The following is a 55,002-nucleotide window of genomic DNA, read 5'->3' as shown; positions in this document are numbered from 1 at the left end:
CGGCGGCGGCGATGATCCTGGAGGTCTTCATTTTTAGTTCCTTTTCAGTGCTTTGGATGGTTCGGGTACGGAGTCTGCCGCGGGAAACTAGGTGGAAACCCGAAGAAATCGAATCACGGTGTTCACAGGCTGGAAACAATGAGGCGGAACTTTTGGGGAGTGGGGCTCCGTGCTTCTTCATATCCGGCGGTAGGCGGCGGCGAGTTCGGGGACGAAGTCCTCGAAGCGGGTGGGCGTCGTGTTCGCCGGCGTGCGGCCTTCACGGGAGCCGACGCGCTTCTCGTTGAAGGCGCGTGTCATCTCGACATAGAGCGCCACGAAGCTGGGCGACAGGCCGGCGCCGACGAGTGCTTCGCCCATGTCCGCCTCGGTCAACTGCACATAGGGCAGCGCCGGCTGGCCGATGGCTTCGCCGATCAGGCGGGCGACTTCGCGATGGCTGATGTCGCGCTCGCCCAGCAGCTCGCGTACCGCGACGCCGGTCCCCTCGCGTGCCAGCAGGGCCTCGGCAGCGACCGCGGCGATGTCGTCGGTCGCGATCATGGGCACGGCAAGGTCGGGAGCGACGGTGTCGGCCAGCATGCCCGCTTCCTTGATCGTGCCGAGTGCGTCGTGCAAGTTCTCGAAGAATGAAGCGGGGCGCAGCAGCAGCAGGTCGATGCCGGCGATCTTCCGCAGGCGCTGCTCCTGGCGGTGCAGGCCGGCAATCACGCCGGTGCCCTCGGGCACGTCCGCGCCCAGGCTGCTGAGGGCGACGACGTGGCGCACGCCGCAGGCGCGCAGTGCGGCGGCGATCGCCTCGCCTTCCGCGTCCTGCCGGGCTGCGTAGTCGGGCGCCTGGCGGTCAGTCGCCAACAGGGTGTAAGCCGCATCCGCGCCGCGGAAGGCCTGCGCGAGGAAGGCCGGGTCGCGGCTGTCACCGGCCAGCACCTCGGCGCCGGCGCTGGCCAGTGCGGCCAGCTTGTCCGGATTGCGGCCGATGGCGCGGACCCGGGCGCCGGCGCCCAGCAGGCGCCGAACGATCTTGCTGCCGGTGTGGCCGGTGGCGCCCATGACGGTGAGAAGAGGGGTGGTGCTCATGATCGGCATTCCTGGGGTGGGTGGGACATGGCGTCTACTATCGTTGGCACGCAGGGGCCTATCAATGTTCGAAAGGCGCTGATTCATGCTCATTCGTCCAGTCCACCTGGACGATGGGTAGGGCGGTGCCCATACTCCCCCGATGCAGATCGCCGACGCCTTCACCCCCGTGGACCCGCTGGGCGAAGCCCTGCATTTCCTGCGCATGAACGGCGTCTTCTACTGCCGCTCCGAGTTCAGCGCGCCCTGGGGGGTGGCGCTGCCGCCGCTGGAGGGCTGCCTGATGTTCCATGTGGTGACGGCCGGCCCCTGCTGGCTGGAGGTCGAGGGCCTCGAGCCGCAGCGGCTCGCGCCGGGCGAGTTCGCGCTGGTGCCGCACGGCGCCGGTCATCGGCTGGTGGGCGAGCCGGGTGCGGAGGCAGCCGGGCTCTTCGACCTGCCGCGCGAGCAGCTCAGCGAACGCTACGAAGTGCTGCGCCATGGGGGCGGCGGTACGGCCACCGGCCTGGTGTGCGGGGCGGTGCGCTTCGACCATCCGGCGGCGCAGCGGCTGGTCCGGCTGCTGCCGGCCGTGATCCGCATGGACGCCGAGCGCTCGCCCGACGCCGAATGGCTGGGCAGCACCCTGCGCTTCATGGCGGCCGAGGCCAAAGCCCTGCGGCCGGGCGGCGAGACCGTGATCACCCGGCTGGCCGACATCCTCGTGATCCAGGCCATCCGCTCGTGGATGGCGCGCGATCCGGCCGCGCGCGTCGGCTGGCTCGGCGCGCTGCAGGACCGTCAGATCGGCCGCGCCATTTCGCTCATCCACCGGGAGCCGGCACGCCCGTGGACGGTGGCCTCGCTGGCGGCCGAGGCCGCGATGTCGCGCTCTGCCTTCGCGGCCCGGTTCACGGCTTTGGTCGGCGAGCCGGCGATGCAGTACGTGGCGCGCTGGCGCATGCACATCGCGCTCACGCTGTTGCAGGAGAAGAATGCGCGGCCGGTGGAGCTGGCGAGCCGGCTGGGGTATCGGTCGGAGGCGGCGTTCAGCCGGTCGTTCAAGCGTTATGTGGGCATTTCGCCCGGGGCGGCGCGGCGCGGGCAGCTTGCCGTGCCGCGCGAACTCTGAAGCCTACGAGGACTTCCAGAAGCGACGTGCCTGCGCGATCTTCTCCAGCGCCGCGCGGCATTCGCGTGCGCTCTGCGGCTGCCGCGCCGAGAGCCAGCCGACGGCGAACCAGGCGCTGCCGTCCCGGCTTGCCGCCTCGCGGTAGGCGTCGATCGCCACGGCCGCGTCGTTGTGCTCGCCCAGGGCATCCTGCGCCGGCTTCAGTTCCTTCAGGTAGCGCTCGGCGCGGCCCTCTCCGAAGATGGGCGCGACGAACTCGGCCAGGTAGCGCAGCCGCTTGAGCCGCTTGCGGACCCGGTGCTGCACCGCGGGCTCCAAGGCTTCGAAGTGCCGGCCCTCGCGCACCACCTGCCGATGCAGTTTCGCGAGGCGCGCGCGCAGCGGCTTGCGGGCCGGCTTCGCTTTTTGCTGCTCCGGCAGTGGCACGTCGGGGGCCGGCTCGGCCGGCGGCAGCGAGGCGGCGATGAGGCTCATCAGCACCAGCTGAAAGGCCTGGTCGCGCACCACGGCGGCCGGTGCCGGCTCCGGTTCGGCCGGCTCGGGCCACGCCACCGCCGGGCCGCCGGCGGCTTCGATCTGCGGCTGCACGGCCTTCTGCAGGTGCTCGCGGTCGCGCTGGCGGCCCAGCGCGCGGAAGGCGTCGACCAGGGCCGGCTCCCAGGCGGGATCGATGGCCGGGGCGAACTCGGCCATCTCGCGCAGCGCCGTGCGCAGGCGGCGAATGCCGACGCGCAACTGGTGCACGTGCTCGGGGTCGGAACTGCCGGCGGCCACTTCGCTGGCATTGGGCAGCATCTGTGCCAGGCAGGCGCCGATCACGGCGCGGAAGACCTGCGGTCCATCCATGTCCTCGTCCACCCGTGGCGGCTCGGCCTTGACCGCGTCGCCGTACTCGATGCCCTTGGCCAGGCGTTCGCCGCGCGCTGCCTTCGACACGGTGTCCAGCGAGAGCCCATAGCGCATGCGCCAGCGCCGCGCCAGCTCGAGCAGGGACTGCGGGCTGCCGCTCTTGAGCTCGATCTCGAGCTCGCACAGGGGATGGGAGCGATCGCCCGCGCGCACCTCGCCGCGATCGAAGGCGAGCTCGACCCGCGCATCGCCGGTGCGCATCTCGCGGGTGGTGCGGCGGACGTCGGTGGCGTAGGTCGGCGTGAGCAGGACCTCGGCCGGCGCCTGGCCGGCGGCGCGCAACGCCTTGTCGATCAGCGCGCCGACGGGGGTGCCGGCGTGGCGCTCCAGCTGCGGCAGCGGCACGTCGCTGGCCTTGGCGGTCTCGATCTCGACGTTGTGCTCATGGCGCTCCAGCGCGTGACCGCCCGGCGCCTTGGCGGTCTGAATCCAGCGCCGGCCTTCCTTGCGGATGCGCAGGACGATGCGCTGCGCCGCGAGGGCGCCCTCCGAGGTGTCGTAGTAACGGGCCTGGAGGCGTTCCCGCCGCGAGCTGCCGCCGCGCGCCACCGCGCTCTCGACGGCAGCCCGGTGCCGCGGTTCGACCTGGAACTTGAGCTCGAATTCGGTCACGTCTTCTGACGATGCCCCGGATGCCCGGGATGCGACGGGCGTTCAGCCCGGCAGCTCGCTGACCTGCAGCGACAAGTCGAACAGCTTGGACTTGCTTGCGTAGTAGCGGTCGAGACGCCATTCCTTCAGGATGTCCATCGCCAGCTGAAAGCTCTTGTAGTCGAGTGAATAGAGCGTGACCAGTTCGAAGCTCCTCTCGGACTCGAGGGCGAGGACCAGGCGGGCGAGGATCTGGGCCGATTCATTGGCCGGGTCCGTCTCGATGAATCGGCGGGCGACCTTGATGGCGTTCATGGGCTGGGTTCCTCCTAATGGACCCGGAACTATAGCCATCCCTACTTACCCTTTTGTGACAGTCGTGTGACAGCGTAGGTCTTTGGTTTTCGCTTGATGTGTTGGGTCACTGGACCTGCGCCGGCACGGGTATCGGCGTCACGGTCTCGCGGATCAGGCCGCCGCCCAGCACGCTGCCCTCGACCGAGGTCATGCCGGTGCCGCGCATCCGGGCCTCGCAGGCAGCGCGTTCGGTGGGTGGCTGCAGCGAGCAGCGGGCGAGCGCGTTCTGTTCGTAGGTGGTCGGCGCCGCGCTGGTCAGGCCGCCGCGGTTGGCTTCGTAGCGCGCGGCGCCGGCTTCGCGCAGGCAGGCGTTGCGGTCCTGCAGGCCGCTGTCGCAGGCGGCGCGTTCGCGCAGGTAGGTGGGATCTGTTCCTTGGGCGCTGGTCAAGGCCGGTGCCGCGAGGCCGCCGGCAGCAAGCACGAGCGCGAGGGTCGAACGAATGGTCCTGTTCATGAAGGCACTCCTTTCGGGGCGGCGCAGCGTGCGCCGCACGGTGGGGCAGTGTCTGCCGCCCCCAAGGCCCGAGGCTGTGGGACAGTGCGGCCCGCCGCCCGGCACCGGGGCCGCAGCTTCATGTCGGACAGGTCTGGCAGGGCGGGGCCGGAGCGAGCCGGCCTGCGCCCTTCAGCCTTCGGCGATGCGCTTGGCCAGGTGAGCGAGCGCTTCCTCGACCTGGTCGACCAGGATCAGCGACAGGTCGCCCGGCTGCAGCCGCGCGAGCGCGGTGTCGATGGCGATGAACTCGCCGCGGATCTCGTCGATGCCGCGGGTGCGGGTCGCGCCTTCGAGGCCCTGGCGCAGCAGGGCCATGACCTCGCCGTCGGCACGGCCGCGCTGGGCGGCATCCTGGTAGAGGATCACGTCGTCGAAAGCCTGGCCCAGGATGGCGGTCTGGTCGCGGATGTCGCAGTCGCGGCGGTCGCCGGCCCCGCTGATCACGACCGAGCGCTTCTTCGCGGGCATGGTGTCGACCGCGGCCACCAGGGCGCGCATGGCGTCGGTGTTGTGGCCGTAGTCGGCGATCACGGTGGCGCCTCGGTAGTCCATCACGTTGAAGCGGCCCGGCACGCCGGCCGCGTCGTTCTTGAAGCTGGCGAGGCCGCGGCGGATGCTGTCCCAATCCAGGCCCACGGCCCAGGCGGCGGCCACGGCGGCCATCACGTTGTCGACCTGGAAGCCGATGGTGCCGTTGCGCGTGATCTGCACGTCGCGCAGCGCGATGCGCTCGCGCCACGAGCCCTCGGCCGCGACCAGCGTGTCCTGGTCGACGTAGACGGTGCGCTTGCCCTGTGCGCGGTGGGTGGCCATCACCGGGTGTTGCCGGTCCTGGGCGAAGAAGATCACGCTGCCGGGGCAACTGGTGGCCATGGCCGCGACGTTGGGGTCGGCGGCATTGAGGACCGCATGGCCGTCCGGCGCCACGTTGCGCACGATCACGCGCTTGAGCACGGCGAGGTCTTCCACCGTCGTGATGTAGTTGAGGCCCAGGTGGTCGCCGCTGCCGATGTTGGTGACCACCGCCACCTGGCAGCGGTCGAAGCCCAGGCCCTCGCGCAGCACGCCGCCGCGCGCCACCTCGAACACGGCGGCATCGACGTCGGGATGCAGCAGCACGTTGCGCGCGCTCTTGGGCCCGCTGCAGTCGCCGCTGTCGGTCTGGCGGCCATCGACGTACACGCCGTCGGTGTTGGTCATGCCGGTGCGCAGGCCGCTGCCGGCGAGCAAATGGTTGATCAGCCGCGCGGTGGTGGTCTTGCCGTTGGTGCCGGTCACCGCCACCAACGGGATGCGGCCGTCGTCGCCGGGCGCGAAGAGGGTGTCCATCACCGCCTCGCCGACCGCGCGGCCGCGGCCGAAGGAAGGCGAGATGTGCATGCGCAGGCCCGGCGCGGCGTTGACCTCGACCACGCCGCCGTGCTGCTCCTCCAGCGGGCGCAGCACGTTCTCGCAGACCATGTCGACGCCGCAGATGTGCAGGCCGACCATCTGGGCCGCGTCGACGGCGCGCGCCGCCACCTCGGGGTGTACGGTGTCGGTCACGTCGGTGGCGGTGCCGCCGGTCGAGAGGTTGGCGTTGTTGCGCAGCACCACGCGCTGGCCCAGCGCGGGCACGCTGTCGGGCGCGAGGCCCTGTGCCTCGAGGCGGCCGATGGCGATGTCGTCCAGCCGGATCTTGGTCAGCGAGGTCGCATGGCCTTCGCCGCGGCGCGGGTCCTGGTTGACCAGGTCGACCAGCTGGCGCACGGTCTGCTTGCCGTCGCCGATGACCTGCGGCGGATCGCGGCGCGCGGCCGCGACCAGCCGGTCGCCCACCACCAGCAGGCGGAAGTCGAAGCCCGGCAGGAATTTCTCGACCATCACCTCGCCGTAGGCCGCGGCCGAATCGTAGGCGGCGCTCAGCTGCTCGCGCGTGCCGATGTTGACGGTGACGCCCTTGCCTTGGTTGCCGTCCTGCGGCTTCACCACCACCGGCAGGCCGATTTCCTGCGCCGCGGCCCAGCCGTCGTCCACGCTCGTGACGGGGCGGCCCAGCGGCACCGGCACGCCGGCCGCGTTGAGCAGCTGCTTGGTGAGCTCCTTGTCCTGCGCGATCGACTCGGCGACGCCGCTGGTGCTGTCGACTTCCGCGGCCTGGATGCGGCGCTGCTTCGAGCCCCAGCCGAACTGCACCAGGCTGCCGCTGGTGAGGCGGCGGTACGGGATGCCGCGCGCCACGGCGGCATCGACGATCGAGCCGGTGCTCGGGCCGAGGCGCTCGGATTCGTCGAGATCGCGCAGCTCGGTGATGGCCGCGGTTGCGTCGAAGCCCTTGCCGTTCTGCGCGGCGGCGATGAGCTCTTCGGCCAGCTCCAGCGCACGCCGGCCGACGGCTTCCTCGCTGTACTGGAAGGCCACCTGGTAGACGCCTTCCTCGACGGTGCGCGCCGTATGGCCGAAGTTCACCGCGCAGCCGGCCTGGGCCTGCAGCGCAACGGCGGCGTTCTCCAGCACATGGGCCAGCGCCAGTGGCAGGCCGAGCACGATCGGGTGCAGCTCGCCGATGGTGGGGAAGAGGGCGCGCAGGCGGCTTTCGAAACCGGGCAGCCGCCCGACGGCGTTCTCGTCGCCTTTGCAGGTGACGATGGCCTCGATGCAGGTGTGGCGGCTCCAGAGATTGGGCCCGCGCAGCGCGCGAATGCGTTTGACGTCCATGGCGTTGAGGCAGAGGGGGCGATACGGGATGACCGGGCGTTGCCGGTCAAGCCAGTTGTTGTTCGGGCGAAAGAAGGGTTTGGGACAGCTGCAGCGAGGCGAGCGCGGCCTGAAGGTCGGCTTCGAAGGCTTCGACGCCGGCGCCGATCAGGCTCAGCGGAATGCCCATCGCCCAGGCGGCGGCGACCGCGGCCAGCAGGCTCTCGAGGCCCACGCCCGCGTGGGTGGCGCGCCAGATGGTCAGGCGGCCCAGGCCGGGCAGGAAGGATTCGCTGCTGCCGTTGGCCAGCACCACGCGGTCCTGCCGCACGAGGACGGCCTTGCCGCCCGCCTGCTGGTGCTTGGACAAGGCCTCGGCCTGCGGGTCGGCCGAATAGAGGATCACATCGCCGTCGCACAGCGGCGCCAGGCCGGCGACGCGCGGATCGGCGGCGTTGAGCACGGCCGTGCCCTCGGGCAGCACCACGTCGACCTGGGTGCGCAGCACCTTGACCATCTGGTCGCTCTCGGTGATGTCGAACTCGGCCAGGTGCTCGGCGCCTTCGAGATCGGTCACGATGCCGACCTCGCAGCGGTCGTAGGCCAGGCCGTCGCGCAGGATGGTTTCGGCGCCGTTCTCGATCACCACGGCCTGCACGGCGCGGTTCATCAGCAGGCGGCGGCCGGCGTCCCAGTTGGCGCTGTCGCGCGCATCGACGCGGCGGCGCTCGAGGAACAGGCCGTCGCGGCAGGCCAGGCCGGTGTGGCGGCCGCCCAGACCGATGAGCCAGGCGACCAGGCGCGCCAGCACGGCGGTGCCGCGCGAGCCCGACACGCCCACCACGGGGATGCGGCCGGGGGCGTCGTCGGGGAACAGGTGGTCGCAGATGGCGCGGCCGACCGGGCGGGGCGAGCCCACGGCAGGCTTCAGGTGCATCAGCAGGCCGGGGCCGGCGTTCACCTCGACGATGGCGCCGCCCTGCGCCGCCAGCGGGCGGGCGATGTCCTGTGCCACCAGGTCGACGCCGGCGATGTCCAGGCCGACCACGCGCGCGGCCAGCACGGCGGCATGCGCAACCTCGGGGTGGACCTGGTCGGTGCAGTCGATGGCCATGTTGCCGTTCCGCTGGATGGTGATGACGCGGCCGGCCTCGGGCACGGCCGCGGCGTCCAGGCCCTGGCGCTTGAGCTCGAGCTGCAGCTTGGCATCGGTCGTGATGTCGAGGAAGTCGAGCGGAAATTCTTCCTCGACGCCGCGCCGCGGGTCGCTGTTGAGCTGGCTGTCGATCAGCTGGGCGACGCTGGCCTGGCCGTCGGCGGTCACGGTGATGATCTCGCCGCGGGCGGCGGCGACCACCTGGCCGCCGACCACCAGCAGGCGGTGCTCGTGCCCGCGGATGAAGCGCTCGACCATCACGTCGCTGCCCTCGGGCTCGGCGACCGCGAAGGCGGCTTCGACTTCCTCGCGGGTGTTCAGCTCGAGCGAGACGCCGCGGCCGTGGTTGGCGTCGGAAGGCTTGACCACCACCGGCAGGCCGATGTCCTCGGCGGCTTCCCAGGCCTCCTGGGCGTTGGCGACCACCTGGCCTTCGGGCACCGGCACGCCGCAGCCGGACAGCAGGGTCTTCGTGAGCTCCTTGTCGCTGGCGATGGATTCGCCGATGGCGCTGGTGTAGTCGGTCTCGGCGGTCCAGATGCGCTGCTGGCTGGCGCCGTAGCCCAGTTGCACCAGGTTGCCGCTGTTCAGGCGCATGTGAGGAATGCCGCGGTCGGTGGCGGCGCCGACGATGCAGGCGGTGCTCGGGCCGAGGTAGCAGTCCTCGACCTTGGCCTTGACCGCATCGACCGCGCGCTGCACGTCGGCGGCGTCGAAGGGCGCGTCGTTGATGGTCGCCATCAGCAGGCGATGGCCCTCGGCCAGCGCGACCCGGGCCACCTGCTCGTCGCGCGCCCGGAACACCATTCGGTAGACCCCGTGCTGCGAGGTGCTGCGGGTCTGGCCGAAGCCGGTGGGCATGCCGGCCAGGTTGAGCAGTTCGATCACCACATGCTCGAGCACATGGCCGGCCCAGGTGCCTTCGTTCAGGCGCTGGATGAAGCCGCCGCGCTCGCCGACGCCGCAGTGGTGCTCGATCAGGGCCGGCAGCAGCGTGGTCAGCCGCTCGGTGAAGCCGGAGATCGTGTTGGAAGGGAAATCCTCCAGGGCGCCGAGGTCGAGCCAGACTTCGAGTACGGGCCGGTAGGTCCAGAGGTTCGGGCCGCGCAGATAGTTGATGCGCAGGAGGCGGATGTCGTCGAAACGGGTCATGCAAACGTTCGTTGTGCTTTGGCCGAGCACTGCGGCGCCTTCAAGGGCGCCCATGGCCATCGGTCAAAATCGGCGCCCGGCAAGCGCCACGAGGCAGCCCGCAACGGGCCAGAGACACAGAAACACAATGCAACATCACGATCCAGTCGAGGCCCCGGGGGGCGAGGAAGAGGAGGCTTCGGTTGCCCTGAAAAGCCGGCTCGGAACTGCCGAGAACGTGCTGGCGACGGTCCCGGTTGACCTCGATGGAGAACTTCGGTTTAGCACCGGCCTGCTTGCGCTGACCGATCGGCGCCTGCTCGCCAGGGACGCCGAGGGGAGATGGGCCGAATGGCCGCTGGCCCATCCGGGACTCGACCTGCACCTGGCCGACCACGCCGGCGTCGGCACCCTGGACCTGCAGGACGACCGCGGCCGGCTCGCGCGCTGGCGCTACACCCTTTCGCACCAGGCCGCGGTGCTGCGGCTGCAAAAGCTCTTCGGCCAACGGGCCGCCGGTGTCGCGGCCGCGACAGACGCCGACGCCGATGACGGCCCCCCGGCCGAACCCGAGCTGCAGACCCCGCCCTCGACCTGGGTGCTGCTGCGCCTGGGCCGCTTCGCCCGCCCCTACCGCAAGCAGCTGATCGCCGGCTTCCTGCTGACCCTGGCCTCGACCGCGGCCACGCTGGTGCCGCCCTACCTGACGATCCCGCTGATGGACGACATCCTGATCCCGTTCCAGAACGGGCAGCAGATCGCGGTCGAGAAGGTGGCGCTCTTTCTGGGCCTGCTGCTGCTCGCGGCGCTCGCGGGCTGGGCGCTGGGCTGGGCCCGCACCTACCTGCTGGCGCTGGTTTCGGAGCGCATCGGCGCCGACCTTCGCACCACCACCTACGAGCACCTGCTGACCTTGCCGCTCGACTACTTCGGCGGCAAGCGCACCGGCGACCTGATGGCCCGCATCGGCTCGGAGACCGACCGCATCAACGTGTTCCTGTCGCTGCACGCCCTGGACTTCCTGACCGACGTGCTGATGATCGCGATGACGGCCGTCATCCTGGTCTCCATCAACCCGCTGCTGGCGGTGGTCACGCTGGTGCCGCTGCCCTTCATCGCCTGGATGATCCACGTCGTGCGCGACCGGCTGCGCACCGGCTTCGAGAAGATCGACCGCGTCTGGAGCGAGGTGACCAACGTGCTGGCGGACACCATCCCCGGCATCCGCGTGGTCAAGGCCTTCGCGCAGGAGAAGCGCGAGGCCGGCCGCTTCCATGCTGCCAACCTATACAACCTGCAGGTCAACGACAAGCTCAACAAGACCTGGTCGCTGTTCACGCCCAGCGTGTCGCTCCTGACCGAGATCGGCCTGCTGGTGGTCTGGGCCTTCGGCATCTGGCAGGTGGCGCGCCACAACATCACGGTGGGCGTGCTGACCGCCTTCATCGCCTACATCGGGCGCTTCTACACGCGGCTGGATTCGATGAGCCGCATCGTCTCGGTCACGCAGAAGGCGGCGGCCGGGGCCAAGCGCATCTTCGACATCCTCGACCACGTGAGCAACGTGCCCGAGCCGGCCGACCCGGTGAAGATCGAGCGCGTGCGCGGCCGCATCCAGATGCGCGACGTGGGTTTCCGCTATGGCAGCCGCGCCGTGATTCGCGACCTGGACCTCGTGATCGAGCCGGGCGAGATGATCGGCCTGGTGGGCCACAGCGGCTCGGGCAAGAGCACGCTGGTCAACCTGATCTGCCGCTTCTACGACGTGACCGACGGCGCCATCCTGGTCGACGGCACCGACATCCGGCGCTTTGCGGTGGCGGACTACCGGCGCCATGTGGGGCTGGTGCTGCAGGAACCTTTTCTCTTCTTCGGCACCATCGCCCAGAACATCGCCTACGGAAAGCCCCAGGCGACGCGCGAGGAGATCGTGGCTGCGGCACGTGCCGCCCACGCGCACGACTTCATCCTGCGCCTGCCGCATGGCTACGACTCGCTGGTGGGCGAGCGCGGGCAAGGGCTCTCGGGCGGCGAGCGCCAGCGCATCAGCATCGCGCGGGCGCTGCTGATCGACCCGCGCATCCTGATCCTGGACGAGGCAACTTCCGCCGTGGACACCGAGACCGAAAAGGAAATCCAGAAGGCGCTGGACAACCTGGTGAAGGGCCGCACCACCATCGCCATCGCGCACCGGCTCTCGACCTTGCGCAAGGCCGACCGGCTGGTGGTGATGGACCGCGGCGAAGTCGTCGAGGTCGGGCCGCACGATGCGCTGATGGAGAAGCAGGGCGCCTACTGGCGGCTCTACCAGGCGCAGTTGCGCCAGGCCGACGACGAGAGCCCCGGCGCCGTGGACGAGCGGGCCGGTGCCGCGCTGGCGTTCGCCGGGCATGCGGCGCATCCCGCGGGAGAGGCATGATGAGCGCCAGTTTCAAGCTGGAACGCGATGCCTTCGGTCACCTGGTCCTGATCGAGGCCGAAGGCGTCCGACACGTCGGCGTGGTGCCGGTGCGTGCCTTCCCGCTCAGTGCCCCCGACGAAGGCTTGTCGCTGGTCGGCAGCGAAGGCCGCGAGCTGCTGTGGATCGACCGCGTGGCCGACCTGCCCGAGCCGACGCGCGCGCTGCTTGCCGAAGAGCTGGCCGCGCGCGACTTCGCGCCCACGCTCCTGAGGCTGCACAAGGTCTCCAGCTTCGGCGTGCCCAGCACCTGGACCGTGAGCACCGACCGGGGCGATACCCGGTTCGTGCTGAAGGCCGAGGAGGACATCCGCCGGCTCGAAGGCGGCGCGCTGCTGATCGCGAGCGCGCATGGCGTGCAGTTCCGCATTCCGGATGCGAAGGTGCTGGACCGGTCCTCGCGCAAGCTGCTGGAACGGTTCCTGTAGCCTCACGGAATCCACGTCCGGTGGATGCATCAACGGCGATAAACTGCATCAAATCACAGAAGCGGCATCAAATATGCGAACCACCATCACTTTGGAGGACGACGCTTTTGCCGCGGCGCAGGCTTATGCACAGGCACGTGCGTTGAAACTCGGACAAGCCATTTCGGAGTTGATCCGGCGAGGCAGCGGCGAGCGCCTGCCGGTACGGATTTCGGAATCGAGGCGGTGCTGGGCTTATGCACCGGGGGGCTGCGCGGTCACCGCCAGATCACCGATGCCTGGTTGCTGACGCTGGCGATGCGCAACCAATCCAAGCTTGTGAGCTTCGACGGAGGCATTGCACAGGTGCTGGCGACCGTTCAAGAGCGCGAGCGCTATTTGCACCTGCCCGCCTAGCCAAGCCCGGCACGCCGCTCACACCATGCACACCACCGCACTCGTCCTCTTCTCCGGCGGCCAGGACTCCACCACCTGCCTGGCCGACGCGCTCGACAAGTACGAGCGCGTCGAGACCGTCGGCTTCGACTACGGCCAGCGGCACATCGTCGAGCTCGAAGCGCGGCGCACCGTGCTGGCGAATCTGCGCGAGCGCTTCCCGCACTGGGCGCAGCGGCTGGGCGAGGACCACCTGATCAACGTCGACGTGCTCGGCCGGATCAGCGACTCTTCCCTGACGCAGGACATCGCCTTCGAGATGCAGGCCAACGGCCTGCCCAACACCTTCGTGCCCGGGCGCAACCTGCTCTTCCTGACGCTGGCCGGCGCGCTGGCCTACCGGCGCGGGCTGGCGGTGATCGTCACCGGCGTCTGCGAGACCGACTTCTCGGGCTATCCCGACTGCCGCGACGACACCATGAAGGCGATGCAGCTCGCGCTCTCGCTGGGCATGGACCGGCGCTTCGTGATCGAGACGCCGCTGATGTGGATCGACAAGGCGGCGACCTGGGCCATGGCGCACCGGCTGGGCGGGCAGCCGCTCGTCGACCTGATCATCGAGGACACCCACACCTGTTATCTGGGCGACCGCGGCCAGCGCCACGCCTGGGGCTACGGCTGCGGCACCTGCCCGGCCTGCGCGCTGCGCGCCGGCGGCTGGGAACGCTACGCGGCTTCGAGCCGGTAGCGCGCGCCCGCGCCTTCGGGCTGCGGCACCAGGGTCCAGCGCTTGTCATGGAACGCGGCGGCCGAGGCGCGGTGGGCGATCGACACCATCGCCCCGCCGGCCGCACGCACGCCCTCGGCCAGGCGCTTGTAGAGCGTCTCCTCGGCCTGGGCATCGAGCGCGCTGGTCGCCTCGTCGGCGAACAGCCAGGCCGGCTTCTTCAGCAGCACGCGCGCGATCGCCAGCCGCTGCTGCTCGCCGCCGGAGAGTTTCTGGCTCCATGAATCGGCGTCGTCCAGACGGTGGGCGAGCCCGGGAAGCAGGGCGTCCTGCAGCGCCTGTTTCAGCTGCGCGTCGGTGTAGTCGCTCGCGGGCTGCGGATAGGCCAGTGCGTCGCGCAGCTTGCCGTCGGGCACATAGGGCCGCTGCGGAATGAACATCGCGTTCTCGGGCATCGAGACCTTGCCGCGCGCGAACGGCCAGATGCCGGCGAAGGAACGGAACAGCGTCGACTTGCCGCTGCCCGAGGGACCTTGCAGCAGAACGTGGTCGCCCGGGTTGACGCTCAGCGCGGTCTTCGCGAGGAGCGGGGTGCCGTTGGGCAGCGCGATGTCGAGGTCGTGGGTCTGGAGCGAGCTTGCGCTGTCGTGCACGAGCGCGCCATCGGGCGTTGCATGGGCACGCATGGCATCGTCGAAGGTGGTGAGGCGGTCGGCGGTGGCGCGCCAGACGGCAACGCGGTCGTAGTTGTCGATGAACCAGCTCAGCTGCGTCTGCACCTTGTCGAAGGCCGTCACGATCTGCATCAGCTGCCCCAGCGGGAAGGCGCCGCCGAAGAAGCGGGGCGCGGCAATGATGAAGGGGAACACGGCAGCCGCCTGGCCGAAGGAGAGCGTGAAGGACACGAGGTTCTTCTGCTGCTTGATCAGCGTCAGGTAGTTCCGCAGCACGGCGCCGAAGCGCTGCTCCAGCTGGGCGTGCTCGACGCGCTCGCCGCGGTCCAGCGCGATCGCCTCGCTGTACTCGCGCACCCGCACGAGGTGGTGGCGGAAGTCGGCCTCGAAGCGCTGCTGCCTGAAGTTGGTGCCGATCAGCGGCCGGCCGATGTAGTGGGTGATGACCGTGCCGACAACGCAGTAAGCCAGCGCCAGCCAAACCATCGAGCCGGCGACCTGGTAGGTGTCGCCGCCGAGCTGGAAGTCGACGACGCCGCTCAGGCCCCACAGGATGCCGATGAAGCTCACCAGCGTGACCACGGCGTTGAGCAGCCCCATCGACAACGTGACCGTGTAGTCGGTGAACATCTGCAGGTCTTCCTGGATGCGCTGGTCGGGGTTGTCGGGCGAGTGGTTGTTGTCACCGGCATAGCGCGCGAGTTCGAGCCGGTAGAAGGTGCGATCGGCGATCCAGCGGGTGAGATAGCTGCGCGTCATCCACGCGCGCCAGCGGATCTGCAGCAATTGCGTCAGATAGAACTTCAGGATGCCGATGGTGATGGCGCCGAAGGCGATCCAGCAGAAAAAGCCCAGCTCGCGCCAGAACACCGCCTGGTCGCGGTTCTCGAGCGCGTTGTAGAAGCGGCCGAACCACTGGTTGTTGAGCACCGCCATGTAGACCGTGCCGAGGTTGAGCGCAATGATCACGAGAAGCAGGCCGCGTGCCTTCCATCGGTCCTCGGAGCGGAAGTACGGCGCGGCAAGCGCCCCGATGCGGCGCAGCGTGGCGAGCATGCTCGCGGAATGGGCGGGATCGTTCATGGACGTGGGGCCTGGATGGGAGCTGGAAGCAGCGCCTTCCATTCCATCGTAGCGCCGGCGCCGGCCGCTTTCTTAGGCGGGTCTGAAACGCCGCTCGTTGCGAAGTTCAGCGCAGATTGCTGATCCCGCTGGCCACATGTCCCGCCGGCACATGCCGCGCGGCTGAATCGACATGGCCGGTCTGATCGTCGAAGAAAAAGTCGGGCTCGAACTCGCGCAGGAATTCGCCCTTGGGCAGTCCTGCGAGGAACATGGCTTCGTCGACGCGAATGTTCCAGTCCATCAGCGTCTGGATCGCGCGCCGATGGGCGGGTGCGCCGCGCGCCGTCACCAGCGCGGTGCGCACGCGCATGCCGGTGCTCGAAGCCTGCTGGAGCCGGTGCAAGGCCACGAGGAAGGGCTTGAAAGGGCCGGCCCCGAGCGGCACGGCGGCCTTGCTGGTCTCGTGCGCCTGGAAGGCGTCCAGGCCTTCCATCTGGAACACCTTCTCCGCCTCGTCGGAGAACAGGACCGCATCGCCGTCGAAGGCGATCCGGACCTCGTCGGGGTGAAGCGCGCTGGCCAGCGCCCCGTCGACCCGCACGTGCGCGGCGGGAAAGCCGGCGGCCAGCGCCTCGCGCACGTCGGATGCGTTGGCCGACAGGAAGATGTCGGCGTTGAGCGGCCGAAGGTAGCGGTAGGGAGGTCGCCCTTGCGTGAAGACGCCGCGCTGCACCCGCAGTTCCGCCGCCGCGCCCGAGTTGAAGATGCGCATGCCGGACACCGGGTCGTTGCGCGAGAGGATCACGACCTCGACGCGCTGGACGCCGTCGTCGTTGAAGCGCAGCAGCTTGCGGATCATCGAGTAGGCGATGCCGGGCGCGGCCGGCACGTCGAGGCGCTCGAGCTGCAGGCGCATGTAGGCGTCGGGGTCGCCGGCATCGAACAGGCGGTTTTCTTCTTCCAGGTTGAACAGGGCGCGGGACGAGATCGCGACCACCAGCTTGTCGTCCAGGGAGACCGGCATGGTTGAGGATTCGATTACTTGACGAACTGGTTCAGCTGGATGATCGGCATCAGCACCGCCAGCACGATCAGCATGACCACCGCGCCCATGGCGACGATCAGCAGGGGCTCGAGGATGGTGGCCAGGTGCATCGCCCGGCGCTGCACCTCGGCGCCCAGCTGGGTGGCGGCGCGCTGCAGCATCAGGGGCAGCGTGCCGGTCTGCTCGCCCAGGCGCGCGAACATCGAGACGATGCCCGGGAATCGCTTCTTCTGCGCCAGCGCCGAGGCCAGCGGGGCGCCCTCGCGCACCAGCACCAGCGCATCGAGCGCATCGGCGCGCATCGCGCGGTTGCCCAGCGTCTCGGAGGCAGCCTGCAAGGCGCGCAGGATCGGCACGCCGGCCGTGGCCAGCATGGCCAGCGTGCTGGCGAAGCGCGCCGCGTTGTAGCCGCGCGAGAGGCGGCCCACCAGCGGCAGCTCGAGCCAGGTGGCATCGAAGCGCTCGCGGAAGGCGGCGCGCGCCAGCGCCATGCGCATGCCGATCGCTGCCAGCACGACGACGCCCAGCATCAGCCAGCCGTAGTTGCGGACGAAGTCGCTCATCTTCAGCATGATCACCGTCAGGATCGGCAGCGCGCGCTTGGTGCCGGCGAAGACGTTGGCCACCTGCGGCACGACATAGCTCACCAGGAAGACCACGATCACGATCGCGACCAGGGTGACGATCGCCGGATAAAGGGCCGCGCCGACCAGCTTTTGCTGCAGGGCCTGGCGCTGCTCCAGGTCGTCGGCCAGGCGCTCGAGCACCAGGCCGAGGTTGCCGCTCTGCTCGCCGGCGCCGATCACCGCGGTGTAGATGGGCGAGAACTCGCGCGGATGCTGCGACAGCGCGCGGCCGAAGGGCGAGCCCGCGTTGACGTCGGCCCGGAGCGAGGCGACCAGATTGCGCTGCTCCTCGGTCTCTGCTTCGTCGGTCAGCGCGGTGAGCGCGCGTTCCAGCGGCAGCCCCGAGGAGACCAGCCCCGCGAGCTGCCGGGTCCAGACCGCCAGGGTGGTGGAGTTGAAGATGCGCCTGCCACCCAGCAAGCGGCGCCAGCCACCCGAGGCGGGTGCGCCGCCTTCGGCGCTGCCGACCACCGTCACCGACAACGGGATCAGGGCCTGCGCCCGCAGCAGGCCGCGCGCGCTGCGCGCGGTGTCGGCTTCGAGCACGCCCTTGCGGGGCTGCCCCTGTTGGTCTATGGCTTCGAACGAATAGGCGGGCATGGGGACTGGCGGCAAAATGCGCGAGTCCGCATTGTCGACGTTTGGCGCCGCCTTTTCGTCACGCGGCCTTCACAACAGCAAACCGAGGAGTCCCCATGCCGCTTCGTCCTTCCGCTCTTGCCGTCGCCGCGCTGCTGGGCGCGATGTCGCTGCCCGCCGCTGCCCAGCCTGCCTACGATGGCTTCCTCTGCTGCAACATGCGCACCGACGGCAGCTGGATCAGCGACAGCAACTACGCAGAGAGCGGCAAGCGGATCATCCCGGTCGGCACGCCGACGCGCGTGACGGGCTATGGCCGGCAGCGCGTCAACGTGCTGATCGACGGCAAGAAGCAGGACATCGGCAACGACTACAGCCGCGACCTGGACCTGGGCGCCTTTGCCAGGCGCTACGTGGTGACGGAGGATCCGTCGGCGCGCATCGCGGGCTTCCCGCCCAAGATCCGCGAGGCGATCAAGTCGGCGCGCGTGACCAAGGGCATGACGCGAGAGCAGGTCGCCATGGCTGTGGGCTACCCCATCAGCAGCGAGAACCCGAACCTCGACGCGCCGATCTGGCGCATGTGGCTGGGCAGCTTCAGCGAGTTTCAGGTGCTGTTCGACAACGCCGGCCGCGTGCGGGCCGTGGAGACCGATCCGCAGACGCGCAATCTGGTCGTGCTGGACTGAGTGCGGGGATGCGGGTTCAGTCCCGCGTCACGCGCAGCAGCTCGGCCCGCGAGGTCATCCCGGACTTGACCAGCCGCTCCCCATCTTCGCGCATGGAGCGCAGGCCGCCGCGCTCGGCCGCCACGAAGAGCTGGCTTTCGGGCGCGCGGTTATGCACCAGCGAGCGAATCGTGTCGTCGGCCACCAGCAGCTCGAAGATGCCGGTGCGGCCCTGGTAGCCGGTCTGGCCGCAGGCCTCGCAGCCCACCGGCGCGGCCTCGTCGCCGGCCGCGGTCGGCACGGCGCACACCGGGCAGAGGCGGCGCACCAGGCGCTGCGCCAGCACGCCCAGCAGCGACGAGCTCAGCAGGAAAGGCTCCACCCCCATGTCGGTCAGCCGCGTCACGGCGCTGACCGAATCGTTGGTATGCAGCGTGGCCAGCACCAGGTGCCCGGTGAGCGAAGCCTGGATCGCGATCTGCGCGGTCTCGAAATCGCGGATTTCGCCGATCATGATCACGTCCGGGTCCTGCCGCAGGATGGCGCGCAGGGCCTTGGCGAAGGTGAGGTCGATCTTGGCGTTGACCTGGGTCTGGCCGACGCCGGGCAGTTCGTACTCGATCGGGTCCTCGACCGTCATGATGTTGCTGTGGGCGCTGTCCAGGCGGCCCAGCGCGGCATAGAGGGTGGTGGTCTTGCCGGAACCGGTCGGGCCGGTGACCAGAATGATGCCGTGCGGCTGGTTGATCAGGTGCAGGAAGCGCGCCAGCGTGTCGCCCTGCATGCCGACCGATTCCAGCGTGAGCTTGCTCTCGGACTTGTCCAGGAGGCGAAGCACGGCGCGCTCGCCATGCGCCGAGGGCAGGGTCGAGACCCGCACGTCGACCGCGCGCGTGCCGATGCGAAGGCTGATGCGCCCGTCCTGCGGCAGCCGCTTCTCGGCGATGTCGAGGTCGGCCATGATCTTCAGGCGCGAGATCAGCGCCGCATGCAAGGCCCGGTTGGGCTGCACCACCTCGCGCAGGGTGCCGTCGATCCGGAAGCGCACCGATGACGTGCGCTCGTAGGGCTCGATGTGGATGTCGCTGGCACCGTCGCGCGCTGCCTGCGTGAGCAGCGCGTTGAGCATGCGGATGATGGGCGCGTCGCCGGCGCTTTCCAGCAGGTCTTCCACCGCCGGCAGCTCCTGCATCATGCGCGACAGGTCGGCGTCGCTCTGCACCTCGCTCACCACCGCGGCGGCGTTCGATTCGCCCTTTGCATAGGCGGCCGAGATGCGCTGGGCCAGTTCGACGGGGGTCAGCGGCTCGAAGGCCTTGACCGGGTACTTGCGCACCACTTCGCTGAGCGCGCTCTTGGGCGGCGTCTGCGGCATCCAGAGGGTGAGGGCGCCGTCGTCCGCTTCTTCCAGCAGCAGCTGCTGGCCGCGCGCGAAGGCATAGGGCAGGGGATAGCGCATGGCTCGGACCTCAGGGAAGTTCGCGCTGCGTGGAGGGGTCGGCGGTAGGCGGCAGCGCGCCCCTGAGCGGACCGCCCGGCAGCGGCACGTGCTGCGGCGGCAGCGGCGGCGGGATCAGCTGGGTGCCCTCCACGCGGCGCGTGGGGTCGCCCTGCCTGACGGCCGGCAGCGGCGGAAGGATTGCCGAATCGCGCACCGAGTTGAGCATCGGGTTGTCGGTCGCCGGCTGCTGCGTGGTCTGCTGCAGCGCGCGCAGGGCGTCGTAGCGGTCGGCGGTGATGGCGTCGCCGGAGAGCTGGTCGCGCACGACCGAGGGACGCAGGAACACCATCAGGTTGGTCTTCCTGCGGCTGCGCACCTCGCTCTTGAACAGGTTGCCGAGCACCGGCACGTCGCCCAGGCCGGGAATCTTCTCCTGGGAGTTCGAGTACTCGTCGGACAGGAGGCCGCCCAGCACGATGATGTTGCCGTCGTCGACCAGCACGTTCGACTCGATCGAGCGCTTGGTCGTGGTCGGGCCGTTTATGTTGTTCACGGTGGAGGCGACCACGCTGGAGACCTCCTGGAAGATCTGCATCTTCACCGTGCCGGTCTCGCTGATCTGCGGGCGCACGCGCAGCGTCAGGCCCACGTCCTTGCGCTCGATGGTCTGGAATGGGTTGACGGTGTTGGTGTTGCTGCCGGTGTTGGTGTACTGGCCGGTGACGAAGGGCACGTTCTGGCCGACCACGATCTTGGCTTCCTCGTTGTCCAGCGTCAGCAGGTTGGGCGTGGACAGCACGTTGCCTTCGCCGTTGCTGGCCAGGAAGCGGGCCAGGAAGCCCAGCACGTACTGGCCGTTGTCGCCGTAGCGGTGGCCGATGCCGAAGTTGAAGCCGCTGGAGGGCCGGGTGGCCGTGTTGCGGGTCGCCAGGCCGACCGCCAGGTCGATGATGTTGGCGCCGCCCAGGCTCGAGTTGGTGCCGATCACGCCGACGTTGCGGTCGCCGGTACTGCCGAGGCCGGCCTGCCACTGGATGCCGAACTCGGCCGCCTTGTCGGCGTTGACCTCGACGATCAGGCTTTCGATCAGCACTTGCGCGCGGCGGCTGTCGAGCCGGTCGATTACCGCACGCAGCTGCCGGTAGAGCGGCTCGGGGGCGCTGATGATCAGCGAGTTGGTCGCCGGATCGGCCTGGATCTGCCCGCCGGTGGAAGGCGGCGGGGTGGTGCTGACCGGCGTTGTGGCGCCGCTCAGCCCGCCTCCCGCGCTGGCCAGCTGGCTGAGCTGCTGCTGTTGTTGCTGCTGCTGTTGCTGCCCCCCGGCTGCGACGGGGGTGGCGCCGGCCGTGCCCTGGGCGCTCAGGGTGCCGGCCTGCGCACTTGCGAGGGCGGCGCGCAGCGTCGTGGCCATGCGCACCGCGTCGGCGTTCTTGAGGTAGACGACGTAGATGTTGCCGGCGGCGCCGTTGCCGGTGTCGACGGGCGGGCGGTCGAGGCGGGCGATCAGCGTGCGGATCAGCTGCGAGCGCGCCGGGTTGGCTGCCCGCAGGATGATCGCGTTGCTGCGCGGTTCGGCCAGCAGGGTGGTGCGGAAGGAGGCATCGGTGGTGCCCGGCGCGGCGGTGGGCTGGCCCGGTCCGGTGGTGGAGCCGCCCTCGGCCAGCCGCGTGAGCACCGGCACGAGGTCGGTCGCGACCGAATACTTGAGGGGAATGACCTCGACCTCGGAGGCATTGGGCACGTCCAGCGCCGCGATGATGCGCGCCAGCCGGCGCATGTTCTCGGCGTAGTCGGTGACGACCAGCGAGTTGTTGCCCGGATTCACGTTGATCGTGTTATTGGGCGCGATCAGGGGGCGCAGAACCGGCAGCAGGTTGTTGGCCGACTCGTAGTTGAGCCTGAAAACCTGGGTGACGATCTGGTTGCCCGAGAGGCTGGCGGTGGCGGACGTCGAGGTGGTCACCGCGTTGCTCTGCAGCTTGGCGTCTGCCTCGGGCACCACCTTGTAGAGCCCCTCGGATTGCACGATCGCGAAGCCCTGCAGGCGCAGTGCGGCAGCGAACTGGTTGAAGGCGGCGTTGGGGGAGATCGGCCGGTCGGTCTGGAGGTTGATCGTGCCCTTGACGCGCGGGTCCACCACCACGTCGCGGCCGGTCACCACGGCCATGGTGCGCGCAACCGATTCGATCTCGGCGTTGGTGAAGTTCAGCGTGATCGGCTCGCCGCGGCGCGGCGGTGGGGCGGCTTCCTGCGCGAAGGCGGCCGGCATGCAGGCGGCGGCCAGCAGATGCACCGCGAGGGCGACGGTGCAGAGGCGCATGGCGCTGTGGGATGGTGATTTCATGGTCAACCCAGAGTGATGATCGAGCGCGCGCCCTCGCGTCTCCCGATGATGTTCAACAAGTTCGACAGCGCGTCCTCGCGCCCCGGCGCGGCGCTGGCTTCGCCGTCGAAGCGCAGGGCGCGGCCGTTCCATCGGCCGCTGCCGTTGAGCTGCAGACTGCCCTCACGCGTGGTCAGCAGCAGGGTGGGCGAGGGCCCGCCTTCGAGGGTGATGCGGTAGCTGCCCATCGGCTTGAGCGTCGACAGGCTGGATGAGATGTCGGTGGCGTCGAGCGTGGCGCGGCCGGCCAGCCGCAGCTGCGGTCCGCTGAATTGCATGGCAAAGCCCTGCATCGATATGTCGAGCACGCCTTCGGGCTTGAGCGTGTTCCAGGGCGCGCCGAAGCCGCCGAGCAGGGCCGCCGGCCAGCGCGAGCGGCCGTCCTCCCAGGACAGCTGGAGGCCGCTCGGGCGCGGACGGGCCCTGAACTGCAGCGGCTTCGGGGCGCAGCAGGGGATATCGAGCGCCGCGGCGACGCCGTCCCAGCGCGGGCGCAGCGTCCAGGCCAGCGTGCCCGGCAGGGAGATCGATTCGACGCCGCCCGCGCCGCTGGCGAACACCACGCCCGCGGTGCCGTTCCAGACCGTCCCGCGCGCGTTGACCAGCTGCAGATGGCCGTCGCTCCAGCTCGCCAGGCCTGCGGCCAGCCAGCGCGCCGGCGCATAGAGCGCGAACGCCAGCAGCGCGCCCAGCAGCACGCCCAGCACGGCAAAGGCACGACCGGTGGCGGCACGGGGGGCGGAGGGGTCGCTTCGCGTGGCCATCAAGAATTGCTCAACGGGCCGGCAGGCCCATGACCAGCGTGCCGTCCCAGCGGACCGCGGGTCGCTCGCCGTTCCTGGCGCGCGCGGCGGCAGCGCCGCCTGCCCCCGGCGCGTCGGGTGCGCCTTGCGCGGTGCGCGCGAGGTGCGCCTCGCGCGGCACGGCGCGCGCGTTGCTGCGGGCCTGCGCCAGCCATTGGGCCAGGGTGTCGGCCGGTACCGTGCGCACGGCGACCGTGACGCCCTCGCCCGACGCAGCGGGTTGCAATTGCGCGTTCGGCCCCAGGCTCTGGCGCACCGAGCTTTCGAGTGCGCGCACGGCGTCGTCGCGGCTGGCGCGCGGCTGGGCCTGCAGCGCCTTGGCCTGCGTCTGCAAGGTGGTCATCTGCTGCAGCTGGGCGTCGAGCTTGGCATGCTCCGCCGGTGCCGCGGACAGCGTGCGCAGGGCCGGGGCCAGCCCCACCCACCACAGCAGCGCCAGCAGCACCAGCGCGGCTGCCGCGCCAATGAGGCGCTGTTCGCGCTGCTCCAGCTCGGGCCACCAGGCCTGCCAGCGCGCTTCGAGCGTTTCGATCCAGTTCATCGCGGTGCCTCCGCCTGGACCAGCAGCAGGTCGCCCTCGCTGCGGGCGCTGTAGCCGCGAGCCGAGAGGGTGGCCGCGACGTTGCCGGCCTCCGAAGGCTGAAGGCCCAGCCCGCGCAGCCGCAGCTGGCCGGCGGTGTAGTCGATGGCGCTGGGGACCCGGCCCGGCGGCAGGCTGGTGGCGACGGCACCGAGCATGGGCTCGAGGTCGATCGCGGACACGCCGCCCGTGGCCTGCTGCAGCGTCGCCACCTCGCGCACCATCTGGGCCGGTGCATCGACCACCAGCTGCACCGAGGGGAAGGTCTGCTTCAGGATGCTGTTCACCGCGGCCCGCTTGCCGTCGAGCGCACTGCGCTCCTTCCAGGCCCAGGCGTTGAGGCCGATGAGCTGCGTGAGCACCAGCACCAGCGCGCCCCAGCGCGCAAGCCGCCATTCGGGGCCGTGCCATGCCGCGCGCCAGATCGCTGCCAGCTTCTTGCTGGCGCGGGCGCGGCCCGTGGAGGCGAGATCGAACTGGGCGAGGTCCCAGGGCGAGCGGCTGGCCTGCAGCCAACGCGAAGCCGGCTTGACGATCGGCACGCGGCGCCCGAGCAGGCTTTCCGCGAGCTCGGCCACGGCCGGCTCTGCCAGCATGGCCGTGCCCTCGGGCACCGTGCCCACCAGCGCGGCACCGGCGGCATCGAGCGGCAGGGGAGTGACGCCTTCGGTGTCGCAGACCACCAGCTGGGCGGTACCGGGCTCGCCGATGGCGAAGATCATCGGCGGCGCGCCCGCCGGCTGCGGCGTGAATTCCGGAACGATGCGGGTGACGCGGCGTCCCGCGCCTTCGAGCGCCTGCACCACGCCGCGCAACCAGAGGCGGTTGCAGGCGGCCACCCAGACGGGAACGCCCGCGCGGGCGTCGGGCTCCAGCGCGAAGTGCAATTGCTCGGGGTCGTCGAGCAGCCGGTCTTCGAGCAGGCCGTTGAGCACCGAGCGCAGGCGCACGTTGCCGCTCATGCTGCCTTGCGGCAGCGTGAGCTGGTGCCAGGACAGCGCGGCCGCCGGCACGCCAAGGGTCAGCTCGTCGCCGCTCGGCAGCAGGGCCGGCGGCGCGCTGCCCTGGGAGCGCAGCTTGCGGCCGTCGCTGGACCACAGCGCCCAGGCGTAGTCGCCGCCGGCAGGCGCAGGGGGAAGAGGGGCGGTGACGAGCAGCAGGGCCATGATCGATAGGGGGTCGCCATTGTAGGAGGATGGTTCACATCTCTCGCTACAAACTTGATAGCGTCTTCAGCACGCGGCGTGGGCGCTTCGACGCATTTAATCCGATAAGCGTGACCAAAGGTTTCCGCCTCAAGACTTCGGCGTCGTGGACGTGGCGCCGGCACCACGTTCGCGCCAGACGATTCGAAGTTCGAGGTTGTCGCGTTGCAGCAGCGAGTGCTCCTCGACCCAGGCATTGTCCAGCCTCAGCCTGCCTTGCACTTCGAAAAAGCGAGTCGCCACGGCGTGCTGGGTGCTGTTGAATTGACCGGAGCCTTGGGCGATGACCTTGTTGGCATCTTCCAGGGTGCGGAAGTAACGCGACGCGCGCTGCGCGACCACGCGCTTGGCCGTCGCCAGGTCGAGCGAGGGCACGCTGGCGGCCATCGCTTCGGCGCTGGCGGTGTTGATGTTGAGCGGCATGCGTTCGGGCAGGATGGTGACGTAGGGCTCCAGCGCGGCGACGGTGGAGGGCGACAGCCCCAGCCAAACCAGTTGGGCGGGGCGCTGCGGCAGCAGCGGGCCGGATGCGGAGCTGTCCGGGGTGGACTGTGTGCCGCCTCCTCCTAAAGTGCCTGTGCCTGTGCCTGTGCCGGTGGTGGTGCCGGTGGTGGTGCCGGTGCCGGTGGTGGTGCCAGTGGTGGTTCCAGAACCCGTGCCCGTGCCCGTGCCCGTGCCCGTGCCCGTGCCCGTGGCAGCAGCCGGGGGCAGGGCACGCCTGAGCTGGGCCGCGAGCACCGGCACCTCCTGCACGGGCAGCCCCAGCAACTCGAACAGCTTGGTGAAGGCGGCGATCTCGGCCGGCACCGGGACGCCGTTCGCCACCAGGTTCATCACGTTCAACTTGGATTGGGCGTCGACGATGCGCCCCTGCAGAAAAGCCTCGGGCAGCCCCTCGAGCGCATCGCTGGCGATGTTCTTGTCGGCCGCGAGAAAGCTCGACAGCTTGGCTTCTTCCAGCGGCACGGCCCAGGGCTCTGCCAGGTGGTCCGCGCCGCCGCCGGCGGCCGTCGTGGCGCGGGCATCCTCGCGCAGGATCAGGCGCGACCAATCCAGCGCGCCGACCAGCACCCAGGCCGATTGCACCCGACCCCGTTCGGCCGCCTCGATTTCGACCGCGCGCCATTGCTGCCAGAGGGCCGCCGCCGCGAAGGTGGCGACCAGCGTGACCGTGAGCATGGCCGTCAGCAACGCCGCGCCGCGGGACCGTCGTGATGCGATACGGGCAGGCTGCTTCATGAGGACTTGGCCGCCGAGGCGGTGGGGCGCACCCAGTCGCGCGTGAGCAGACCGGCGAGCGCCGGGCCGGGCGGCAGGCTCAGCACCAGGCGCACGCCATCGGGCAGGGGCGTGTTGGCGCCGAGTGCGGCGCCACCGACCGCCGGCCCCCACGCGTTGTTGCGAAAGTAGAAGAGCTGCCAGGCTTCCAGCGGCACCAGCCCGATTTCGGTGCCGCGCAGCTCGTTGGTGCTGCCGCCGGCGTCCTGGGCCCAGGCGGCGGCGCGATCCCAGGCCTGCTGCCATTCGGGGCGAGTCGTGAGGGCAGGTGATTGCCAGCGGTACCAGCGTCCCATGCCGGTCGCATCGGCCCGCAGGGTCCAGGCAACGACATAGACCGCAGGCAGGGCCGTGTCGGTGCTGCGCCGCGTGAGGCGCAGCACGCGGCCATCCCAGTCGATGGGGCGCGTCTGCGACAGGGTCACCGTGGCGTCGAGGTCGGCCGTCCATTGGGACAGGGTGGTCTGCAGAGTGAGCACGGCGTCGCTGCGCTCGCGGTTGATGGACTGGGCGCGCGCCATGCCCTCGAGGCCTTGCCAGCTGACCAGCGCAAGCAGCGCCATGACGGCGATCGCCACCAGCAGTTCGATCAGCGTGAAGCCGTGGGTGGCGCGGGTCCTTGCCATCAGAAGCGTCCCACGACGGTGGACAGGCGCAGCACCGGCGCCTCGAAAGCGTCTCGCACCTGCACGTCGACGCGGCGGAAGTTCGGGTTCAGCGTGGGCGTGGTCGAGACGGTGACGGCGAAGTTGGTGTTGGCCTGGGTGCAGACCAGTCCGGCATCGCCGATGGCGGGCATCTGGCGCGCGAGGCGGGCCTTGATCAGCTCGTTCTCGGCACAGAGTTGGGCCAGCAGCAGGTCGGACTGGCGCTGCCCATTGCGCGTGAGCGCGTTCGTGGCCTGGGTGCCCGCCGCCAGCGCGATGGCGATGATGCCGAGCGCGACCAGCACCTCGACCAGGGTGAAACCGCGGCTTGCGCTGCGCTTCATCGCAGAACCTCCGCGCTCTGCGCTGCGGCGCTGTTGGGCTGGGGCGCGGCCGCGCGTCTCATGGCGAAGCCACCGCAAAGGGTCGCAAGCCATCGGTCGCGATGCGCAGAGTGCGCGCAGGCGGGCCCTCCGCCGTGAGCAGTACCTGCTGCGCCGCAATGATCGGATCGGGGCCCAGCTGCAGCGCCGCCACCGGCGAGCCGTCCGCCATCAACGGCTGCGCCGTGATGCCGGCCGAGAGCCATTGGGTGGGCAGGGTGCCGGACGGCAGGCCGTCGAAGCTGAAGTTGGCCGCCTCTTGCGGCGTGACGCGCCAGCGCACCGCCATGCCGCTGGCGCGCGACTGGGCGCGCGCCGCTTCGAGCAGTGCCGAAAGACGCTCGGCTTCGCGGTCCAGGCTTTCCTGGCCGGTATCGCGCAGCGCGAGTCCGACGCCGGCAGTGGCGATCGCGATGATCGCGATCACCACCAGCAGCTCGATCAGGGTGAAGCCGCCGGCGCGACGGCGGCGGGCGCCCTGCCAGCAGTGAGCGACGCGCCTATTGCCAGCTGCCGATGTCGGCATTCTTGCCCTCGCCGCCGGGCTGGCTGTCGGCACCGAGCGAAAAGACGTCGATCTCGCCCTTCAGGCCGGGGTTCATGTATTGGTAGGGGCGGCCCCAGGGGTCGTTGGGCAGCTTTTCGACGTAGGGCTTCCAGTTGGGCGCGGCAGGGCCCGTCGTCGGGCGTGTGAGCAGTGCCTGCAGGCCCTGCTCGGCCGTCGGATAGCGCTGGTTGTCGAGGCGGTAGAGCTTGAGCGCCTGCATCAGGTTGTTGACGTCGGTGCGCGCAGCGGTCACGCGCGCGTCGTCGGCACGCTCGATCACGTTCGGCACGATCAGGGCTGCGAGCACGCCGATGATGACCAGCACGACCATCAATTCGATCAGCGTGAAGCCGCGCTGCACGGCGCGCGCGAGAGGGCGGTGAAGAGAGGGCATGAAGGTGGGAGGAGGGACTGGTAAGAATGCGCGTTGGCGCCTGTGCTGCATGATAATCCGGCCCCATGTCAGCTTCCTATGCCCCCGCCCGCTGGCCTTCGGCCACCGCGACGACTGCGCTTTGGGCGCTGGCCGCCGCAAGTGTCGTGTTCTGGGGGCTGCGGCTGATGTCGCCGTCGGATGCCGTCGCGCCGCCCGCGCTGAGCAGCAACGCCGCGGCGACCGTGGATCCGGTCGCGGTCGCGCAGATGCTGGGAGCGGTGCCGAGCCAGGCCGCTGTCGTGGCCACGCCTGACGCCGCCAGCCGCTTCCAGCTGCTGGGTGTGGTGGCCGACGCCGATCAACAGGGGGCCGCGCTGATCGTCGTGGACGGCAAGCCCCCGCGGCCCTTCCGCGTCGGCGCCAAGGTGGCCGATGGCTACGTGCTGCATTCGGTCAGCGCCCGTGCCGCCTCGCTGGGCGCGAGCGTCGATGCGGCGCCGGCCTTCACGCTGCAACTGCCGACTCGGCCGCTGGCCGTCAATGCACCCCCGCCGCCCGCCGCCGCCGACGCACCCCCACCCGTGGTTGCGCCGCCGTCATCTCCACGAGGCGGCGTCCGGCGCTAAGGCGTTCAGGCCTGCAGGAACAGCCGGTAGACGGGATTGGCGGTTTCCTCGACGAAGGGATAGGCAAGCGTCCGCAGGAATTCCTCGAAGGCCGCGTGATCGACTGCCGGAACCTGCAGTCCGACCAGGATGCGGCCGTAGTCGGCGCCCTGGTTGCGATAGTGGAAGAGGCTGATGTTCCAGGTCGGGCGCATCAGGCTCAGGAACTTGAGCAGCGCGCCGGGCCGCTCGGGAAACACGAAGCGCAGCAGTCGCTCGTCGTGCGCCAGGTTGCTCCGGCCGCCCACCAGGTGGCGGATGTGCTCCTTGGCGAGCTCGTTGTGCGTGAGGTCGATGCACCCGTAGCCGTGGGCGAGGAAGGTTTCCGTGATGGTCTGCGACTCGCCGCGCGTCTGGGTGGTCAGGCCCACGAACACATGCGCTTCCTTGGCGTCGCTGATTCGATAGTTGAACTCGGTCACGCTGCGCGAGGCGCCCGGCAATTGGCCGACCAGCTCGCAGAAGCGCCGGAAGCTGCCGCGCTCCTCGGGGATGGTGACCGCGAACAGCGCTTCGCGCTCCTCGCCCACTTCGGCGCGCTCGGCGACAAAACGCAGCCGGTCGAAGTTCATGTTCGCGCCGCAGAGGATGGCCGCGTAGGTCTGGCCCTTCGTGCCGTGCGCCTCGACGTATTGCTTGATTGCTGCCACTGCCAGCGCGCCGGCGGGCTCGACGATGCTGCGGGTGTCGATGAACACGTCCTTGATGCCGGCGCAGACGGCGTCGGTGTCGACGCTGATGAATTCGTCCACCAGTTCGCGCGAGATCCGGAAAGTCTCCTCGCCGACCAGCTTGACCGCCGTGCCGTCGGAGAACAGGCCGACGTCGGACAGCGTCACCCGTTCGCGCGCTGCGACGGAGCGCATCATCGCGTCGGAGTCGTTCATCTGCACGCCGATCACCTTGATCTCGGGCCGCACGGCCTTGATGTAGTTGGCAACGCCCGAGATCAGTCCGCCGCCGCCGATGGCGACGAAGACCGCATCGAGCGGGCCCTGGTGCTGGCGCAGGATCTCCATTGCGATCGTCCCCTGGCCGGCGATGACATCGGGGTCGTCGAAAGGGTGGACGAAGGTAAGGCCGTGCAGCTTCTGCTGTTCCAGCGCGTAGCCGTAGGCGTCGGAGTAGCTGTCGCCATGTAGCTGCACTTCGCCGCCGAGGCTGCGCACGGCGTCGATCTTGAGCTGCGGCGTGGTCACGGGCATCACCACCACGGCGCGCGTGCCGAGCTTGCGGGCGCTGAGCGCGACACCCTGGGCATGGTTGCCGGCCGATGCGCAGATCACGCCCTTGGAAAGCTGCTCCGGGCTCAGGTGCGCCATCTTGTTGTAGGCCCCGCGCAGCTTGAAGCTGAAGACCTCCTGCTGGTCCTCGCGCTTGAGCAGCACCGTATTGCCGAGCCGCGCGCTCAAGGCTTGCGCCGGCTCGAGCGCGGACTCCACCGCGACGTCATAGACACGGGCGGTGAGGATTTTCTTCAGGTAGTCGGCGGGCGAAAGCGGAACGGACGGTTTGGACATAGGGCCGCGATCATAGGCTTGCCATCCTCGCGCGGCCCGCAGGCGCGGGCAAGAAAAAAGCCCCGGGCCTTGCGGCTCGGGGCTAAATCCACCAATTGGGAGGGTGGAGGAGACAACCGGTGCACACGAATTCGTGTGCGATGAAATAAAGTATACCGACTCATTGTTGCATTGCAACAAGCGAGTGACGCTTTTCCAACACAAATCGACGCCGGCGTGATTTTCCTTGTCCCGCGTCGCGACTTCTGGAGCCTGCAAGGATGGAATGCACAGTGAGCTGGACCGGCAACGCGGGGGCGCGATCGGCCATGGGCTTCGTCGCCGAGACCGGCAGCGGCCATGTCCTGGTGATGGACGGCGCGCCGGACCCGTCGAAACCGGAAAACGGCGGGCAGAACCTCGCGGCCCGGCCCATGGAAACCGTGCTGGCCGGCACCGGCGGGTGCACCGCCTACGACGTGGTCCTGATCCTCAAGCGCGGCCGGCACCAGGTCGAGCGCGTCAGCGTCAAGCTGAGCAGCGAGCGCGCAGAGAAAGATCCGAAGGTCTTCACCAAGATCCACATGCACTTCACCGTCGCAGGCAAAGGCATTCCGGCGGCGGCAGTCGAGCGCGCGATCGCCCTGAGCCACGATACCTACTGCTCGGCCAGTGTCATGCTGGCCAAGACAGCCGAGATCACCACCAGTTTCGATCTGATCGAAGCCTGAGTGCGACCCGGTCGCTCAGATGCGGTGGGCGACGGTGGTCATTACGCGCGAGGCCAAACGCATGAGCGCCTTGGCCGGCGCCGGCAGTTCCTGCGCGCCTGCGCTCCAGGCGTGCGCCGCATGGCGAGCCTCGTCCAGTTTCATCTGATTGACGATCGCCCGCGAGGCCGAATCGCCTGCGGGAAGACGGTCGAGGTGGCCGTCCAGGTGGGCCTCGACCTGCCGCTCGGTCTCCGCCAAGAAACCCAGGCTCAGCGGATCGCCGAGCCGGCCGGCCACAAGACCAAGCCCGAACGCTCCCAGATACCAGAGCGGATTGAGCACCGACGGGTGTGCTCCCAATTCGTCCAGCCGCTGCTGCGTCCACGCAAGATGATCGGTTTCCTCACGCGCAGCCTCGTCGAATTGTGCCCGCAGCTTGGGATCGCGCGTGACGGCTGCCTGCGCTGTATACAAGGCCTGGGCACAGACCTCTCCGACATGATTCACGCGCATCAACGCGCCGGCTTCACGGCGTTCCGCTTCACTCAGCTCGCCATACGGGCTGTCCGGCAGCGGCGCGGCGCGGGTCGCATGGGGCTTGGCAAACAGCGTGCGCAGGGCTGCATCCACGGTGCCAAGAACGGCGTCGAGCGAGGAGGTCATGGGGCGATTGGAACCCATGCGCAATAGGTCACTTGCACGGCAGGTCTTGTTTCATATCGCGAGATTTTGCAGGCAGTTAGTGCTTTGTTGCACCACTGCAACGAAACGGCGGAGCCGGCTGCGTTTTCGGGCGATTTGTTTTGCCCAGACGAAGCCGCTCTGGTGCAATAGCGACAACTTCCCAAAAGGAGGTTGGCCCGGGGTCCGGTGGGTGCACAGAAGTGCCAGTCACGGTGAGCCCTTCGCACCGGAGCCCTATGTTTAACCTTGGAGAAACTTGCAATGAAAAAATCTCTAGTTGCCCTGGCTGCTCTGGCTGTTGCCGGTGTTGCCTCGGCGCAGTCGTCCGTGACGCTGTTCGGCGTGGTTGACGCTTCTGTCAGCAGCTACTCGAACAAGTCGGATCTCGCGATCCCGTCCCTGACCAACCCCTTCCTGGTTGACAGCATCAAGGTCAAGCGCACCGTTCTGGCGAACTCGGGTTACAACTCCAGCCGTCTGGGCTTCCGTGGTACGGAAGACCTCGGTGGTGGCCTGGCAGCCAGCTTCTGGCTCGAAGCCCCGATCTCCAACGACGACGGCCAGCAAGGCGTTGCGACCTTCGCCCGTCGCTCGACCGTGAGCCTGTCGGGTGGTTTCGGTGAAATCCGTCTGGGCCGTGACTACACCCCGACGTTCTGGAACGACACCGTGTTCGACCCCTTCGGCACCAACGGCGTCGGCACCAACCTGATCAGCACCGCGAATTCCGGCTTCGGTACCTGGCTCGGCGGCGGTACCACCAGCGTCCCCGGCATCACCAACGTGACCGGCAGCAACTACGTTCGTGCCAGCAACTCCATCGGCTATTTCCTGCCCCCGAACCTGGGCGGTTTCTATGGCCAGGTGATGTACGCCTTCCACGAGCGTGACAAGTACGATCCGGGCACCCTGACGCCGACCGCGCTGAACACCCAGCGCACCGGTCGTTACGTCGGCGGCCGCTTCGGCTACGCCAACGGCCCCCTCGACGTGGCTGCCGCCTATGGTCAAAGCACCATCGGCGACAACTTCTTCGTCGGCACCACGACCAACGTGAAGACCTTCAACGTGGGCGCTTCGTACGACTTCGGCGTCGTGAAGCTCTTCGGTGAACTGTCGAAGGCCAAGAACGAAGTCGACACCGACAGCTTCGTGCTCGTCCCGCCGACCGACGTGGACCTGAAGGGTTGGCTGCTCGGCGCGACCGTGCCCGTCGGCCCCGGCCTGATCCGCGTGGCGTACTCGGCTGTCAAGTACGACTTCAACCTGCCGCCCACGCCGTTCGTCACGACCGACGATCCGAAGGCCAACAAGTTCGCCATCGGCTACGTGCACAACCTGTCGAAGCGTACGGCCCTGTACGCGACGGTGGCTCGCATCCGCAACAAGAATGGCGCTGGCCTGACCTTGGGTGGCCCGTCGTTCGTGACCAGCTTCGGCGGCGCGGCGTACGCCCCCAAGACCTCGACCGGTTACGACTTCGGTATCCGTCACGCTTTCTGATCTGAAGCTGGCGTAAGCCAGCTTTGAATGGGAAGTTCTTGAAAGCCGTCCGACGAAAGTCGGGCGGCTTTTTTCTTTTCCGGGTTGTTGCGAACAGGGATATCCCTTGGGTCGGCGTTGTGCCGTCTCTCAAGCTGGCGCGGGTGTTGCATAGTCCGCGTTTTGACTGTGACGGAAAGTTAACCATGGGTTCCAAGCGCGTACTGTTTCCGATTGCCTTCGCCCTCGCGGCCGCCGTGTTGGCGACCCCCGGGGTGCATGCCAAAACCTTCAAGTGGTCGAGTGCGAGCGACATCCCCACGCTCGACATCCACTCGCAGAACAATGCCCTGGGCAATGGCGTGCATGCGGCCATTTACGACTCGTTGGTCTACTACAACAGCAAGACCTTCAAGCCCGAGGCCCAGCTGGCGAGCAGTTGGAAGAATGTGTCCCCGACACAGGTGCGGTTCACTCTGCGCAGCGGCGTCAAGTTCAGCGATGGATCTGCACTGACAGCCGATGACGTCGTGTATTCGCTGACGCGCGCAATGGCCAAGACCTCCAACTACGCGGTCTATGCCCAAGGCATCGACAAGGTGGTCAAGGTCGACGAGAACACGGTCGATATCCTGCTCAAGGGCCCCAATCCGGTGCTGCTGAACCAACTCACCGAACTGCGCATCATGAGCAAGGCCTGGGCGGAAAAGAACAAGTCCGTCGAGCCGAAGGACATCAAGACCCCCGAGGAAAGCTACGCCCATCGCAATGCCATGGGCACCGGCGCCTTCATGGTCAAGGAATGGCTGCCGGACCAGCGCCTGGTGCTGGTGAAGAACCCGCACTACTGGGGCAAGAACGATTCGAACGTGACCGAGGTGGTCTATACCCCCATCAAGCAGGAAGCCACTCGCGCGGCCGCGCTGCTTTCCGGCGAGGTCGACTTCGTGCTCGACCCCAGCCCCCAGGACCTGGGCCGGCTGCGGCAGAGCGGCAACCTGAAGGTCGTCGACGGCATCGAGAACCGCACCATCTTCTTCGGCATGGACCAGTTCCGCGATGAATTGCCCGGCTCCAGCGTCAAGGGCAAGAATCCGCTGAAGGACCAGCGGGTTCGCATGGCGCTGTACCAGGCCATCGACGTCGCGAGCCTCACTCGCGTGACCATGCGAGGACTGAGCCAGCCCACCGGCGCCCTGGTGGCGCCGCAGGTCAACGGGTGGAGCGAAGGGGTGCACAAGCGCCATCCCTATGACGTCGAAGCTGCCAAGAAGCTGCTGGCCGACGCCGGCTATCCCGGCGGCTTCGAGGTTGATTTCGCATGCCCGAACAACCGCTACATCAACGACGAGGAAATCTGCCAGGCGGTGACCGCCATGTGGGCGCGCGTCGGCGTCAAGGCCAAGCTGCGCACGCTTCCGCTGGTGACCTACTTCCCGATGATCCAGCGCTACGAGGCCAGCATCTACATGCTCGGCTGGGGCGTGCCGACCTTCGACGCACTCTACAGCTTGCAGTCGCTCACCCGCTCGGTGGGCAGCGGCGGCGACGGCAACTACAACGTCGGGCGCTACAGCAATCCGAAGATGGACGCGATCATCGACCGCGTGAAGACGGAGACCGATGTCCCGGTCCGTGACCGCCTGCTGACCGAGGCGCTGCAGTTGCAGAACGACGACGTGTCGCACATCCCGCTGCACAACCAGATCATCCCGTGGGCGATGAAGAAGAACATCGAGGTGGTCCATCGCGCCGACAACCGGCTCGATTGGCGCCTCATCAAGGTGAACTGACCCGCGCCCAGAGGCTGCTGCATTTCTGTCGAGGCCGGGGCCAGCCGCAACCCGGGGAACCACCTCTTGGGCATGCGGCTTGCTCTGCTAGCATCGTTTGAACACGTGCTCTGCTGAATGATTGCTTTCGTACTGCGTCGCCTGATCCAGGCCGTGATCGTCATGGTCGCGGTCGCCTTCATCGCCTTTCTCCTGTTCCAGTACGTGGGCGATCCGGTCGTGTTCCTGCTCGGGCAGGATGCGACCCCCGATCAGATCCGCGAACTGCGTGCCGACCTTGGGCTGGACAAGCCCTTCTTCGTGCAGTTCTGGCACTTTCTGGTCAATGCCTCACAGGGCGAGTTCGGTCTGAGCCTGCGCCAGGGCAGCAAGGTCTCGCGCCTGATCGGCGAGCGATTCCCTGCAACGCTCGAGCTGGCACTCGTCGCTGCCTTCCTGGCATTGGCGGTCGGCATCCCGATGGGCGTCTACACGGCGCTGCGGCGGGGCACCTTCATGAGCCAGGTGTTCATGACGATTTCGCTGCTGGGCGTCTCGCTGCCCACCTTCCTGATCGGCATCCTGCTGATCCTGGTCTTCGCCGTGCTGCTCGGCTGGTTCCCCAGCTTCGGCCGTGGCGAGACGGTGCAACTGGGCTGGTGGAGCACGGGGCTGCTGCGCGCCGATGGCTGGATGCACATCGTGCTGCCGGCCATCACGCTCGCCATCTTCCAGCTCACGCTGATCATGCGGTTGGTGCGCGCCGAGATGCTGGAGGTGTTGCGCACCGACTACATCAAGTTCGCGCGCGCCCGCGGCCTGTCGGACCGCGCCATCCACTTCGGCCATGCGCTCAAGAACACGCTGGTGCCGGTGATGACCATCACCGGCCTGCAGCTGGGCGGCCTGATCGCCTTCGCCATCATCACCGAGTCGGTCTTCCAATGGCCCGGAATGGGCCTGCTCTTCATCCAGGCCGTGACCTTCGCCGACATCCCGGTGATGGCCGCTTACCTGTGCCTGATCGCGCTGATCTTCGTCGTCATCAACCTGGTCGTGGATCTGCTGTACTTCGTGGTCGACCCCCGGCTGCGCATCGGCAGGGCGGGAGGGCATTGACGATGGACAGCAGCCCCCGCTTCCAGGCTTCGGGACGGGCGTTCGCGCACATCGCGCGTTTCCATCCCGAGATCACCGCCTTCCGGCGCGACCTGCACGCCCACCCCGAGCTCGGCTTCGAGGAGATCTACACCTCGGGCCGCGTGCAGGAGTCGCTGCGGGCCTGCGGCGTCGACGAGATCCATCCGGGCATCGGCAAGACCGGCGTGGTCGGCGTGATCCGCGGCCGCTCCACGGCGAGCGGACGCATGATCGGCCTGCGCGCCGACATGGATGCCCTGCCGATGTGCGAGGACAACGACTTCAACTGGCGCTCCGCCAAGAAGGGCCTGATGCACGGCTGCGGCCACGACGGCCACACCGCCATGCTGGTCGGCGCCGCCCGCTACCTGGCCGAGACCCGCGACTTCGACGGCACCGCCGTGCTGATCTTCCAGCCCGGCGAGGAAGGCTTTGCCGGGGCGCGCGCGATGATCGAGGACGGCCTGTTCGACCGCTTCCCGGTCAGCGCGGTCTATGCGATGCACAACTGGCCCGGCCTGCCCGCCGGCACGGTGGGCATCAACCGCGGCGCCATGATGGCCGCCGCCGACCGCATCACCATCGAGATCGCCGGCAAGGGCGGCCACGGCGCGCATGCCTACCTGACCGTCGATCCGGTGCTGGTGTCGGCCCACATCATCACGGCGGTGCAGAGCATCGTCTCGCGCAACGTGCGGCCCATCGACGCTGCCGTCATCAGCATCTGCGCGATGCAGGCCGGCGATCTCGGCGCCATGAGCGTGGTGCCCGGCAAAGCGACGCTGGTGGGCACGGTGCGCACCTTCAGCCTCCGCGTGCAGGCGCAGGTCGAGCAGCGCCTGGTGGAATTGTGCTCCGCGGTCGCGGCCGGTTTCGGCGCGACGGCGCAGGTCAAGTTCGAGCGCATCTACCCGGCCACCATCAACACCGCGCCCGAGGCCCTGTTCGCCGGCGATGTCGCGCAGTCCCTGGTGGGCGCGCACAACGTCGAGCGCAACATGGAGCCGAGCATGGGCGCCGAAGATTTCTCATTCATGCTGCAGAAGAAGGCTGGCGCCTACATGCGCATCGGCCAGGACGCTCGCGGCGGCGCATTCCTGCACAACAGCCGTTACGACTTCAACGACGAGATCCTGCCGCTCGGTGCCGCCCTGCATGCCGGCCTGATCGAGCAAGGCATGCCCCTGAACGCCGTGGACCGGCCCGCCAGGAGCGTGGCGGCATCCGTGGCGTCCTGAACCTTTTCAACCCGAGGAGTGCTTCCATGAACCTGAGAAACAAGCTGGCCGCCATGGCCGTCATGTCTGCGCTGGGCGCGCTCTGCCTCCCCGCGGGCGCGCAGACGATCCGCGTCGCGAATCAGGGTGATGCGCTTTCGTTGGATCCGCATTCGCTGAACGAGTCGCTGCAGCTCTCGGTCGACCTCAACGTGTACGACGCCCTGACCGATCGCAACAAGGACCTGAGCCTCGCGCCGTCGCTGGCCACCTCCTGGCGGCAAACCTCGCCGACGGTGTGGCGCTTCGAACTGCGCAAGAACGTCAAGTTTCACGACGGCACGCCTTTCACCGCCGATGACGTTCTCTTCAGCATCACGCGTGCGGCCGGCGACGGCTCGGACGTGAAGGCCAAGGTGAACGACATCAAGGAAGTGCGCAAGGTCAACGACCACGCGGTCGACATCGAGACCAAGGGGCCGTTCCCGATCCTGCCGGACGTGTTGTCGGACCTCGCGATCATGAGCAAGAAGTGGTGCGAGGAGAACAAGGCCGAGAAGCCCGTCGACCGCCGCAAGGGCATCGAGAACACCGCCTCGTTCAAGGCCAACGGCACGGGGCCGTTCCGCGTGCGCGAGCGCCAGCCCAACGTTCGCACGGTATTCGTGCGCAACAACACCTACTGGGGCAAGATCGACGGCAACGTGCAGGAGGTGATCTTCACCCCCATCGCCAATTCGGCGACGCGCGTCGCGGCACTGATGTCGGGCGAAATCGACGTGATGGAGCCGGTGCCGGTGCAGGACATCGCACGCATCAATGCCAGTCCCAATGCGCAGGTGGTGGTCGGCCCCGAGCTGCGCACCATTTTCCTGGGCATGGATCAGAAGCGCGACGAGCTGCTGTACTCGAGCGTCAAGGGCAAGAACCCCTTCAAGGACAAGCGCGTGCGCCAGGCCTTCTACCAGGCCATCGACATCACCGGGATCCAGCGCACGGTGATGCGCGGCGCCTCGCGGCCCACGGGACTGATGGTCGGCCCCGGCATCAATGGCTGGACCGAGGCCCAGGACAAGCGCCTGCCGCAGGACGTCGAGGGCGCGAAGAAGCTGCTGGCGGAAGCCGGATATCCGAACGGCTTCGAGGTGACGATGAACTGCCCCAACGACCGCTATGTCAACGACGGGCAGATCTGCCAGTCGGTGGCCGCGAACCTCGCGCGGATCGGCGTGAAGATCAATCTCGCGGCCGAGACCAAGGGCACGTATTTCCCCAAGATCCTGCGCCGCGACACCAGCTTCTACCTGCTCGGCTGGACACCGACCACCTACGACTCGCACAACGCGCTCGACGCGCTGATGCGCTGCCCCGACGACAAGACGGGCGACGGCCAGTTCAATCTCGGCTCGTACTGCAATCCCAAGCTGGACGAGCTGATCGGAAAGATCAAGTCGAGCACCGACAAGACGGAGCGCATGGCGATGATCCAGGAGGCCTTCAAGATCCATGCGGACGACATCGGCCACCTGCCGTTGCACCAGCAGTCACTGGCCTGGGGCGTGAGCAAGAAGGTCGCGTTGACGCAGCGGGCCGACAACTTCATGCCCTTCAAGTGGATGAGCATCCAGGGCCCCGCCAAGCCCTGAAGGCTTGACGGCACATGACTCCGAGGGCCTGCGATGCAGGCCCGATTTTTAGGCCTCCCGATGAAAAAAACACTGGCCCGTTGGCTCGACAGCGACATCGGCCACAGTTTCCGCACCTCGCCGGTCGCGATGCTCGCGGCGGCGATCGCCCTGGTCTGCGTTTTCTGTTCGATCTTTGCCGGATGGGTGTCGCCGCACAACCCCTTCGACCTTGCCGCGCTCGAGCTCGGCGATGCGCGCCTGCCGCCGGCCTGGGAGCCCGAGGGCACGACCAAGTACCTGCTGGGGACCGACGACCAGGGCCGCGACATCCTGTCGGCGCTGATCTACGGGGCACGCATCTCGTTGGTCGTCGGCGTGGTCTCGGTGCTGCTGTCGGTCGCGGTCGGCGTGCTGCTGGGCCTGCTGGCCGGCTTCTGGGGCGGATGGCTCGATGCCTTTCTGATGCGCGTGTGCGACGTGATGCTGTCCTTCCCGCCCATCCTGGTCGCGCTGCTGATCGCCGGCGTGGGTCGCGCATTGTTCCCCAACGCACACGACACGGTGGCCTTCGGCGTGCTGATCATCTCGATTTCGCTCACCGGCTGGGTGCAGTACGCGCGCACGGTGCGCGGCTCGACCCTGGTCGAGCGCAACAAGGAGTATGTGCAGGCGGCGCGCGTGACGGGCGTCGCTCCGCTTCGCATCATGCGCCGGCACGTGCTGCCCAACGTGCTGGGCCCGGTGCTGGTGCTGGCCACCATCCAGGTCGCGACCGCGATCATCACCGAGGCAACGCTGTCCTTCCTGGGCGTGGGCGTGCCGCCGACCTCGCCTTCACTGGGCACCCTGATCCGCGTCGGCAACGACTACCTGTTCTCGGGCGAATGGTGGATCACCGTCTTCCCCGGCCTGATGCTGATCCTGATCGCGCTGAGCGTGAACCTTCTGGGCGACTGGCTGCGCGACGCCCTCAACCCGCGACTGAGATGAGACACACCCCCGCTGCTTGCTCGCTTCGCATGGCCGCTTCCCCCCTCGAGGGGGCAGCACCAGCGGCCCGGCCCTTCGCCGGGCTCCGGACAGGCCAAGACCGGTTCCGCGGTGTTCCCCGAGCGGGCCTCGCTTCGCCGGCCGTTGGAAGGATGTCATGAGTCTTCTGCAAGTCCGCAACCTCGTCGTCGAATTCCCGCACCGCCGCGGCACGCTGCGCGCGCTGGACGACATCAGCTTCGAGATCGCGCCGGGCGAGATCCTGGGCGTGGTGGGCGAGTCGGGCGCGGGCAAGTCCCTGACCGGCGCGGCCATCATCGGCCTGCTAGAGCCGCCCGGCCGCGTGGCGGCCGGGCAGATCGTGCTGGAAGGCCAGCGCATCGACAACCTGGCCCACGAGGCCATGCGCCACATTCGCGGGCGCAAGATCGGCGCCATCTTCCAGGACCCGCTGACCTCCCTCAATCCGCTCTACACCATCGGCCGGCAGCTGACCGAGACCATCCGCACCCACCTGCCGGTGGGCGAGGAGGAAGCGCGCCGACGCGCCATCGGCCTGCTGCAGGACACCGGCATCCCCGGCGCCGCGCAGCGCATCGACCACTACCCGCACCAGTTCTCCGGGGGCATGCGCCAGCGGGTGGTGATTGCCCTGGCGCTCGCCGCGGAGCCCAAGCTGATCGTTGCGGACGAGCCGACCACCGCACTGGACGTCTCGATCCAGGCGCAGATCATCATGCTGCTCAAGCGCATCTGCAAAGAGCGCGGCGCGGCGGTGATGCTGATCACCCATGACATGGGCGTGATCGCCGAGACCTGCGATCGCGTGGCCGTGATGTACGCGGGCCGCATCGCCGAGATCGGCCCGGTGCAGGAAGTCATCCACCAGCCCGCGCATCCCTACACCGCGGGCCTGATGGCCGCCATCCCCGACATGACGATGGACCGTGAACGCCTCAACCAGATCGACGGCGCCATGCCGCGCCTGAACGCCATTCCGCGCGGCTGCGCCTACAACCCGCGCTGCCCGCGCGTCTTCGACCGCTGCCTGGTCGAGCGGCCCGACCTGCTCAACGCCGGCGCGACCCGGGCCGCGTGCTGGCTGCACGATGCGCACAGCACGTCGTCGATCGATGGGATCGCAGCATGAGCAGTGGTTTGGTCCAGGCCAACGATCTGGCCAAGGTCTTCGACGTCTCCCCGCCCTGGCTCAACCGTGTGCTCGAGCGCAAGCCGCGGCTGCTGCTGCATGCGGTGGACGGTGTGAGCTTCTCCATCGAGCGCGGCAAGACCCTGGCCCTTGTCGGCGAATCCGGCTGCGGCAAGAGCACCGTGGCGCGCCTGCTCGTGGGCCTGTACGAGCCCACCCGCGGCGGCATGCACTTCGATGGCCAGGATGCCCATGCCGCCTTCAAGAGCGCCGAAGGCCGCAAGCTGCGCCGGCGCATCCAGATGATCTTCCAGGACCCCTATGCCAGCCTCAACCCGCGCTGGCTGGTGGAGGACATCGTCGGCGAGCCGCTGCGCGAGCACGAGATCCTGAAGGAAGGCCCCGCGCTGAAGGCGCGCGTCGGCGAACTGCTGCAATCCGTCGGCCTCAGCCCGCTGGACATGGTCAAGTACCCCCACCAGTTCTCCGGCGGCCAGCGCCAGCGCATCTCCATCGCCCGGGCCCTGGCCACCCAGCCCGAGTTCCTGGTGTGCGACGAGCCCACCTCCGCGCTCGACGTGAGCGTGCAGGCCCAGGTCCTCAACATCATGAAGGACCTGCAGCGCGAGCGCGGCCTGACCTATCTCTTCATCTCGCACAACCTCGCCGTGGTGCGCCACGTGGCGGACCAGGTCGGCGTGATGTACCTCGGGCGGCTGGTCGAGGTGGCCGACAAGGCCAAGCTCTTCGAGGCGCCGCAGCACCCCTACACCCGGATGCTGCTGGCGGCCATTCCGAAGATGAAGCACGCGGGCGATGCGCGCACCCCCGTGCAGGGCGAGGTCCCCAACCCGCTCGATCCGCCCACCGGCTGCACCTTCCATCCGCGCTGTCCGCATGCCAATGCGCGCTGCAAGGCCGAGCGCCCGCCGCTGCAGATGCTGCGCGGCGTGCAGGTGGCCTGCCACGCCGTCGAGGAGGGCAGGATCTGAGAGCGGTGCCTACTGCTCTTCGCTCCAGGCAAACCCATCGCGCGCGATCATCGCGCTCGACGCGCTGGGGCCCCAGGTGCCTGCTGCGTAGGGGCGCGGCGAGCCATCCGATGCCCAGCTGTCGATCAGCGGCTCGACCCAGCGCCAGGCTTCTTCCTGCTCGTCGCTGCGCACGAAGAGATTGAGCCGGCCGTCGATCACGTCCAGCAGCAGGCGCTCGTAGGCACCCACGCGCTCGGAGCCGAAGCGCTTGTCGAAGTCGAGGTCCAGTTGGACCGGCGCCAGCTGCGGCCCGGCGTGGCGGGCACCGTTGCCGCTGCGGTGGCGGCCGTCCTGCGCCTGCGCGAGCATGTGCAGCTCCAGCCCGTCCCTGGGCTGCAGGTTGATCACCAGCTTGTTGAAGGCGTTGGTCGGCGCCCGGAAAATCGCGTGCGGCGTCGGCTTGAAGTTGACCGTGATGTGCGCATCGCGCGAAGCCAGCCGCTTGCCGGTGCGGATGTACAGCGGCACGCCGGCCCAGCGCCAGTTGGCGATCTCGGTGCGCAGCGCGACGAAGGACTCGGTGCGGCTTTCGGGGTCGACGCCCGGCTCGTCGCGGTAGCCCGGCACGCGCTCGCCGTAGGCCGTGCCGGCGGCGTACTGCCCGCGGATCGCGTGCAGCCCGATGGATTCCGCCGTCCACGGCTTGAGCGCGCGCAACACCTTGAGCTTCTCGTCGCGGATGGCGTCGGCATGGGCGTTGATCGGCGGCTCCATGCCGATGGCGCAGACCAGCTGCAGTGCGTGGTTCTGCACCATGTCGCGCAGCGCACCGGTCTGGTCGTAGAAGGCGCCGCGCTTCTCGACGCCCAGGTCTTCGGCGATCGTGATCTCGATGTTGGCGATGTGCTCGCGGCGCCAGATCGGCTCGAACAACGCGTTGCCGAAGCGCATCGCGAAAAGATTCTGCACCGAGGGCTTGCCCAGGTAATGGTCGATGCGGAAGACCTGGTGCTCGTCGAGCACCTTGCAGACCGCCTTGTTGATGGCGCGGTTGGAGGCCAGGTCGTGGCCCAGCGGCTTCTCGAGCACCACGCGCGTCTTCGGGCCGTTGAGTCCGGCCGCGGCGATCTGCTCCACCACCTGCGTGAAAAGGGCCGGCGCGGTGGCGAGGTACATCACGACCGTGCTCGCGTCGCGCTGCTTGAGCAGGTCGGCGAGCTTGGCGTAGTCCTGCGCCCTCGACAGGTCCATGCGCAGGTAGTACAGCATGGAGGCGAACTTCTTGAACTCCTCCGGGCTCGGCCGCTTGGCACCCTCGACCGCCGCGAAGCGCGACTGGATCAGCTCGCGGTAGCCGTCATCGGACAACTCGTCGCGCGCCACGCCGATGATTCGGCCGTCTTCGGGCAGGCTGCCGTGGCGGAAGGCCTGGAACAGTGCCGGCATCAGCTTGCGCCATGCGAGGTCGCCGGTACCGCCAAAGAGGACGAGATCGAAACTCATGGATAAGAACCCGTGTTGTCGTGGTGATGTTTCGTGCTTGAAGCACGCCTGCGAATGTTAACGGACGCTGTCGCGCCGGCGACTTCGCTTAAGCTTCGGACCGGTCTCCCCGGGGACGTTTTGTTTTTGAACGAGCAGGCATGAAGAACGTTGTGTTCGATCTCGGCGCGGTGCTGCTGAGCTGGGAGCCGGTGTCGCTGGTGCATGCGGTGCTGGCGCCGCACACGCCCACGGCGCAGGCCGCGCACGCCTTGGCGCGCGAGATGTTCCACCACGAGGACTGGCTGGGCTTCGACCGCGGCACGCACAGCCTGGAGGACGCCATCGGGCGCATGGCGCTGCGCCTGTCGCTGCCGTCGGAGCGGCTCAACACCACGCTGGCGCCGATGGGCGAGCGCCTGGAGCCGATCGCAGTCACCATCGAGCTGCTGGCCGAGCTGTGCGCGCGCCGCGACGCCGGCGAGGCGCTGAGGCTCTTCTACCTGTCGAACATGCCGGTGCCCTATGCGCGTGTGCTCGAGCAGCGCCATGCCTTCTTCGACTGGTTCGACGGCGGCATCTTCTCGGGCGACGTTCGCATGATCAAGCCGCAGCCCGAAATCTACGAGCTGCTCGCCGCGCGCTACAGCCTGCAGGCTGCGGAAACGGTGTTCATCGACGACTCGGCAGCCAACGTGACGGCCGCGCGCTCGCTCGGCTGGCAGGCCATCCACTGCGAGGCGCCGAGCGCGCTGCCGGCGCAGCTGGCGCCTTATCTGCCGGTGCGCTCGACCTTGTCGACCTCGAAGCCCAGCGAGCCCGCGTAGTCGAGCTCGGCCTGCAGCGCATCGTCTTCCAGCCGCGGCGCGCGCGACAGCACCCACAGGCACTTGCGGTCCGGCGTGCCGACCAGCGCGACCTGGTAGTCCCGGTCCAGCTTGAGGATCCAATAGTCGCCCCACACCATCGGAAGCCAGCGCAGCCACTCCGGTGCGAAGCAGACCTCCAGCCTGCCCGCGCCGGGTTGCCCGGCGACCGGCGCGACGCGCGCCACGCCGCTCGATTCCTCGAAGCGGCCGTCCGGCAGGGTGCAGCGATTGAGCACCTGCAGGCCGCTGCCGTCCTCCATCAGCGTGTATTCGGCCGTGACCGGGCCGGCGCAGCGTTTCTCGAAACGGTTCGGCAGGCGCGCCTGCTCGTGCCACAGGCCGACATAGCGTTGCAGGTCGACCGGCGCGACCACCTGCAGCGGCGCGCGCATCAGCGGCGCACCGTCGGCCGGGCCGGCCAGGCGTGCGGTGCGCGCGTTGCGGGCGGTGTTGAAGGCCAGCAGGGTCAGCACGCCGCCGACGCAGAAGGCGGTGGCGAGGGTCCCGATCGACGCGCTATGGACGCGGTCGTCGAAGACGACGCGGGGTCGCGAGGCAGGCGGTGGGCGGCGGGGCATGGGCATTCCTTCGATTCGGTCGAAGCCCGACCGTAGCGGGGGGCGCTCGCCGGCTCCGTCAGCCGGGGACCACACGAACTGTAGTTTTGCGGCGGGATAATGGCCGCATGAACCAACTCGATGCCCTCCGACAGTGGACCACCGTGGTGGCCGACACCGGCGATTTCCGCCAGCTCGCCCAGTTCAAGCCCCAGGACGCGACCACCAACCCGTCCCTCATCCTCAAGGCGGTGCAGAAGGCCGAGTACCGGCCGTTGCTCGACGAGGCGGTGAAGAAGCACGGCCAGCTGGCCACCGACGAGGTCATCGACCGCCTGCTGGTGCGCTTCGGCACCGAGATCCTCTCGCTCATCCCGGGCCGGGTCTCCACCGAGGTGGATGCGCGCCTCAGCTTCGACACCGCCGCCACCGTGGCGCGGGCCGAGCGCATCGTGGCGCTCTACCGTGCCGAGGATGTCGACACCGAGAAGCGCGTGCTGATCAAGATCGCCGCCACCTGGGAAGGCATCGAGGCGGCGCGCCGGCTGGAGCAGAAGGGCATCCACACCAACCTCACGCTGCTCTTCTCCTTCGCGCAGGCGGTGGCCTGCGGCGCGGCGGGCGTGCAGCTGATCTCGCCCTTCGTCGGCCGCATCTACGACTGGCACAAGAAAGCGGCCGGCAGCACCTGGGACGAAGCGGCCCGTGCGGGGGCCAACGACCCCGGCGTCCAGTCGGTGCGTCAGATCTTCCATTACTACAAGAAGCACGGCATCCGCACCGAGGTGATGGGCGCGAGCTTTCGCAACGTGGGCCAGATTGCAGCGCTGGCGGGCTGCGATCTGCTGACCATCAGTCCCGAGCTGCTGGGCGAGCTCGCCGCCAGCGAAGTGCCGCTGGCGCACGCGCTGGACGCGGACGCGGCGCGGGCACTCGACATCCCGAAGCTGGTACTGGACGAGCCGGCCTTCCGCTTCGCCCTCAACGAGGATGCGATGGCCACCGAGAAGCTCGCCGAGGGCATTCGCGCCTTCGCGGCCGACGCGGTCAAGCTGGAAAAACTGATGGAGGAGGTCGCATGACACGAGCCCGCTGCGATCGCACGCCGGCGTGGGGCCGGCTCCAGGCGCATTACGACAAGGCCGGCCGCAGCTTCGACCTGCGCGAGGCTTTTGCCGCCGATCCGCAGCGCTTCGGCGCCTTCAGCCAACCGGCGCCGCACCTCTTCGCCGACCTGTCCAAGAACCTGATCGACGCGAAGACCGAGGAACTGCTGCTGGCGCTGGCGCGCGAGGCCGGCCTCGAGGTGCATCGCGCCGCCATGTTCGCCGGCGAGCACATCAATGCGACCGAGGACCGCGCCGTGCTCCATACGCTGCTGCGTGCGCCGGCCTCGATGGCCGTGCCGTCCTCGCTGGCGGGCGAGCTGGCCCAGGTGCATGCCACGCTCGACGCCACGCTGGCCTATGCAGAGCGGGTGCGCGCCGACCACACCATCACCGACGTCGTCAACATCGGCATCGGCGGCTCGGACCTGGGGCCCCAGATGGTGGTGCGCGCCCTCGATGCCTACGTGGCACCGGGCAAGCGCTTCCATTTCGTCTCCAATGTCGACGGTCACGAACTCGCCGGGGTGCTGCGCGGCCTGGCGCCCGAGCACACGCTGTTCCTGGTCGCCTCCAAGACCTTCACCACGGCGGAGACCATGGCCAACGCGCACTCGGCCAAGCGCTGGTTCGAGCAGTCCGGCAACGTCGACATCGCCCACCATTTCGCCGCGCTCACCACCAACGTCGAGGCGGCGCGCGCCTTCGGCATCGAGACCACCTTCGGCTTCTGGGACTGGGTGGGCGGGCGCTATTCGCTGTGGTCCTCCATCGGGCTGCCGATCGCGCTGGCCATCGGCCCCGAGGGCTTTCGCCGCCTGCTGGCCGGCGCCCACGCGATGGACGAGCATTTCCGCAATGCACCGCTGGCGCAGAACCTGCCTGTGCGTCTGGGGCTGCTCGACGTCTGGTACCGCAACTTCCACCGCTTCACCAGCCGCGGTATCGCGCCGTACCACAGCGCGTTGCAGCGCCTGCCGGCCTACCTGCAGCAACTCGAGATGGAGAGCAACGGCAAGCAGGTCGACGCGAGCGGCGCTGCGCTGCCGCTGGGCACCTCGCCGGTGCTGTGGGGCGAGCCCGGCACCAACGGGCAGCATGCCTATTTCCAGATGCTGCACCAGGGCACGGACGTGATTCCGCTGGAGTTCATTGCAGTGCGCGAGCCCGCGCACGACCTGGAAGGCCATCACCCCAAGCTGCTGTCGAATGCGCTCGCGCAGGCTCAGGCCCTGATGGTCGGCAAGCGGGACGCAGGCGGCCACCGCAACTTCCCGGGCAACCGGCCGAGCAGCTTCTTCGTCTTCGACCAGCTGAACCCCGAGGCCCTGGGTGCCTTCCTCGCGATGTACGAGCACCGGGTGTTCACCAGCGGCGCGCTGTGGGGCATCAACAGCTTCGACCAATGGGGCGTGGAGCTCGGCAAGGTGCTGGCCAAGGACATCGAGCCGCGCCTGGCTTCGGGTGACACCGCGGGGCTGGATGCTTCCACCGCCGGCCTGCTGGCCCGGCTGCGCTGAGCCTCACATCGTCATCAAAAGCCGGCGGACCGCCCTTTATGATGGCCGCGGGAGTTTTCCCGTGGGAACTATCAAGAGGAGCTGTTCGATGAATTTTCAAGAAGCCGTCAAGACCTGCTTCAGCAAGTACGTGGACTTCAGCGGCCGCGCCTCGCGGTCCGAGTACTGGTGGTTCGTGCTGGCCTATGTGATCGTCGCGATCGTGGCCGGCTTCATCCACCAGGTCGTCTACGGGCTTGTCGTCCTTGCCTTCCTGCTGCCGATGCTGGCGGCAGGGGCGCGCCGCCTGCACGACATCGGCAAAAGCGGCTGGTGGCTGCTGCTGGGCCTGATCCCGCTGGTCAACCTGGTGCTGCTGTACTTCGCGGTGCAGCCGAGTCAGCCCGAGGGCAACGAGTACGGCGCACCGCCGCTCGCTGCCGCCTGAGGCCAAGGCCTTCAACTGCCCCAAACAAAAAAACCCCGCGGCTCGCACCGCGGGGTTTTTTGTTGGCGCGAGGCCGGGCGGGATTACATGCCCATGCCGCCCATGCCACCCATGCCGCCCATGTCGGGCATGCCGCCGCCGGCAGGCGCCTCGTCCTTCGGCGCTTCGGCGACCATGGCTTCGGTCGTCAGCAGCAGCGAAGACACGGAAGCGGCGTTCTGCAGCGCGGTGCGGGTCACCTTGGTCGGGTCCAGGATGCCCATCTCGAGCATGTCGCCATAGGTGTCGTTCTGCGCATTGAAGCCGTAGTTGCCCTTGCCGGCCAGCACCGCGTTCACCACCACGCTGGCTTCGCCGCCGGCGTTGAACACGATCTCGCGCAGCGGCGCTTCGATGGCCTTGAGCACCAGGCGGATGCCGGCGTCCTGGTCGGCGTTGTCGCCCTTGACCTTGTCGGCCAGAGCCTGCTTGGCGCGCAGCAGCGCCACGCCGCCGCCGGCCACCACGCCTTCTTCCACTGCCGCGCGGGTGGCGTGCAGGGCGTCTTCGACGCGGGCCTTCTTTTCCTTCATCTCGACTTCGGTGGCGGCACCGACCTTGATCACCGCCACGCCGCCGGCCAGCTTGGCCACGCGCTCTTGCAGCTTCTCGCGGTCGTAGTCGCTGGTGGCTTCCTCGATCTGCACGCGGATCTGCTTCACGCGGGCTTCGATGTCGCCTGCAGCGCCGGCGCCGTCGATGATGATGGTGTTTTCCTTGCCCACTTCGATGCGCTTGGCCTGGCCGAGGTCAGCCAGCGTCACCTTCTCGAGCGTCAGGCCCACTTCTTCGGCGATGACCTTGCCGCCCGTCAGGATGGCGATGTCTTCCAGCATGGCCTTGCGGCGGTCGCCGAAGCCGGGCGCCTTGACGGCCACGACCTTCAGGATGCCGCGGATGGTGTTCACCACCAGCGTCGCCAGGGCTTCGCCTTCGACTTCTTCCGCGATGATCAGCAGCGGGCGGCCGGCCTTGGCCACTTGCTCCAGCGTCGGCAGCAGGTCGCGGATGTTGCTGATCTTCTTGTCGAACAGCAGCACGAACGGGTTCTCGAGGATCGCGCTCTGCTTTTCGGGGTTGTTGATGAAGTAGGGCGACAGGTAGCCGCGGTCGAACTGCATGCCTTCGACGACTTCCAGCTCGCTGTCGAGCGACTTGCCGTCTTCGACGGTGATCACGCCTTCCTTGCCGACCTTGTCCATCGCGTCAGCGATGATCTTGCCGATGGTCTCGTCGCTGTTGGCCGAGATCGAGCCGACTTGCGCGATTTCCTTCGAGGTGGTGGTGGCCTTGGAGGCCTTCTTCAGCTCTTCGACCAGGGCGGTGACCGCCTTGTCGATGCCGCGCTTCAGGTCCATCGGGTTCATGCCCGCAGCCACGTACTTGAAGCCTTCGCGAACGATGGCCTGGGCCAGCACGGTCGCGGTGGTGGTGCCGTCGCCGGCGTTGTCCGAGGTCTTGGAAGCCACTTCCTTCACGAGCTGGGCGCCCATGTTCTGGAGCTTGTCCTTGAGTTCGATTTCCTTGGCGACCGACACGCCGTCCTTGGTCACGGTGGGGGCGCCGAAGGAGCGCTCGAGCACCACGTTGCGGCCCTTGGGGCCCAGGGTCACCTTGACCGCGTTGGCCAGGATGTTCACGCCTTCGACCATGCGTGCGCGGGCTTCGCCGCCGAAGACTACGTCTTTTGCTGCCATGAGATTTCTCCGAAAAAAATGATGATCCAGTCAGTCGGGGACAGAGCAGCGATCGCTTGGCGCTCGCCTGGTCTGTCCCGCAAAGTCACTTCGCTTCAACGACCGCGAACAGGTCGTCTTCCTTCATGACCAGCAGCTCGTCACCATCGACCTTGACGGTCTGGCCGCTGTACTTGCCGAACAGAACGCGGTCGCCGACCTTGACGCTCATGGCGGCCAGCTCGCCCTTGTCGGTCTTCTTGCCAGGACCGACGGCAAGCACTTCGCCCTGGTCGGGCTTCTCGGCGGCGTTGTCGGGGATCACGATGCCCGAGGCAGTCTTGGTTTCGCTTTCAATGCGCTTGACGATCACGCGATCGTGCAAAGGACGAAGTTTCATTGCATCTCCTGGATAAGAAACGGGGTTCTGTTTCGGGCTGCGGCCTGATGGCCGCCTGCCCAGCCACTGGAAGCGGGGCTGTTAGCACTCCTCTTCAGCGAGTGCTAATCATAAGGGCAATTCTGACGCTTTCAAGCGGGGCAAGTGCGCGGCGAGCTCGCAAGCTGTCGATTCCTGAGGAGCCGGCACCGGACGGCACTGGACATTCGTGAACCCACCACCTAACTTTGGCAGGGTGGGCCGAGGCGTTTTTTTGGGCGTTACCGGAGACCCTCATGACGACGACGATTGCGCAACAGGTTTGCCTCCAACTCGACAGGCGCTTGACCGCCGCGGAAGCTGCACTGGCACCGGGCGGCATGGCATCGCCGGTTCTCCTGGCGGTTGTCGGGGAGTTTCGCCGGAAGTTCGCGAAGACGCGGCCGGCATTGGAAAGCGATGCTGCCCCCGGTCAACGCGAGGCCGTATTCGAGCTCGAACAGGCGGCCGACAGCGCCAAGTGGGCGGCTTTGGCCGACCCGGCTGCGTCCGAGCAGGTCAAGCTGGCGGTCGTCGCCGCCCACGACTCGATCTGCTGGTTCAAGGCGACCGGCGCCCTGCTCGACCGCGAGTACGCCGAAAAAGATCCGCTCGCTTCCTAAGCCGAAGCGGCGTCGGCCGGCAGCGAACAGGGCGCTTGCAAGCCAGCCGCCCGGCGCGCCCGCTCGAGCAGCTCCGCGGCGCCGCCGGCATCCGCAGCCACCCCGTAGACGATGTGATCGGGACGCACCAGCGCCGCGCCGCACCCGTGGGCCGCGAACCAGCGGGCGAGCACGCCATCAGCTTCGGCGAGGCCGAGCAGGCCCTCGACGTCGGTGGCGCCATGCAGGCAGATCGCCCTCGCATCGAGTGCTTCCAGGCCGCTTCGCAGCGCCTGGAGCTGAGCCGGCTCGGGTGTCTCGCGCAGGAACAGCAGGAAGCCCCGGGGCAGCAGGTCGTCCATCATTTCAGCCGCGCCATGGCCGCCAACCTTGCCCACCGCCTGCGGGAACGGCGTCCCGGCAGCGTCCTGGCCGGTCTCGACCAGGCCGTGGCGCACGCCGGGCAGCAGGCTTTGCCGCAGCTGCACCCGCACCTCGCCGCCTTGCTGCGCCCGCAGGCCCTCGTCGCGCTCCGCGGCGCGCGAAGGATCGCGCTCGCAGATGATCTGGCCCAGCCGCTTGACGGTGCGGGTGGTTTCCTCGACCTGCGGGCCGCGCTCCATGCCGTAGCTGTCCAGCAGCGACTCGGGGGCTTCGCCGCGCAGCACCCAGTCCAGCTTCCAGGCCAGGTTGGTCGCGTCGCGCAGGCCCTGGCACATGCCCTGGGCGAGGAAGGGCGGCATCTGGTGCGCCGCATCGCCGGCGAGCAGCACGTGGCCCCGGCGCCAGGCGTCGAGGACCACGGCGTGGAAGCGATAAGTCGCCGCGCGCCAGATCCGCGCCTCGTGCGGGGCCAGCCAGGGCGCCAGCAGCTTCCAGATCGCTTCGTGCGGCATGTCGCGCTGCCCCGTCTCGTGCGGCAGCAGCAGGAACTCCCAGCGCCGGTGCGTGCCGGGCCCCACCACGTAGGTGCAGGGCCGGGTCGGGTTGCAGTGCTGGATGTTGGTGGCAGGCAGTCGCTCGAGCACGTGCTCGTCGATGTGCATGTCGATCACCACCCAGGGCTCGTCGAAGTCCAGACTCTTGAGCTGCAGGCCGAGCTGCTTGCGAATGGGGCTGGTGCCGCCGTCGCAGGCGATCACGTAGCGTGCGCGGACCTCGCCCGAGCTGCCGTCAGGCGCGCGCACGGACAGCCGTACCTGGTCGCCGACGTTCTCCAGCGGGCCGACTTCATGGCCCAGGTGCACCGACACGGAGGGCATCAGCCCCACCGCACGACGCAGCGAGCCTTCGAGGGCCGGCTGGTTGAAGGTATAGGACGGCGCCCAGGCCAGCGGATAGGGCGAGGGCCCCATGTCGAAGTGCTGGATCGGCTCGCCATCTGCGCCCTGGTAGATCGTGGGGCGGTAGGGCGTCATGTGCGGCGCCAGCGCCCCTGCGATGCCGATCTCCTGAAAGGTGCGCATCGCCTCGTGGTCCAGGGCGAAGGCCCGCGGCAGCGGATAGACCTGCTCCGACTTGTCGAACACGGCCACGCGCCGGCCGCGCCGGCCCAGCAGTGCCGCCAGCGTGGCGCCGACCGGGCCGAAGCCGACGATGGCCACCTCCACAGGCGGGCCCGGGATGGGATTCATGGGATGCTCTCCGAATGCAGAAAGGATAAATTGTGCATAAAAATAATAATTTGCGCACCAAGGGTTCCTCCGGATGTCGGCCGGGGGTCACTGCTGAAAAATGCACAAAATCAAAGTTATGCATTCAAGGAGACATCCATGCCGATGATGAAAGCCGCGCGACTGCACAAGGTCGGCGCCCCGATGGAGATCGAGCAGCTGCCCATTCCACAGCCGGCCGCCAACGACGTGCAGGTGCGGGTGCATGCCTGCGGCATCGTGCCGAACCTCGGCAACATCCTGGCGAATTGGACCACCTGGTTCCCCGAACTGCCGCTGCCGCCGCTGCCCGCGATTTTCGGGCTGGACCCGGCAGGCGAGGTGACGGCGGTCGGCTCGCACGTGCATACCTGGAAGCCCGGCGACCGCGTGTACGTGAATCCGAGCCTCTACTGCGGCGGCTGCCGCGCCTGCCGCAACGGCGACCTGATCAACTGCACGCACTACGCCTTCAGCGGCTACTTCGGCTTCTCGCAGAACTCCCTCAAGCTCTACAAGAACTACCCGTACGGCGGCCTCTGCGAGTACATGATCGCGCCGCAGTACGCGCTGGTGAAGCTGCCCGACAACGTCAGCTTCAACCAGGCGGCGCGCTTCGGCTACCTGGGCACGATGTACTCGGCCATGCGCAAGGCGAAGGTGGGGCCGGGCCGCAGCGTGCTGATCAACGGCATCAGCGGCACGCTGGGCATCGGCGGCGCGTTGTTCGGCCTGGCCATGGGCGCGACGCGCATCCTCGGCACGGGGCGCAACCAGGCGCTGCTGGAGCGCGTGAAGGCACTGGCGCCGGATCGCATCGAGGTGTTCTCGAACGCGAACGGCGAAGCCATCGACGCCTGGGCCAAGGCGCGCACCGATGGCCTCGGTGTGGACGCCTTCATCGACGCGCTGGGCCCGGGAGCGCCGCACGAGACGATGCAGCAGGGCATCCGTGCGCTCAAGCGCGGCGGCCGCGCCTTCAACATCGGGGCCATCGCCGGCATGGTCGGGATGGACCTGCACACCATGATGGACGAGCAGCAGAGCATCGAGGGCTCGGCCTGGTTCACCGCGGGCGAAGGCCAGGACATGGCCGACATGGCCGAAGCCGGCACGCTGGACCTGTCGGTCTTCGAGCATGTCTGCCATCCCCTGGACCGCGTGAACGAGGCGATTTCGGGCATCGCGACGCGCAACGGCGGCTTCAGCAACTTCGTCATCAACCCCTGAGCGAGGCCCACCATGAAAATCCGACGCGTGGTAACGGGTACTGGCGCTGACGGCAAGGCGGTCGTGATGTCGGACGGGCCGGCACCGCGTGCGGGCGCGTTCGAGACCGTGCCGGGCTTCGCCAACGCGCTCCTGTGGGCGACCGAGGCTTCCGATACCGTCGGCGCCGGCGGGCCGGCCGATCGCAGCGTGGACGTGGGCTTCGTGCCGGGGGCCGGCGGCACGCGGCTGATGATCGTCGTGTTCCCGCCCGACGCCGTGATGATGCGTGCCGAGTTCGACGCGGCCGCGTTCGGCGCCGAATTCGCGCAGCGGATTCCGGGCCTGGCCGAGAAGTTCGAGCCCGAGCACCCGGGCATGCACACCACCGACAGCATCGACTACGACGTCGTGCTGGACGGCGAGATCACGCTGGAGCTCGACGATGGCGTGCAGGTACCGCTGCGCCGCCACGACGTGGTCGTGCAGCACGGCAACCGGCATGCGTGGCGCAACCTGTCCGACCGGCCGGCGACGATGCTCTTCGTGCTGGTCGGTGCTCCGCGCAGGCGCTAGCGCCGTGATGGCCTGATCGCACGCCTCGCCCGGCGGCGAGTGTGCGCCGCTCAGCCGTTGCGGAACAAGAAGCTGTAGGCGTTGAGCGCCGGCACGCCGCCCAGGTGCGCATAGAGCACCTTCGAGCCCGGCTCGAACTCCCCGCGGCGCACCTTGTCGATCATCCCGTGCATGGACTTGCCCTCGTACACCGGGTCGGTCAGCATGCCTTCCTGGCGCGCGCACAGGCGGATGGCTTCCAGCGTGCCCTCGTTCGGCAGCCCGTATTCGGGCCCGCCGTAACGGGTGTCGAGCACCACGTCCTCGTCCTTGATGTCCTGGCCGAGTTCCACCAGCGCGGCGGTGTTGCGCGCGATGCGCAGGATCTGCTCGCGCGTCTGCTCGGGCTTTGCGGATGCGTCGATGCCGATGACCCGCTGCGCGCGGCCGTCGGCTGCGAAGCCCACCACCATGCCGGCCTGCGTGCTGCCGGTGACGGAGCAGACCACGACGTAGTCGAAGTTGAAGCCGAGCGCGGCCTCCTGCTCGCGCACCTCCTCGGCGAAGCCGACGAAACCCAGGCCGCCGTAGGGATGCTCGGAGCAGCCGGCGGGGATGGGGAAGGGCTTGCCGCCCGCGCGGCGCACGTCCTCCATGGCCTGTTCCCAGCTCGGCCGGATGCCGATGTCGAAGCCGGCCGCGTCCAGCCGCACGTCGGCGCCCAGGATGCGCGACATCTCGATGTTGCCCACGCGGTCGTAGACGGCGTCCGAGTAGTTGACCCAGTTCTCCTGCACCAGCACGCACTTCATGCCGAGGTGGGCGGCGACGGCGGCGACCTGGCGCGTCTGGTTGGACTGGATGCCGCCGATGGACACCAGCGTGTCGCAGCCCTGCGCGAGCGCCTCGGGAATCAGGTACTCCAGCTTGCGCGTCTTGTTGCCGCCGAAGGCGAGGCCGCTGTTGCAATCCTCGCGCTTGGCGTAGAGCTCGACCTTTCCGCCCAGGTGCGCGCTCAGGCGCTTCAGCGGCTGGATCGGCGTCGGGCCGAAGGTCAGGGGATGGCGGGCGAAACGATTGAGTTGCATGGCGGTGATCCTCGATGTGGTGACGACTGCATCGTAGGAAAAAGGCGCCTTCACAGGGTTGCGAATATCGAAGCATTCACGCACGATCACGCA

Annotated in this window: 51 protein-coding genes (1 of these 51 cut by a window edge); 23 read left to right on the top strand and 28 right to left on the bottom strand. The window is 68.4% G+C overall.

Features of this window, described 5'->3' with window-relative positions:
* Nucleotides 1-31, bottom strand: partial view of an alpha/beta hydrolase gene (locus tag AC3A6Y_RS31095; RefSeq protein WP_487872071.1) — the 5' portion only. It extends 320 nt beyond the left edge of the window; 31 of the gene's 351 nt are visible here — the first part of the coding sequence; its start codon is at nt 29-31; the stop codon falls past the left edge of the window.
* Between the two features lie 146 nt (nt 32-177).
* A complete protein-coding gene (locus tag AC3A6Y_RS31090; RefSeq protein ID WP_487872070.1) occupies nt 178-1,080 on the bottom strand; it encodes an NmrA family NAD(P)-binding protein in 903 nt (300 codons plus the stop codon).
* A 142-nt stretch (nt 1,081-1,222) separates the two neighbouring features.
* Between AC3A6Y_RS31090 and AC3A6Y_RS31085 the strand changes: the two genes are divergently transcribed.
* Nucleotides 1,223-2,191, top strand: a complete 969-nt coding sequence (locus AC3A6Y_RS31085; protein WP_487872069.1) for an AraC family transcriptional regulator — start codon at nt 1,223-1,225, stop codon at nt 2,189-2,191.
* Between the two features lie 3 nt (nt 2,192-2,194).
* Here AC3A6Y_RS31085 and AC3A6Y_RS31080 read toward each other — a convergent pair whose 3' ends face one another.
* The 5 genes from AC3A6Y_RS31080 to AC3A6Y_RS31060 all read right to left on the bottom strand — a co-directional run bounded on the left by AC3A6Y_RS31080 (nt 2,195) and on the right by AC3A6Y_RS31060 (nt 9,528).
* Nucleotides 2,195-3,712: a CYTH and CHAD domain-containing protein gene (locus AC3A6Y_RS31080; protein WP_487872068.1), complete on the bottom strand. Its 1,518-nt coding sequence runs from the start codon at nt 3,710-3,712 to the stop codon at nt 2,195-2,197.
* Between the two features lie 42 nt (nt 3,713-3,754).
* On the bottom strand, nt 3,755-4,006 hold the full coding sequence (locus AC3A6Y_RS31075; RefSeq protein ID WP_487872067.1) for a hypothetical protein: 252 nt from the start codon (nt 4,004-4,006) through the stop codon (nt 3,755-3,757).
* A gap of 106 nt (nt 4,007-4,112) precedes the next feature.
* The gene (locus AC3A6Y_RS31070; RefSeq protein WP_487872066.1) at nt 4,113-4,502 is read right to left on the bottom strand and encodes a hypothetical protein; all 390 of its coding nucleotides are present in this window, start codon (nt 4,500-4,502) and stop codon (nt 4,113-4,115) included.
* 171 nt (nt 4,503-4,673) lie between these two features.
* A complete protein-coding gene (gene cphA, locus AC3A6Y_RS31065; RefSeq protein ID WP_487872065.1) occupies nt 4,674-7,241 on the bottom strand; it encodes a cyanophycin synthetase in 2,568 nt (855 codons plus the stop codon).
* A 46-nt stretch (nt 7,242-7,287) separates the two neighbouring features.
* Entirely contained in the window at nt 7,288-9,528 is a 2,241-nt protein-coding gene (locus tag AC3A6Y_RS31060) for a cyanophycin synthetase (RefSeq protein WP_487872064.1), read from the bottom strand.
* Nucleotides 9,529-9,655: 127 nt separating this feature from the next.
* On the opposite strand from AC3A6Y_RS31060, the gene AC3A6Y_RS31055 reads away from it, so the two are divergent.
* From AC3A6Y_RS31055 to queC, 4 genes are all read left to right on the top strand, one after another.
* Nucleotides 9,656-11,926, top strand: a complete 2,271-nt coding sequence (locus tag AC3A6Y_RS31055) for a cyanophycin metabolism-associated ABC transporter (RefSeq protein ID WP_487872063.1) — start codon at nt 9,656-9,658, stop codon at nt 11,924-11,926.
* A complete protein-coding gene (locus AC3A6Y_RS31050; protein ID WP_487872062.1) occupies nt 11,926-12,393 on the top strand; it encodes a cyanophycin metabolism-associated DUF1854 family protein in 468 nt (155 codons plus the stop codon). Before AC3A6Y_RS31055 ends, AC3A6Y_RS31050 begins: the two co-directional genes overlap by 1 nt.
* 225 nt (nt 12,394-12,618) lie before the next feature.
* Nucleotides 12,619-12,789 carry a PIN domain-containing protein gene (locus AC3A6Y_RS31045; protein ID WP_487872061.1) on the top strand — a complete coding sequence of 57 codons (171 nt, stop codon included), beginning with the start codon at nt 12,619-12,621 and terminating at the stop codon, nt 12,787-12,789.
* A 25-nt stretch (nt 12,790-12,814) separates the two neighbouring features.
* Nucleotides 12,815-13,516, top strand: coding sequence for a 7-cyano-7-deazaguanine synthase QueC (gene queC, locus AC3A6Y_RS31040; RefSeq protein ID WP_487872060.1), 702 nt, complete (start codon nt 12,815-12,817; stop codon nt 13,514-13,516).
* Here the strand turns inward: queC and AC3A6Y_RS31035 are convergent.
* From AC3A6Y_RS31035 to gspF, 3 genes are all read right to left on the bottom strand, one after another.
* Nucleotides 13,495-15,252 (bottom strand): ABC transporter ATP-binding protein/permease, encoded by a 1,758-nt coding sequence (locus AC3A6Y_RS31035; RefSeq protein WP_487872059.1) that lies wholly within the window; start codon nt 15,250-15,252, stop codon nt 13,495-13,497. The two genes, queC and AC3A6Y_RS31035, sit on opposite strands and share 22 nt — an antisense overlap.
* Nucleotides 15,253-15,358: 106 nt before the next feature.
* The gene (locus tag AC3A6Y_RS31030; protein WP_487872058.1) at nt 15,359-16,258 is read right to left on the bottom strand and encodes a 5'-nucleotidase; all 900 of its coding nucleotides are present in this window, start codon (nt 16,256-16,258) and stop codon (nt 15,359-15,361) included.
* Between the two features lie 14 nt (nt 16,259-16,272).
* Nucleotides 16,273-17,505, bottom strand: coding sequence for a type II secretion system inner membrane protein GspF (gspF, locus tag AC3A6Y_RS31025; RefSeq protein ID WP_487840796.1), 1,233 nt, complete (start codon nt 17,503-17,505; stop codon nt 16,273-16,275).
* A 95-nt stretch (nt 17,506-17,600) separates the two neighbouring features.
* Between gspF and AC3A6Y_RS31020 the strand changes: the two genes are divergently transcribed.
* Nucleotides 17,601-18,173, top strand: a complete 573-nt coding sequence (locus AC3A6Y_RS31020) for a hypothetical protein (protein ID WP_487872057.1) — start codon at nt 17,601-17,603, stop codon at nt 18,171-18,173.
* A 16-nt stretch (nt 18,174-18,189) separates the two neighbouring features.
* Here the strand turns inward: AC3A6Y_RS31020 and gspE are convergent, their stop codons facing one another.
* The 10 genes from gspE to gspG all read right to left on the bottom strand — a co-directional run bounded on the left by gspE (nt 18,190) and on the right by gspG (nt 27,813).
* Nucleotides 18,190-19,611, bottom strand: coding sequence for a type II secretion system ATPase GspE (gspE, locus tag AC3A6Y_RS31015; RefSeq protein ID WP_487872056.1), 1,422 nt, complete (start codon nt 19,609-19,611; stop codon nt 18,190-18,192).
* 10 nt (nt 19,612-19,621) lie between these two features.
* Nucleotides 19,622-21,937, bottom strand: a complete 2,316-nt coding sequence (gene gspD, locus AC3A6Y_RS31010) for a type II secretion system secretin GspD (RefSeq protein ID WP_487872055.1) — start codon at nt 21,935-21,937, stop codon at nt 19,622-19,624.
* 2 nt (nt 21,938-21,939) lie between these two features.
* Entirely contained in the window at nt 21,940-22,740 is an 801-nt protein-coding gene (gspN, locus tag AC3A6Y_RS31005) for a type II secretion system protein N (protein WP_487872054.1), read from the bottom strand.
* Nucleotides 22,741-22,750: 10 nt separating this feature from the next.
* Nucleotides 22,751-23,320, bottom strand: coding sequence for a type II secretion system protein M (locus AC3A6Y_RS31000; protein WP_487872053.1), 570 nt, complete (start codon nt 23,318-23,320; stop codon nt 22,751-22,753).
* Nucleotides 23,317-24,525: a type II secretion system protein GspL gene (gene gspL, locus AC3A6Y_RS30995; protein ID WP_487872052.1), complete on the bottom strand. Its 1,209-nt coding sequence runs from the start codon at nt 24,523-24,525 to the stop codon at nt 23,317-23,319. The genes AC3A6Y_RS31000 and gspL overlap by 4 nt, the downstream gene beginning before the upstream one ends.
* Before the next feature lie 129 nt (nt 24,526-24,654).
* Nucleotides 24,655-25,803 carry a type II secretion system minor pseudopilin GspK gene (gspK, locus tag AC3A6Y_RS30990; protein ID WP_487872051.1) on the bottom strand — a complete coding sequence of 383 codons (1,149 nt, stop codon included), beginning with the start codon at nt 25,801-25,803 and terminating at the stop codon, nt 24,655-24,657.
* Nucleotides 25,800-26,468: a PulJ/GspJ family protein gene (locus AC3A6Y_RS30985; protein WP_487872050.1), complete on the bottom strand. Its 669-nt coding sequence runs from the start codon at nt 26,466-26,468 to the stop codon at nt 25,800-25,802. The genes gspK and AC3A6Y_RS30985 overlap by 4 nt, the downstream gene beginning before the upstream one ends.
* Nucleotides 26,468-26,833, bottom strand: coding sequence for a type II secretion system minor pseudopilin GspI (gspI, locus tag AC3A6Y_RS30980; protein WP_487872049.1), 366 nt, complete (start codon nt 26,831-26,833; stop codon nt 26,468-26,470). Before gspI ends, AC3A6Y_RS30985 begins: the two co-directional genes overlap by 1 nt.
* Before the next feature lie 58 nt (nt 26,834-26,891).
* Nucleotides 26,892-27,398 carry a prepilin-type N-terminal cleavage/methylation domain-containing protein gene (locus AC3A6Y_RS30975; protein WP_487872048.1) on the bottom strand — a complete coding sequence of 169 codons (507 nt, stop codon included), beginning with the start codon at nt 27,396-27,398 and terminating at the stop codon, nt 26,892-26,894.
* Nucleotides 27,373-27,813: a type II secretion system major pseudopilin GspG gene (gene gspG, locus AC3A6Y_RS30970; RefSeq protein WP_487872047.1), complete on the bottom strand. Its 441-nt coding sequence runs from the start codon at nt 27,811-27,813 to the stop codon at nt 27,373-27,375. Before gspG ends, AC3A6Y_RS30975 begins: the two co-directional genes overlap by 26 nt.
* Before the next feature lie 65 nt (nt 27,814-27,878).
* Between gspG and AC3A6Y_RS30965 the strand changes: the two genes are divergently transcribed.
* Nucleotides 27,879-28,421 (top strand): type II secretion system protein N, encoded by a 543-nt coding sequence (locus AC3A6Y_RS30965; RefSeq protein ID WP_487872046.1) that lies wholly within the window; start codon nt 27,879-27,881, stop codon nt 28,419-28,421.
* A gap of 5 nt (nt 28,422-28,426) precedes the next feature.
* Here AC3A6Y_RS30965 and ilvA read toward each other — a convergent pair whose 3' ends face one another.
* The gene (gene ilvA / locus AC3A6Y_RS30960) at nt 28,427-29,980 is read right to left on the bottom strand and encodes a threonine ammonia-lyase, biosynthetic (protein WP_487872045.1); all 1,554 of its coding nucleotides are present in this window, start codon (nt 29,978-29,980) and stop codon (nt 28,427-28,429) included.
* 260 nt (nt 29,981-30,240) lie between these two features.
* On the opposite strand from ilvA, the gene AC3A6Y_RS30955 reads away from it, so the two are divergent.
* Nucleotides 30,241-30,690 carry an OsmC family protein gene (locus AC3A6Y_RS30955; protein ID WP_487872044.1) on the top strand — a complete coding sequence of 150 codons (450 nt, stop codon included), beginning with the start codon at nt 30,241-30,243 and terminating at the stop codon, nt 30,688-30,690.
* A gap of 15 nt (nt 30,691-30,705) precedes the next feature.
* Here the strand turns inward: AC3A6Y_RS30955 and coq7 are convergent, their stop codons facing one another.
* The gene (coq7, locus tag AC3A6Y_RS30950) at nt 30,706-31,335 is read right to left on the bottom strand and encodes a 2-polyprenyl-3-methyl-6-methoxy-1,4-benzoquinone monooxygenase (RefSeq protein ID WP_487872043.1); all 630 of its coding nucleotides are present in this window, start codon (nt 31,333-31,335) and stop codon (nt 30,706-30,708) included.
* A 282-nt stretch (nt 31,336-31,617) separates the two neighbouring features.
* Here coq7 and AC3A6Y_RS30945 point away from each other — a divergent pair, with 282 nt between their 5' ends.
* The 8 genes from AC3A6Y_RS30945 to AC3A6Y_RS30910 all read left to right on the top strand — a co-directional run bounded on the left by AC3A6Y_RS30945 (nt 31,618) and on the right by AC3A6Y_RS30910 (nt 41,727).
* Nucleotides 31,618-32,859, top strand: a complete 1,242-nt coding sequence (locus AC3A6Y_RS30945) for a porin (protein WP_487872042.1) — start codon at nt 31,618-31,620, stop codon at nt 32,857-32,859.
* A gap of 185 nt (nt 32,860-33,044) precedes the next feature.
* The gene (locus AC3A6Y_RS30940; protein WP_487872041.1) at nt 33,045-34,631 is read left to right on the top strand and encodes an ABC transporter substrate-binding protein; all 1,587 of its coding nucleotides are present in this window, start codon (nt 33,045-33,047) and stop codon (nt 34,629-34,631) included.
* A gap of 117 nt (nt 34,632-34,748) precedes the next feature.
* The gene (locus tag AC3A6Y_RS30935) at nt 34,749-35,729 is read left to right on the top strand and encodes an ABC transporter permease (RefSeq protein ID WP_487872040.1); all 981 of its coding nucleotides are present in this window, start codon (nt 34,749-34,751) and stop codon (nt 35,727-35,729) included.
* A gap of 2 nt (nt 35,730-35,731) precedes the next feature.
* Nucleotides 35,732-36,988, top strand: a complete 1,257-nt coding sequence (locus AC3A6Y_RS30930; protein WP_487872039.1) for a M20 aminoacylase family protein — start codon at nt 35,732-35,734, stop codon at nt 36,986-36,988.
* Between the two features lie 26 nt (nt 36,989-37,014).
* Nucleotides 37,015-38,613, top strand: coding sequence for an ABC transporter substrate-binding protein (locus tag AC3A6Y_RS30925; protein WP_487872038.1), 1,599 nt, complete (start codon nt 37,015-37,017; stop codon nt 38,611-38,613).
* Between the two features lie 60 nt (nt 38,614-38,673).
* A complete protein-coding gene (locus AC3A6Y_RS30920) occupies nt 38,674-39,585 on the top strand; it encodes an ABC transporter permease (RefSeq protein ID WP_487872037.1) in 912 nt (303 codons plus the stop codon).
* Between the two features lie 157 nt (nt 39,586-39,742).
* On the top strand, nt 39,743-40,735 hold the full coding sequence (locus AC3A6Y_RS30915; protein WP_487872036.1) for an ABC transporter ATP-binding protein: 993 nt from the start codon (nt 39,743-39,745) through the stop codon (nt 40,733-40,735).
* A complete protein-coding gene (locus AC3A6Y_RS30910) occupies nt 40,732-41,727 on the top strand; it encodes an ABC transporter ATP-binding protein (protein WP_487872035.1) in 996 nt (331 codons plus the stop codon). The genes AC3A6Y_RS30915 and AC3A6Y_RS30910 overlap by 4 nt, the downstream gene beginning before the upstream one ends.
* Nucleotides 41,728-41,736: 9 nt before the next feature.
* Here AC3A6Y_RS30910 and zwf read toward each other — a convergent pair whose 3' ends face one another.
* Nucleotides 41,737-43,212, bottom strand: coding sequence for a glucose-6-phosphate dehydrogenase (gene zwf, locus AC3A6Y_RS30905; protein ID WP_487872034.1), 1,476 nt, complete (start codon nt 43,210-43,212; stop codon nt 41,737-41,739).
* 140 nt (nt 43,213-43,352) lie between these two features.
* On the opposite strand from zwf, the gene AC3A6Y_RS30900 reads away from it, so the two are divergent.
* On the top strand, nt 43,353-44,018 hold the full coding sequence (locus AC3A6Y_RS30900; protein WP_487872033.1) for an HAD family hydrolase: 666 nt from the start codon (nt 43,353-43,355) through the stop codon (nt 44,016-44,018).
* Here the strand turns inward: AC3A6Y_RS30900 and AC3A6Y_RS30895 are convergent.
* Nucleotides 43,964-44,638, bottom strand: coding sequence for a lipocalin family protein (locus tag AC3A6Y_RS30895; RefSeq protein WP_487872032.1), 675 nt, complete (start codon nt 44,636-44,638; stop codon nt 43,964-43,966). The genes AC3A6Y_RS30900 and AC3A6Y_RS30895 overlap by 55 nt on opposite strands.
* 107 nt (nt 44,639-44,745) lie before the next feature.
* On the opposite strand from AC3A6Y_RS30895, the gene tal reads away from it, so the two are divergent.
* From tal to AC3A6Y_RS30880, 3 genes are all read left to right on the top strand, one after another.
* Nucleotides 44,746-45,699, top strand: a complete 954-nt coding sequence (gene tal / locus AC3A6Y_RS30890; protein ID WP_487872031.1) for a transaldolase — start codon at nt 44,746-44,748, stop codon at nt 45,697-45,699.
* Complete coding sequence (pgi, locus tag AC3A6Y_RS30885) at nt 45,696-47,243, top strand: glucose-6-phosphate isomerase (RefSeq protein WP_487872030.1); 1,548 nt, start codon at nt 45,696-45,698, stop codon at nt 47,241-47,243. The genes tal and pgi overlap by 4 nt, the downstream gene beginning before the upstream one ends.
* Before the next feature lie 88 nt (nt 47,244-47,331).
* Nucleotides 47,332-47,670 (top strand): DUF805 domain-containing protein, encoded by a 339-nt coding sequence (locus AC3A6Y_RS30880; protein WP_487872029.1) that lies wholly within the window; start codon nt 47,332-47,334, stop codon nt 47,668-47,670.
* Nucleotides 47,671-47,753: 83 nt separating this feature from the next.
* On the opposite strand, the gene groL is transcribed toward AC3A6Y_RS30880, so the two are convergent.
* Together groL and groES are read right to left on the bottom strand one after the other, a co-directional pair.
* Nucleotides 47,754-49,406, bottom strand: a complete 1,653-nt coding sequence (groL, locus tag AC3A6Y_RS30875; RefSeq protein WP_487872028.1) for a chaperonin GroEL — start codon at nt 49,404-49,406, stop codon at nt 47,754-47,756.
* Nucleotides 49,407-49,491: 85 nt separating this feature from the next.
* Nucleotides 49,492-49,785 (bottom strand): co-chaperone GroES, encoded by a 294-nt coding sequence (gene groES, locus AC3A6Y_RS30870; protein WP_487840774.1) that lies wholly within the window; start codon nt 49,783-49,785, stop codon nt 49,492-49,494.
* Between the two features lie 275 nt (nt 49,786-50,060).
* On the opposite strand from groES, the gene AC3A6Y_RS30865 reads away from it, so the two are divergent.
* On the top strand, nt 50,061-50,426 hold the full coding sequence (locus AC3A6Y_RS30865) for a hypothetical protein (protein WP_487872027.1): 366 nt from the start codon (nt 50,061-50,063) through the stop codon (nt 50,424-50,426).
* Here the strand turns inward: AC3A6Y_RS30865 and AC3A6Y_RS30860 are convergent.
* Nucleotides 50,423-52,039, bottom strand: coding sequence for a bifunctional 3-(3-hydroxy-phenyl)propionate/3-hydroxycinnamic acid hydroxylase (locus AC3A6Y_RS30860; RefSeq protein WP_487872026.1), 1,617 nt, complete (start codon nt 52,037-52,039; stop codon nt 50,423-50,425). The genes AC3A6Y_RS30865 and AC3A6Y_RS30860 overlap by 4 nt on opposite strands.
* Nucleotides 52,040-52,177: 138 nt before the next feature.
* Here AC3A6Y_RS30860 and AC3A6Y_RS30855 point away from each other — a divergent pair, with 138 nt between their 5' ends.
* Both AC3A6Y_RS30855 and AC3A6Y_RS30850 read left to right on the top strand, forming a co-directional pair.
* Entirely contained in the window at nt 52,178-53,287 is a 1,110-nt protein-coding gene (locus AC3A6Y_RS30855) for an alcohol dehydrogenase catalytic domain-containing protein (RefSeq protein ID WP_487872025.1), read from the top strand.
* A gap of 12 nt (nt 53,288-53,299) precedes the next feature.
* Complete coding sequence (locus tag AC3A6Y_RS30850) at nt 53,300-53,842, top strand: cupin domain-containing protein (protein WP_487872024.1); 543 nt, start codon at nt 53,300-53,302, stop codon at nt 53,840-53,842.
* Nucleotides 53,843-53,892: 50 nt separating this feature from the next.
* On the opposite strand, the gene AC3A6Y_RS30845 is transcribed toward AC3A6Y_RS30850, so the two are convergent.
* The gene (locus AC3A6Y_RS30845) at nt 53,893-54,909 is read right to left on the bottom strand and encodes a 1-aminocyclopropane-1-carboxylate deaminase (RefSeq protein ID WP_487872023.1); all 1,017 of its coding nucleotides are present in this window, start codon (nt 54,907-54,909) and stop codon (nt 53,893-53,895) included.
* Nucleotides 54,910-55,002 lie beyond the last annotated feature (93 nt).

This window comes from Variovorax sp. Soil_C_17, assembly GCF_057657265.1.
The sequence above is the reverse complement of the archived record's forward strand: the minus strand, read 5'-3'. Positions and strand labels throughout refer to the sequence as shown.

Coding starts and splice junctions, on each gene's coding strand:
- AC3A6Y_RS31055 (WP_487872063.1), top strand. CDS start 9,656: ATGCAACATCACGATCCAGTCGAGGCCCCGGGGGGCGAGGAAGAGGAG.
- AC3A6Y_RS31090 (WP_487872070.1), bottom strand. CDS start 1,080: ATGAGCACCACCCCTCTTCTCACCGTCATGGGCGCCACCGGCCACACC.
- coq7 (WP_487872043.1), bottom strand. CDS start 31,335: ATGACCTCCTCGCTCGACGCCGTTCTTGGCACCGTGGATGCAGCCCTG.
- groES (WP_487840774.1), bottom strand. CDS start 49,785: ATGAAACTTCGTCCTTTGCACGATCGCGTGATCGTCAAGCGCATTGAA.
- AC3A6Y_RS31020 (WP_487872057.1), top strand. CDS start 17,601: ATGCCGCTTCGTCCTTCCGCTCTTGCCGTCGCCGCGCTGCTGGGCGCG.
- AC3A6Y_RS30935 (WP_487872040.1), top strand. CDS start 34,749: ATGATTGCTTTCGTACTGCGTCGCCTGATCCAGGCCGTGATCGTCATG.
- cphA (WP_487872065.1), bottom strand. CDS start 7,241: ATGGACGTCAAACGCATTCGCGCGCTGCGCGGGCCCAATCTCTGGAGC.
- AC3A6Y_RS30975 (WP_487872048.1), bottom strand. CDS start 27,398: ATGCCGACATCGGCAGCTGGCAATAGGCGCGTCGCTCACTGCTGGCAG.
- AC3A6Y_RS30940 (WP_487872041.1), top strand. CDS start 33,045: ATGGGTTCCAAGCGCGTACTGTTTCCGATTGCCTTCGCCCTCGCGGCC.
- AC3A6Y_RS30860 (WP_487872026.1), bottom strand. CDS start 52,039: ATGAATCCCATCCCGGGCCCGCCTGTGGAGGTGGCCATCGTCGGCTTC.
- ilvA (WP_487872045.1), bottom strand. CDS start 29,980: ATGTCCAAACCGTCCGTTCCGCTTTCGCCCGCCGACTACCTGAAGAAA.
- AC3A6Y_RS30880 (WP_487872029.1), top strand. CDS start 47,332: ATGAATTTTCAAGAAGCCGTCAAGACCTGCTTCAGCAAGTACGTGGAC.
- gspD (WP_487872055.1), bottom strand. CDS start 21,937: ATGAAATCACCATCCCACAGCGCCATGCGCCTCTGCACCGTCGCCCTC.
- AC3A6Y_RS30985 (WP_487872050.1), bottom strand. CDS start 26,468: ATGGCAAGGACCCGCGCCACCCACGGCTTCACGCTGATCGAACTGCTG.
- AC3A6Y_RS31035 (WP_487872059.1), bottom strand. CDS start 15,252: ATGAACGATCCCGCCCATTCCGCGAGCATGCTCGCCACGCTGCGCCGC.
- pgi (WP_487872030.1), top strand. CDS start 45,696: ATGACACGAGCCCGCTGCGATCGCACGCCGGCGTGGGGCCGGCTCCAG.
- AC3A6Y_RS30845 (WP_487872023.1), bottom strand. CDS start 54,909: ATGCAACTCAATCGTTTCGCCCGCCATCCCCTGACCTTCGGCCCGACG.
- zwf (WP_487872034.1), bottom strand. CDS start 43,212: ATGAGTTTCGATCTCGTCCTCTTTGGCGGTACCGGCGACCTCGCATGG.
- tal (WP_487872031.1), top strand. CDS start 44,746: ATGAACCAACTCGATGCCCTCCGACAGTGGACCACCGTGGTGGCCGAC.
- gspE (WP_487872056.1), bottom strand. CDS start 19,611: ATGCGCTATCCCCTGCCCTATGCCTTCGCGCGCGGCCAGCAGCTGCTG.
- gspN (WP_487872054.1), bottom strand. CDS start 22,740: ATGGCCACGCGAAGCGACCCCTCCGCCCCCCGTGCCGCCACCGGTCGT.
- AC3A6Y_RS30910 (WP_487872035.1), top strand. CDS start 40,732: ATGAGCAGTGGTTTGGTCCAGGCCAACGATCTGGCCAAGGTCTTCGAC.
- AC3A6Y_RS30895 (WP_487872032.1), bottom strand. CDS start 44,638: ATGCCCCGCCGCCCACCGCCTGCCTCGCGACCCCGCGTCGTCTTCGAC.
- gspK (WP_487872051.1), bottom strand. CDS start 25,803: ATGAAGCAGCCTGCCCGTATCGCATCACGACGGTCCCGCGGCGCGGCG.
- groL (WP_487872028.1), bottom strand. CDS start 49,406: ATGGCAGCAAAAGACGTAGTCTTCGGCGGCGAAGCCCGCGCACGCATG.
- gspF (WP_487840796.1), bottom strand. CDS start 17,505: ATGCCCGCCTATTCGTTCGAAGCCATAGACCAACAGGGGCAGCCCCGC.
- AC3A6Y_RS30900 (WP_487872033.1), top strand. CDS start 43,353: ATGAAGAACGTTGTGTTCGATCTCGGCGCGGTGCTGCTGAGCTGGGAG.
- AC3A6Y_RS31000 (WP_487872053.1), bottom strand. CDS start 23,320: ATGAACTGGATCGAAACGCTCGAAGCGCGCTGGCAGGCCTGGTGGCCC.
- AC3A6Y_RS30850 (WP_487872024.1), top strand. CDS start 53,300: ATGAAAATCCGACGCGTGGTAACGGGTACTGGCGCTGACGGCAAGGCG.
- AC3A6Y_RS31075 (WP_487872067.1), bottom strand. CDS start 4,006: ATGAACGCCATCAAGGTCGCCCGCCGATTCATCGAGACGGACCCGGCC.
- AC3A6Y_RS31030 (WP_487872058.1), bottom strand. CDS start 16,258: ATGCCGGTCTCCCTGGACGACAAGCTGGTGGTCGCGATCTCGTCCCGC.
- gspI (WP_487872049.1), bottom strand. CDS start 26,833: ATGAAGCGCAGCGCAAGCCGCGGTTTCACCCTGGTCGAGGTGCTGGTC.
- AC3A6Y_RS30955 (WP_487872044.1), top strand. CDS start 30,241: ATGGAATGCACAGTGAGCTGGACCGGCAACGCGGGGGCGCGATCGGCC.
- AC3A6Y_RS30920 (WP_487872037.1), top strand. CDS start 38,674: ATGAAAAAAACACTGGCCCGTTGGCTCGACAGCGACATCGGCCACAGT.
- AC3A6Y_RS30855 (WP_487872025.1), top strand. CDS start 52,178: ATGCCGATGATGAAAGCCGCGCGACTGCACAAGGTCGGCGCCCCGATG.
- gspL (WP_487872052.1), bottom strand. CDS start 24,525: ATGGCCCTGCTGCTCGTCACCGCCCCTCTTCCCCCTGCGCCTGCCGGC.
- AC3A6Y_RS31050 (WP_487872062.1), top strand. CDS start 11,926: ATGAGCGCCAGTTTCAAGCTGGAACGCGATGCCTTCGGTCACCTGGTC.
- AC3A6Y_RS31085 (WP_487872069.1), top strand. CDS start 1,223: ATGCAGATCGCCGACGCCTTCACCCCCGTGGACCCGCTGGGCGAAGCC.
- AC3A6Y_RS30965 (WP_487872046.1), top strand. CDS start 27,879: ATGTCAGCTTCCTATGCCCCCGCCCGCTGGCCTTCGGCCACCGCGACG.
- AC3A6Y_RS31060 (WP_487872064.1), bottom strand. CDS start 9,528: ATGACCCGTTTCGACGACATCCGCCTCCTGCGCATCAACTATCTGCGC.
- AC3A6Y_RS30945 (WP_487872042.1), top strand. CDS start 31,618: ATGAAAAAATCTCTAGTTGCCCTGGCTGCTCTGGCTGTTGCCGGTGTT.
- AC3A6Y_RS30925 (WP_487872038.1), top strand. CDS start 37,015: ATGAACCTGAGAAACAAGCTGGCCGCCATGGCCGTCATGTCTGCGCTG.
- queC (WP_487872060.1), top strand. CDS start 12,815: ATGCACACCACCGCACTCGTCCTCTTCTCCGGCGGCCAGGACTCCACC.
- AC3A6Y_RS30930 (WP_487872039.1), top strand. CDS start 35,732: ATGGACAGCAGCCCCCGCTTCCAGGCTTCGGGACGGGCGTTCGCGCAC.
- AC3A6Y_RS30865 (WP_487872027.1), top strand. CDS start 50,061: ATGACGACGACGATTGCGCAACAGGTTTGCCTCCAACTCGACAGGCGC.
- AC3A6Y_RS30915 (WP_487872036.1), top strand. CDS start 39,743: ATGAGTCTTCTGCAAGTCCGCAACCTCGTCGTCGAATTCCCGCACCGC.
- gspG (WP_487872047.1), bottom strand. CDS start 27,813: ATGCCCTCTCTTCACCGCCCTCTCGCGCGCGCCGTGCAGCGCGGCTTC.
- AC3A6Y_RS31070 (WP_487872066.1), bottom strand. CDS start 4,502: ATGAACAGGACCATTCGTTCGACCCTCGCGCTCGTGCTTGCTGCCGGC.